Genomic DNA, 57,671 nt, shown 5'->3' with positions numbered 1-57,671 from the left:
TAGCAAGCGGCCGACTACTGAGCCGCTGAAAGAAATTCAATTCAAAATGGGGACGGACAATTTGTTCCAGACCGGTTTTGATTTTAGTGATTCCCTGGATGACAACGGTGAGTTCTCATATCGTCTGACGGGACTGGCGCGTTCGACAAACGAACAGCAAAAGAGTTCTGAGTCGCAGCGCTATGCGATTGCGCCCTCTTTTACCTGGCGTCCGGATGAGAAAACGAATTTTACGTTCCTTTCTTATTTCCAGAACGAACCAGAGACCGGCTACTACGGCTGGCTGCCGAAAGAGGGAACGGTTGAACCGTTACCGAATGGTAAACGCTTGCCAACAGATTTCAACGAAGGGGCGTCAAACAACACCTATTCTCGTAACGAGAAAATGGTGGGATACAGTTTCGAGCATGGCTTCAACGACACTTTTACCGTGCGCCAGAATTTACGTTTTGTCGAAATGAAAACCGCGCAAAAAAGCGTCTATGGCACGGGGATTGCGGCGGACGGCCATACGCTTAACCGCGGTACTATCGTTGACAACGAGCGTTTACAGAATTTCAGCGTAGATACACAACTGGAAAGTAAATTCGCGACCGGCGATATTGATCATACGTTGCTGACGGGTGTCGATTTCATGCGTATGCGTAATGATATTAACGCGACGTTTGGTAGCGCGCCGTCAATCGATCTCTATAACAATTACCATCCTGAATACTTTGCTTTCGGCGGCGCCGAGCCGTACCAGATGAACGAAAGTAAACAAACAGGCCTTTATGTTCAGGATCAGGCGGAATGGAATAAGTGGGTATTTACTCTCGGCGGCCGTTATGACTGGTCTAAACAAGCGACAACGGTGCGTCAGAATTCCACTACGCCGACAGAAGGATATATTGAACGTAATGACCACCAGTTCACCTGGCGCGGTGGCGTAAACTACGTATTCGATAATGGAATTTCACCTTACTTCAGCTATAGCCAATCTTTCGAGCCAAGCGCCTTCGATTTGTGGAGCACCCCACGCGTTTCTTACAAGCCGTCAAAAGGCGAGCAATATGAAGCAGGGGTGAAATATGTACCGAAAGACATGCCGGTTGTTGTTACGGGTGCCGTTTATCAGCTGACCAAAACCAATAACCTGACCGCCGATCCAACCAACCCATTAGCGCAGGTGCCGGCAGGCGAAATTCGTGCGCGAGGTGTAGAGCTGGAAGCCAAAGCAGCATTGACGGCTAACATCAATATGACGGCGTCTTACACTTATACTGATGCTGAATACACGAAAGACACTAACCTGAAAGGGAATACGCCAGAGCAGGTGCCTGAACACATGGCGTCGTTGTGGGGCGATTACACCTTCAACGACGGTCCGTTGTCAGGTTTAACGCTGGGAACAGGCGGTCGTTTTATTGGCTCCAGTTACGGCGATCCGGCCAATAGCTTCAAGGTAGGCAGCGCAGCGGTGATGGATGCGGTCGTCAAGTACGATCTGGCGCGTTTTGGTATGGCGGGCTCCAGCATTGCGGTTAACGTTAATAATCTGCTCGACCGCGAATACGTCGCCAGCTGCTTCCAGACCTACGGCTGTTTCTGGGGCGCAGAACGTCAGGTCGTTGCAACGGCAACCTTCCGTTTCTAATTTCTTTTTGGGCACGGCTTGCCGTGCCCGTTTTACAAGTTGGCTGCGATGCAGGAAAACCACATTCATTCCGATACCACCTTTGCGCTGCGAAGCGTCGCCTTTCGTGTGCCGGGCCGCACGCTTTTACACCCCCTCTCGTTAACGTTTCCCGCAGGTCGAGTCACCGGACTTATCGGCCATAATGGTTCCGGTAAATCCACGCTGTTAAAAATGCTGGGCCGCCATCAGCCGCCTTCCGAAGGGGATATTCTGCTCGACAATCAGCCGCTGGCGAGCTGGAGCAGCAAGGCGTTTGCCCGCAAAGTTGCCTATCTGCCTCAACAATTGCCGCAGGCGGAAGGAATGACGGTGCGCGAACTGGTGGCGATTGGCCGCTATCCGTGGCACGGCGCGCTGGGACGCTTTGGCGTCGCGGACCGGGAAAAAGTAGACGAGGCGATTACGCTGGTCGGCTTAAAACCGCTGGCGCATCGTCTGGTAGACAGTCTTTCCGGCGGCGAGCGCCAGCGCGCGTGGATTGCCATGCTGGTCGCGCAGGACAGCCGTTGTCTGCTGCTGGATGAGCCGACGTCAGCGCTGGATATCGCCCATCAGGTTGACGTGCTGGCGCTGGTGCATCGTTTAAGTCAGCAGCGCGGGCTGACGGTGGTTGCGGTGCTGCACGATATCAACATGGCGGCCCGCTACTGTGATTATTTAGTCGCGCTACGCGGCGGTGAAATGATTGCGCAAGGAACGCCTGCGGAACTGATGCGCAGTGACACGCTGGAGCAGATTTACGGTATCCCGATGGGTATCCTTCAGCATCCGGCGGGCGCGGCACCTGTGAGTTTTGTGTATTAATGCGTGATTTATATCCTCTTACTCGCCGCCGTTTATTAACGGCGATGGCGCTCTCGCCGCTGCTGTGGCAAATGAATACGGCGCAGGCTGCCGCTATCGATCCCCGCCGGATTGTGGCGCTGGAGTGGCTGCCGGTTGAGCTGCTGCTGGCGCTCGGTATTACGCCTTATGGCGTGGCGGACGTACCAAATTATAAGCTGTGGGTTAGCGAACCGCCGTTGCCGGATTCGGTGATTGATGTGGGTCTTCGCACTGAACCCAATCTCGAACTGCTGACAGAGATGAAGCCGTCGTTTATGGTCTGGTCGGCAGGCTACGGACCCTCGCCGGAGAAACTGGCGCGGATCGCGCCGGGGCGCGGGTTCGATTTTAGCGACGGCAAAAAGCCGCTGGCGATAGCCCGACGATCGCTGGTTGAACTGGCGCAGACGCTGAATCTGGAAGCTGCGGCAGAAAAACATCTGGCGCAATACGATCGCTTCATCGCCAGCCAGAAGCCGCATTTTATCCGCCGCGGGGGGCGTCCGTTACTGATGACGACGCTTATCGATCCGCGGCATATGCTGGTGCTCGGCCCGAATTGCCTGTTCCAGGAGGTGCTGGACGAGTATGGCATTGTCAATGCCTGGCAGGGGGAAACCAACTTTTGGGGCAGTACGGCGGTTAGCATCGATCGGCTGGCGATGTATAAAGAAGCGGATGTGATCTGCTTCGATCACGGGAATAGCACCGATATGAACGCGCTGATGGCAACGCCGCTGTGGCAGGCCATGCCGTTTGTCCGCGCCGGGCGCTTTCACCGGGTGCCCGCCGTTTGGTTCTATGGCGCGACCCTCTCCACGATGCACTTTGTCCGCATCCTGAATAACGTGTTGGGAGGCAAAGCGTGAGCAGAAAACGTGAAATGCCGGATGGCGGCGCGAAAAGCGTCTTATCCGACCTACGGTTCGGGCGCTTTGTAGGCCGGATAAGGCGAAGCCGCCATCCGGCGTTGCTGTTATTGGCGCTGTTTGTTGCCGCCTGCTGGCTGACATGGGTTAACTTCTCCGTTGCGCTACCGCGCAGCCAGTGGCAACAGGCTATCTGGTCACCGGATATCGACATCATTGAGCAGATGATTTTTCATTACAGCCTGTTGCCAAGACTGGCGATTTCGCTGCTGGTGGGCGCGGGGCTTGGGCTGGTAGGCGTCCTGTTCCAGCAAGTATTGCGTAACCCGCTGGCGGAACCGACCACGCTGGGCGTGGCGACCGGCGCGCAATTGGGGATCACGGTGACTACGCTATGGGCGATTCCCGGCGCGCTGGCGACGCAGTTTGCCGCCCTGACGGGAGCCTGTATCGTCGGCGCGCTGGTGTTCGGCGTGGCGTGGGGCAAACGTCTGTCGCCGGTAACCCTAATCCTCGCCGGGTTGGTGGTTAGCCTCTATTGTGGCGCAATCAACCAGTTACTGGTGATTTTCCACCACGATCAGTTGCAAAGCATGTTTTTATGGAGCACCGGAACGCTGACGCAAACCGACTGGAGCGGCGTGCAGCGTCTGTGGCCGCAGTTGCTGGGCGGTGTGATGCTCACATTATTGTTGCTACGTCCGATGACGCTGATGGGGCTGGATGACGGCGTTGCGCGTAATCTGGGGCTGGCGCTGTCGTTAGCGCGTCTGGCGGCGCTGTCGTTGGCGATTGTGTTGAGCGCGCTGCTGGTCAACGCGGTGGGCATTATCGGTTTTATCGGCCTGTTTGCGCCGCTGCTGGCGAAAATGCTTGGCGCAAGACGTCTGCTGGCGCGCCTGATGCTGGCGCCGCTCATTGGGGCGCTTATTTTATGGCTATCCGATCAGATTATCCTTTGGCTCACCCGCGTATGGATGGAGGTCTCCACCGGTTCAGTGACGGCGCTAATCGGCGCGCCGCTGCTCCTGTGGCTGCTGCCGCGGCTTAAAAGCATGAGCGCGCCGGATATGAACGCCAGCGATCGTGTGGCGGCGGAGCGTCGGCATGTCCTCGCTTTTGCCGTTGCTGGTGGCGCGCTCTTGCTGCTGGCAACATGGGGCGCGCTCTCTTTTGGTCGCGACGCGCACGGCTGGACGTGGGCGAGCGGAACGCTGCTTGAAGAACTGATGCCGTGGCGCTGGCCGCGGATACTGGCGGCGTTAATGGCGGGCGTCATGCTGGCGGTGGCGGGCTGCATTATTCAGCGTCTGACCGGTAATCCAATGGCCAGTCCGGAAGTGCTGGGGATCAGTTCCGGAGCCGCGTTTGGCGTGGTGTTGATGCTGTTTTTGGTGCCGGGGAATGCCTTCGGTTGGCTACTGCCCGCCGGAAGCCTGGGCGCGGCGGCGACACTGCTGATTATTATGATAGCCGCCGGGCGCGGCGGTTTCTCGCCGCAACGGATGTTGCTGGCGGGGATGGCGCTCAGCACCGCGTTTACCATGCTGCTAATGATGCTCCAGGCGAGCGGCGACCCGCGGATGGCGGAAGTATTGACCTGGATCGCAGGATCTACCTATAACGCCACTGGCGGGCAGGTTACGCGAACTGCGATCGTGATGGTGATTTTGCTGGCAATTGTGCCGTTGTGTCGCCGCTGGTTAACGATTTTGCCACTGGGCGGCGATGCCGCGCGCGCGGTGGGCATGGCGCTTACGCCGTCGCGTATCGCGCTGCTGGCGCTGGCGGCTTGTTTGACGGCAACTGCGACGATGACCATTGGGCCGCTGAGTTTCGTTGGACTGATGGCGCCACATATTGCGCGGATGCTCGGTTTTCGCCGGACGATGCCGCATATGGTCATCTCGGCGCTGGCAGGGGGCGTTTTACTGGTCTTTGCCGACTGGTGCGGCAGGATGGCGCTATTTCCGTATCAGATCCCGGCGGGACTGCTTTCAAGCTTTATTGGCGCGCCGTACTTTATCTATTTGCTACGTAAACAAAGCCGCTGAGTTTGCCGGATGGCGGCATAAATGCCTTATCCGGCCTGCGGTGTAGAATGTAGGCCGGGTAAGCGTAAGCGTCACCCGGCAATTCATCCTTTACAATTTCGCAAACACCCGACGCGCGGCGTCAATAGTATTATTAATGTCGTCCATGCTGTGTGCGACCGACATAAAGCCCGCCTCAAACGCCGATGGCGCCAGATACACGCCTTCCTCCAGCATCAGGTGGAAGAAACGCTTAAAGCGTTCAACGTCGCACGCCATCACGTCCTGATAGCAAGTTACGCTCTCAGCGTCGGTGAAGAAAATCCCGAACATGCCGCCGACATGGTTAACCACCAGCGGAATATTCGCTTCTTCGGCAGCTTCCAGCAAACCTTCCGCCAGACGGGTGGTGAGCTCATCCAGCGTTTCATGAATGCCGGGCTGGGCGACTTCATTCAGGCAGGCGAAACCGGCCGCCATCGCAATCGGGTTGCCGGAAAGGGTGCCCGCCTGGTAAACCGGGCCCGTCGGCGCCAGCGCATCCATTACATCGCGACGACCGCCAAACGCGCCTACCGGCATCCCGCCGCCGATGATTTTACCCAGACAGGTCAGGTCCGGCACGACGCCGTAGTAATCCTGGGCTCCGGCCAGCGCTACGCGAAAACCGGTCATCACTTCGTCGATAATCAGCAGCGCGCCGAACTCATCGCACAAGGCGCGCAGACCTGGCAGGAATTCCGGCAGCGGCGGGACGCAGTTCATATTGCCCGCCACCGGCTCGACGATGATACAGGCGATTTCCTGCGGATATTGTTCAAACGCCGCGCGCACTGACGCCAGATCGTTATAAGTGCAGGTCAGCGTATGTTTCGCGAAATCTGCCGGCACGCCCGGTGAGTTCGGCTGACCGAGCGTCAGCGCGCCAGAACCGGCTTTGACCAGCAGACAGTCTGCGTGGCCGTGGTAGCAGCCTTCGAATTTGATAATCTTATCGCGGCCAGTAAAACCACGCGCCAGGCGAATAGCGCTCATGGTCGCTTCGGTGCCGGAATTCACCATGCGCACCATGTCCATGGTCGGCACCAGGTTGGTGACCAGTTCCGCCATTTTCACTTCCATCTCGGTTGGCGCGCCGAAGCTTAAACCGCGCTCCGCAGCTTCGATCACCGCATTGCGGATAGCCGGATGGTTATGCCCCAGTACCATTGGCCCCCAGGAACCGACATAGTCGATATACGCTTTGCCATCGACATCATAAAGATACGCGCCGTCCGCTTTTTCGATAAACAGCGGGGTGCCGCCCACGCCAGTGAAGGCGCGAACAGGGGAGTTCACGCCGCCGGGGATCAGCTCGCGGGCCGCGCTATAGAGATTTTCAGACTTACTCATGGAAAGATTCCTGGTTCGTAGAAAAAGTGAATACCCGCTATTCTAAGTTATTCAGAGAAGGTTATGAAAGTTTTACGCATTTGAAACAATACGATTTGCAGGGGATTTTCACGGCGTTGGCGAGTAGAATGCCGACTTTAGATTTGTATTACCAATTAATGATCTTCTGATGAAAACAGACACTTCCACCTTTTTAGCTCAGCAAATTGTGCGTTTACGGCGCAGAGATCAGATTCGCCGGTTAATGCAGCGGGATAAAACGCCGCTGGCCATCCTGTTCATGGCGGCCGTTGTCGGCACGCTTACCGGACTGGTTGGCGTCGCCTTTGAAAAGGCGGTTTCCTGGGTACAAAACATGCGCATTGGCGCGCTGGTTCAGGTCGCGGACCATGCGTTTTTGCTTTGGCCGCTGGCCTTTATCCTTTCGGCGTTACTGGCGATGGTCGGCTACTTTTTGGTGCGAAAATTTGCGCCAGAAGCCGGCGGCTCGGGTATCCCGGAAATTGAAGGCGCGCTGGAGGAGTTACGTCCGGTGCGCTGGTGGCGCGTGTTGCCAGTGAAGTTTATCGGCGGGATGGGAACGTTGGGCGCAGGAATGGTATTAGGGCGCGAAGGGCCAACGGTGCAAATCGGGGGCAACCTGGGGCGCATGGTGCTGGATGTTTTTCGTATGCGCAGCGCCGAAGCGCGGCATACGTTGCTGGCGACCGGCGCGGCGGCGGGGCTTTCTGCGGCGTTTAACGCGCCGCTGGCGGGTATCCTGTTTATTATTGAAGAGATGCGCCCGCAGTTTCGCTACAACCTGATTTCGATTAAAGCGGTGTTTACCGGCGTCATCATGTCGAGCATTGTGTTCCGCATATTTAACGGCGAAGCGCCGATTATTGAAGTCGGCAAACTGTCTGATGCACCGGTTAACACGCTGTGGTTATACCTTATCCTCGGTATTATTTTTGGCTGCGTCGGGCCGGTATTTAATTCGTTGGTGCTGCGTACCCAGGATATGTTTCAGCGCTTTCATGGCGGCGAAATTAAAAAATGGGTGCTAATGGGCGGCGCGATCGGCGGCCTGTGCGGTATTCTGGGGTTGATTGAGCCGGAAGCGGCAGGCGGCGGATTTAACCTTATTCCTATCGCCGCGGCAGGTAATTTTAGCGTCGGGCTACTGCTGTTCATCTTTATTACCCGGGTGGTCACGACGCTGCTTTGCTTTTCTTCCGGCGCGCCGGGGGGCATTTTCGCCCCGATGCTGGCGCTGGGAACGCTGCTTGGTACGGCCTTCGGTATGGCGGCGGCAGTGCTTTTCCCGCAGTATCACCTGGAGGCCGGTACCTTTGCGATTGCCGGGATGGGGGCGCTGATGGCGGCGTCGGTGCGCGCCCCGCTGACGGGGATTGTGCTGGTGCTGGAGATGACCGATAACTACCAGCTCATTTTGCCAATGATTATCACCTGTCTTGGCGCGACACTATTAGCCCAGTTTTTGGGCGGGAAACCGTTATACTCAACCATCCTGGCGCGCACTCTGGCGAAGCAGGATGCGGAACAGGCGGCGAAAAACCAGAATGCGCCTGCGGGCGAGAATACTTGAACGAATTACCAGGGTATTAGATAATGACTGCCAATATTGGGTGAAAATTTATCCAATTACCGATGTCGTTTGGAGCAAAATATGAGTGATGACGTAGCGCTGCCGCTGCAGTTTACCGACGCAGCAGCGAATAAAGTAAAAAGTCTTATCGCTGACGAAGATAACCCGAATCTGAAACTGCGCGTGTATATCACCGGCGGTGGTTGCAGCGGCTTCCAGTATGGTTTTACCTTTGACGATCAGGTGAACGAAGGGGATATGACCATCGAAAAACAGGGCGTTGGCCTGGTGGTTGACCCGATGAGTTTGCAGTATCTGGTGGGTGGTTCGGTCGATTATACCGAAGGCCTGGAAGGTTCCCGCTTCATTGTAACCAACCCGAATGCGAAAAGTACCTGCGGGTGTGGCTCTTCCTTCAGCATTTGATTGCTGTTCGTTGTGCCGGATGGCGACGCGAGCGTCTTATCCGGCCTACAACATCTTTCCTGTAGGCCCGATAAGCGTAGCGCCATCGGGCAAAACAATATCAACGTCCGTTTTCATCCAGGGCAAACGTCGGCAATTTCAAATGCCAGCGAATGGCCGCCAGCCGAATGAACAGCGTGACCACCATACCCATCATGCTGGCGCTTTCCAGCGGTACTGAAAACGTATAAAACGCGGTGGCGTGAACAATCCCGCCGATAATACAGGCCGTGGCATAGATTTCGGTGCGTAGGATCATGGGGATCTCGCGTGCCAGAACATCGCGAATAATCCCGCCGCCGACGCCGGTAATCACGCCCATACAGACAGCCACTAATGGCCCCGTTTCAGCGAGGAAGGCTTTATTCACCCCAATGCCGACAAACACCGCCAGCCCGACCGCATCCAGTACCGGCAACATCCATTTCGGCAGACGTCTTGGCTGGCGAACCAGCAGGATGGTCAGCATACTGGTGACCATGGCGACGACCAAATCGGTAGGATCTTTAACCCAGAATACCGGGCCGTTATCCAGCGCCATATCGCGGATTGTCCCGCCGCCGACGGCAGTAACGACGCCGAGCACCAGGACGCCGAACGGGTCCATACGTAATTTCCCGGCCAGCAACACGCCAGAGATAGCAAATACAGCCGTGCCTACAATATCCAGCCAATAGACGAGCATTGTCGAATCCCCACTGGGAGCCTGGTAAGACAGGCTCTAATTCACCTGTGAAAGCGCATTACAGAGTTGTTTTGCGGCGAGGATAATACGCGGGCTTGCGCGTTCAAACCAGTCGCTGTTAAGCGGAATAACCGGAATTTTTAACAGGTTTCCCCAGTATTGTTCAATTTTGAGAATTTCGCCCGCTTTTCCGGCCACGATAATAGCCTGGGGATGCCTTGCCAGCACCTGTTCACGGCTGACTTGCGGCCACGGCACGCGGCTGTCAGCAAAGACGTTTTCTCCGCCGCAGGTCGTCAAAACCTGATGTTGAATAGACCCTTTACCACTGGTAAACAGAGGATTCATGCCAAACTGAAGAAAGACGCGCTTTTTAGCTTTACCGGCATACTCGGCGTTGAGCGCGGCGTACTCGTTTAGCAATGTCTGCGCTGCCTGCTGAGCCTTTTCCGGCTGCGGGCTCCAGGCGGCCAGTTGGCGGAGCGTGTCGGCGATCTGTTCGATGCTTACCGCGTCCACCCACATGACCTTAATACCTAATGACGTCAGTTGGTTTACCTGGCGTTCCGCATTACCGCCGCGCCAGGCGACGACCAGATCCGGCTTCAGCGCCACAATGCGTTCCAGATTCATTCCCTGCCAGGTAGAGACCTGTTCTATTTTTTGCGCTTCGGGCGGGTAGTCGGAATAGCTGCTGACGCCAACGGGCGTAATCCCGGCGGCAAAAGCGAGCTCCGTATTGGCGGGAGAGAGGGTAATTACGCGCGGCGCAGCGTAAAGCCACACCGGGAGCGTAAGCAGCAGGGCGACCAGCGCCCTGAACATTTGCTTAACCATGCGCCAGTTTCTGTACCAGCGTTTCGACCATCAGAGTCGACTGTTTCGCCGCCACCGCGAGGAATTCGTCAAAGCTGAGGTGCGATTGCTGATCGGCCACGTCAGAGATAGCGCGTACCACCACGAACGGCACGCTGAAGTTATAGCAGACGTGTGCGATAGCGGTGGCTTCCATCTCTACGGCGACCGCGTCGGGGAAGTTATGCCGAATTTTCGCCAGCCCGACAGAGCCGTTAATAAACGCGTCGCCGCTAACAATAAGGCCGCGTACCGCGTTCAGATTCAACTCCCTGATGCAGGATTCCGCGGCGGCGATCAGTTTGTCATCGGCCTTAAATCCGGCCGGACAGCCCGGTAATTGCCCGTATTCATAGCCGAAAGCGGTCACATCAGCGTCGTGGTAACGCGCTTCGTCAGAGACGACGATATCGCCGACCTTCAGCGTGGACGCCAGACCGCCTGCGGAACCGGTATTGATGATCACGTCCGGCTTGCAGTGCTCCAGAAGCAACGTTGCGCCCAGCGCCGCCGCGACTTTACCGATACCGGATTTCAGCAACGCCACTTCGGTGCCGTTCAACTGGCCAGTGTAAATTTCGCAGCCGCCCAGCGTAATCGTCTGACGGTTGTCAATTTTGTCACGCAGCAGCGTAACTTCTTCTTCCATTGCGCCAATGATGCCGATTTTCATAGATTTACTCGCGATAAGTCAGTTTTGGGGGCATAGTTTATCATGCGCTTATGGGGAAGCGCATTTCTCAGGCGGGGAGAGGATATGGCATCGATCGATTTCCGAAATAAAATTAACTGGCATCGTCGTTATCGTTCACCGCAGGGCGTAAAGACGGAACATGAGATCCTGCGGATTTTTGAAAGCGATCGCGGGCGGATTATCAACTCTCCGGCTATACGCCGTTTGCAGCAAAAAACGCAGGTTTTCCCGCTGGAGCGCAATGCCGCGGTGCGTACTCGCCTGACGCATTCGATGGAGGTGCAGCAGGTAGGGCGTTATATCGCGAAAGAGATTTTAAGCCGCCTGAAAGAGCAAAACCGACTGGAGGAGTACGGCCTGGACGCGCTGACCGGTCCCTTTGAAAGTATTGTGGAAATGGCCTGCCTGATGCACGACATCGGTAATCCGCCGTTCGGTCATTTTGGCGAGGCGGCGATCAATGACTGGTTTCGTCAGCGGCTGCATCCGGAAGATGCGGAAAGTCAGCCGCTCACGCATGATCGCTGTGTGGTTTCCTCGCTACGGTTACAGGAAGGCGAAGAAAATCTGAACGATATTCGCCGCAAAGTACGTCAGGATATCTGCCATTTTGAAGGCAATGCACAGGGAATTCGCCTGGTGCATACGCTCATGCGGATGAATCTTACCTGGGCGCAGGTTGGCGGAATTTTAAAATATACCCGTCCGGCATGGTGGCGAGGGCCGGTGCCGGATTCCCATCGCTATTTAATGAAGAAACCGGGCTATTATCTTTCTGAAGAGAAGTATATTGCGAGGTTACGTAAAGAACTTCAGTTAGCGCCTTACAGTCGCTTTCCATTAACGTGGATTATGGAAGCCGCAGATGATATTTCTTATTGTGTCGCCGATCTTGAAGACGCGGTAGAGAAAAGAATCTTTAGCGTTGAGCAGCTTTATCACCATTTATATCACGCGTGGGGCCACCATGAGAAGGATTCGCTGTTTGAGCTGGTGGTAGGAAATGCGTGGGAAAAATCACGCGCCAATACATTAAGCCGCAGTACCGAAGATCAGTTTTTTATGTATTTACGGGTAAATACATTAAATAAACTGGTGCCCTATGCCGCTCAGCGTTTTATTGATAATTTGCCGCAGATTTTTGCCGGTACCTTCAATCAGGCGCTGCTGGAAGATGCCAGCGGTTTTAGCCGCCTGCTTGAACTCTATAAGAATGTGGCGGTTGAACATGTGTTTAGCCATCCGGATGTAGAACAGCTTGAACTACAGGGATACCGGGTGATCAGCGGGTTATTAGATATCTATCAGCCGCTATTAAGCCTGTCGCTTAACGACTTTCGCGAGCTGGTGGAAAAAGAACGGTTGAAACGCTTCCCCATAGAATCGCGCTTATTTCAGAAACTTTCTACGCGCCATCGTTTGGCCTACGTGGAAGTCGTCAGTAAATTACCTACGGATTCGGCGGAGTACCCGGTACTGGAATATTATTATCGCTGTCGGTTGATTCAGGATTATATCAGCGGGATGACTGACCTTTACGCATGGGATGAATATCGGCGTTTGATGGCGGTCGAACAGTAAATGGACTTTTGTAAAGATGGACAATAAATTTTTACTTTTTCCAGAAACTTTGTTCCGGAACTTCGCGTTATAAAATGAATCTGACGTACACAGCAATTTTGCGTTACCTGTTAATCGAGATTGAAACACATGAAAAAAACCACATTAGCAATGAGTGCACTGGCTCTGAGTTTAGGTTTGGCATTGTCGCCTCTGTCTGCCACGGCGGCTGAAACGTCCTCTTCAGCAATGACTGCCCAGCAGATGCCAAGCCTGGCACCGATGCTCGAAAAAGTGATGCCATCGGTGGTCAGTATTAATGTAGAAGGTAGCACCACGGTGAATACGCCGCGTATGCCGCGTAATTTCCAGCAGTTCTTTGGCGATGACTCCCCGTTCTGCCAGGACGGTTCTCCGTTCCAGAATTCTCCGTTCTGCCAGGGCGGCGGTAACGGCGGCAACGGCGGTCAACAACAGAAATTCATGGCGCTGGGCTCCGGCGTAATTATTGACGCCGCGAAGGGCTACGTCGTTACCAACAACCACGTGGTTGATAACGCCAGCGTGATTAAAGTACAGCTTAGCGATGGGCGTAAATTCGATGCTAAAGTGGTGGGCAAAGATCCGCGTTCTGATATCGCACTGATTCAAATTCAGAATCCGAAGAACCTGACGGCGATTAAGCTGGCGGACTCCGACGCGCTGCGCGTGGGGGATTATACCGTCGCTATTGGTAACCCGTTTGGTCTGGGCGAAACGGTGACGTCAGGTATCGTTTCGGCGCTGGGGCGTAGCGGCCTGAACGTAGAAAATTATGAGAACTTTATTCAGACCGACGCCGCGATTAACCGTGGTAACTCCGGCGGCGCGCTGGTGAACCTGAACGGTGAGCTGATCGGTATTAACACCGCGATTCTGGCGCCGGACGGCGGCAACATCGGTATCGGCTTCGCTATCCCCAGTAACATGGTGAAGAATCTGACGTCGCAGATGGTGGAATACGGCCAGGTGAAACGCGGCGAACTGGGGATCATGGGGACTGAGCTGAATTCCGAATTGGCGAAAGCGATGAAAGTCGACGCCCAGCGTGGCGCGTTCGTCAGCCAGGTGATGCCGAATTCGTCCGCGGCGAAAGCGGGTATCAAAGCCGGGGATGTCATTACCTCGCTGAACGGTAAACCGATCAGCAGCTTTGCGGCGCTGCGCGCTCAGGTCGGCACTATGCCGGTCGGCAGCAAAATCAGCCTCGGTCTGCTGCGTGAAGGTAAAGCGATTACGGTTAATCTGGAACTGCAGCAGAGCAGCCAGAGTCAGGTTGATTCCAGCACCATCTTCAGTGGGATTGAAGGCGCTGAAATGAGCAATAAAGGCCAGGATAAAGGCGTTGTGGTGAGCAGCGTGAAAGCGAATTCACCCGCCGCGCAAATTGGCCTCAAAAAAGGTGATGTGATTATCGGCGCTAACCAGCAGCCGGTGAAAAATATCGCCGAGCTGCGTAAGATTCTCGACAGCAAGCCGTCAGTTCTGGCGCTGAATATTCAGCGTGGTGATAGTTCTATTTATTTGCTGATGCAGTAATCACCTTTGTCCCCCTTCCGCCATGGAAGGGGGCAACACTTTTCTGTGAAACCCCCCACAACTCCATACTTCTTTGCACTGTTTTGTGCATTTGCACAATGTCGAGACCTGTCATCTTCCTTATGCTTGTGCTCTGCTCACAGGAGGGATTTATGGCTGGCTGGCATCTTGATACCAAAATGGCGCAGGATATCGTGGCGCGCACTATGCGCATCATCGATACCAATATCAACGTAATGGATGCCCGCGGGCGCATTATCGGCAGCGGCGATCGGGAACGTATTGGTGAATTGCACGAAGGCGCGCTGTTAGTGCTGTCGCAGGGCCGGGTTGTGGATATCGACGACGCCGTGGCGCGACACCTGCACGGGGTGCGTCAGGGGATTAATCTTCCCTTACGCCTTGAGGGCGAAATTGTCGGCGTGATCGGCCTCACCGGCGAACCAGAGCACCTGCGTAAATATGGCGAACTGGTGTGTATGACTGCCGAAATGATGCTGGAGCAGTCGCGGTTAATGCACCTTTTGGCGCAGGATAGCCGTTTGCGCGAAGAGTTGGTGATGAACCTGATTCAGGCCGAAGAAAATACGCCGGCGCTGGTGGAATGGGCGCAGCGTTTGGGGATCGATTTGAACCAGCCGCGTGTGGCGGCGGTGGTGGAAGTCGACAGCGGCCAGCTTGGCGTCGATAGCGCAATGGCGGAACTTCAGCAGTTGCAGAATGCGCTTACCACGCCGGAGCGTAACAACCTGATAGCCATTGTTTCTCTCACCGAGATGGTGGTGCTCAAACCCGCCTTAAACTCGTTTGGTCGCTGGGATGCTGAAGATCATCGTAAGCGCGTAGAGCAGCTTATCTCGCGAATGAAAGAGAATGGTCAGCTACGTTTTCGCGTAGCGCTGGGCAATTACTTTACCGGGCCGGGCAGTATTGCACGCTCATACCGCACGGCGCGCACCACGATGATGGTCGGCAAACAGCGGATGCCAGAAAGCCGCAGCTATTTTTATCAGGATTTGATGCTGCCGGTTCTGTTAGATAGCCTGCGTGGCGGCTGGCAGGCCAATGAGCTGGCGCGCCCGCTGGTAAAACTCAAAGCGATGGATAACAACGGGTTATTACGTCGGACGCTGACGGCGTGGTTTCGCCATAATGTCCAGCCGCTGGCGACCTCTAAGGCGCTGTTTATTCATCGTAACACGCTGGAATATCGGCTAAATCGTATTTCGGAACTGACCGGGCTGGATTTGGGAAATTTTGACGATCGGCTGTTGCTGTATGTGGCGCTACAATTGGATGAACAGCGTTAAGCCCGGCGGCGCTACGCTTATCAGGCCTACGGGGATATATCTGTAGGCCGGATAAGGCGTAACACGTCGCCATCCGGCAACACACAGCTTACTTACGGGTAAGCTTGTCCAGATCGGCTTCGATTTCACTGATCTTATTCGCGACGACGCTTTCCAGGTGGCGCAAGTCGTCGAGGATCTTACGTTTGAGATCGAGTTCTGAGCGGTCGCGCTGGCAGATTTGGTCCAGCTCGTCAATCACATAGCGTAGGTTAGGGCTAATCTCCTGTACTTCTTTATAACCCTGACCGATGCCATCGGCCACCACCGTTTTACGCTGGCGTGGATACTTAAACTTCACGCTTTTAGCAAAGAATTCACCTCTATCCTTTTGAAAATAGATTTTCAGGATATCGTTATTGGCTTCTTGCCGCAGGCTGTAACGATCGATTTCCTCAGGATTGGTAATGCCCAGACTTTTTAGATTGTCATACATAGCGGTATCCTTCATCACACTATAACTTTTGAATAATTAACGAAAAGTTGGTTTTTCGCCACCAATGGATACAAAAAAAGCGCGGTTGATCGCAGAAGATGTCTCGGCAACGTAATGAGTAAAAGGGCGGTGGTTATTGATAGTTTAAGTAATTCAACGCGATATTCCGTTTATAGAGAAAGCGTTTGAGGTCAGTGTGGAAAATTGACCGGAGGTAGTGGTCGATAACCTTGAGAGGCGGAGTCTATGTCCGGAACGTATAATGCTACTATTCGCCGGGTGGTGATTTCCGCCTGGATAGGAAACTCCATTGAATATTATGATTTTCTATTATACGGCCTGGCAAGCGCGCTGGTATTTGGCCCGCTTTTTTTCCCTGGCGCCAGCCCATTGACTGCAACGTTATCTTCTTTTGCCAGTTTCGGCGTGGGATTTATTTCCCGGCCGCTGGGCGCGCTATTTTTTGGCAACAGGGGAGATACGCTTGGGCGTAAAAACACGTTATTAATCACGTTAGGGGGGATGGGCGCGGTCACGTTTCTCATCGGTTGCCTGCCTTCTTACGCCAGTATTGGCGCGCTGGCGCCTGCCTTACTGGTTATTCTGCGTTTTCTGCAGGGATTTATGGTTGGAGGCGAATGGGGAGGCGCCATGTTAATGGTCGTGGAATATGCTGCTGGAAAGCACCGGGGGCGGTTAAGCGCGCTATCGCAAACAGGAGGACTCACGGGACAATTATTGGCGACAGGCGCATTTATAGTCGTGACCCAATTACCGAAGGATGCGTTGTTATTGTGGGGATGGCGTATTCCTTTTCTGCTCAGTGCGCTTTTGGTGCTGCCTGGATTATATATGCGTCATCGTCTGGATGAGACGCCTGTCTTCCGTGCGTTTAAAAAGCAGCAGGCCATTAAGCATATGCAGCAAAAAGAAGAAAGGCCGGTGGTCAAAGTGGTACGAGAACAATGGCGCAGCATTTTGCTGATTATAATTCTACGTTTTGCGGAAAGCGTTCCCTTTTTTCTTGCCACCGTCTTCGCGGTTTCCTGGGCGACGACGCAGCTTGGGATTGCCAGCCTGACTATTCTGTACATTGTAATGTTCACCTGTCTGCTGGCGTATCCCATGCACGTGCTATTTGGCATCATGTCGGATCGGCGTGGCTGCCGTCAGGTGTATATTTTCGGCGCGCTTTTTGTCGCGGCAATGGCTTTTCCCTTTTTCTGGCTGCTGGAAAGCCGTTCGCTCATACTGATGACAATGGGCTACGTTCTGCTTATTAACATTGGTCATAATTCACTGAATGCTGTGCAACCTTCTTTTTTCGCCGGACTGTTTCATCCGCCTGTACGCTACAGCGGTTCATCAATTGGCGCTCAGTTGGGGGCGGTTGTGGCAGGGGGATTCACGCCGTTTATCGCTAAAGCGTTAAGCGCAGTCTATGATAACAGTTGGACGTTGGTTGCCGGTTATGTCGTTTTAACTGCGCTGGCTTCGGCGTTTGCGGCAAAGATTGCGCCGGAAACCGTGTTACCGCATTCGCCGTAATGCAAAGGGGGGCTGTCGCCCCCGCTTTTCACTCGCTTAATCAATAGTGCGCAATAATTCGTTAATGCCCACTTTGCCACGCGTTTTGGCGTCGACTTTTTTCACGATCACCGCGCAGTACAAACTGTACTTACCGTCTTTTGACGGCAGGTTGCCGGAAACGACCACGGAGCCCGCCGGTACGCGGCCATAGTGAACTTCACCGGTTTCGCGATCGTATATTTTGGTGCTCTGGCCGAGGTATACGCCCATGGAAATGACGGAACCTTCTTCGACAATGACGCCTTCCACGACTTCAGAACGCGCGCCAATAAAGCAGTTGTCTTCAATGATGGTCGGGTTAGCCTGCAGCGGCTCCAGTACGCCGCCGATACCCACGCCGCCGGAAAGGTGAACATTTTTACCAATCTGCGCGCAGGAACCCACCGTCGCCCAGGTGTCAACCATGGTGCCTTCGTCAACGTAGGCGCCGATGTTAACGTAAGACGGCATCAGCACGGTGTTGCGGGCGATAAATGCGCCCTGACGAACGGCCGCAGGCGGAACGACGCGGAAGCCTTCTTTTTGAAAACGCGCTTCGTCGTAATCAGCGAATTTCATCGGGACTTTATCGAAGTAGCGGCTTTCCGCACCGTCGATAACCTGGTTATCGTTAATACGGAAAGAGAGCAGAACCGCTTTCTTCAGCCACTGGTGAGTGACCCACTGACCGTCGATTTTTTCTGCGACACGCAGCGCGCCGGAATCAAGTAGAGAAATGACCTGGTTTACCGCCTCTCGGGTCACGGTATCTACATTAGCCGGCGTAATATCGGCGCGGCGCTCAAAAGCGGTCTCAATAACGTTCTGTAACTGCTGCATTGTTAAACTCTTTCATATAAATAAACACACTACCCTTTATCGTTTGGATTGAGGGCCGCTGTCAACCGTTGTTGCACCTCAAGTTGCAGCACATTATTAAGCGCGCGCCGATCCGCTGTGGCGATTATGAATAAATCTTCTACTCGTTCACCAATGGTTGTAATTCGGGCGCCATGAAGCGAAATTCCCAGATCGGCAAAAATTTGTCCGACCCTGGCCAGCAGACCAGGTTGATCGAGCGCGATCAATTCCATGAATGATTTTCTGTCAGTATGGGTGGGCAGAAAATTGACTTCCGTTTCGACCGTAAAGTGCCGTAACTTTGCCGGTTGCCGACGCGGCTGCGGCGGCTGCCAGCTACGCTGCGTAATGGTCTGTTCAAGTCCGGTGCGAATAACGTCATGGCGATCCGCCGCCAGCGGGCTGCCGTCTGGTTCCAGAACGATAAACGTATCCATTGCCATGCCGTCGCGAGTGGTAAAGATCTGCGCGTCATGGACGCTTAAATTACGCCTGTCCAGCTCGGCGCAGACGGCGGCAAACAGATAGGGTCTGTCCGGACTCCAGATAAAAATTTCGGTTCCGCCGCGCGTGGCCTGCGGACTGAGCAACACTAACGGTTGGCGCAGATCGTGCTGCAATAAATGGCGTGCGTGCCAGGCGAGCTGATTTGGACTATGACGAACAAAATAGTTAGCGCGACAGCGGGTCCAGATTTTGTGCAGCGCGGCTTCATCAATATTGTCCATTCGCAGTAGCGCCAGCGCCTGAAGCTGATGGTGACGCACGCGCTCACGCATATCCGGCGTATTTTGCATTCCACGTCTGAGCTGTTTTTCAGTGGCGAAGTACAGCTCGCGCAGCAGGCTCTGTTTCCAGCTATTCCACAAGGTTTCGTTGGTCGCGCAGATGTCCGCGACGGTCAGGCAGACCAGAAAACGCAGCCGTGTTTCGGTTTGCACCTCTTCGGCAAACTGCTTGATGACTTCCGGATCCTGGATGTCGCGGCGCTGGGCGGTGACTGACATCAGCAGGTGTTGGCGCACCAGCCAGGCGACCAGTTGCGTTTCGCGTGAGTTCAAACCGTGCAGTTCGGCGAAGGTGAGTACATCCTGCGCGCCCAGTACCGAATGGTCGCCGCCGCGACCTTTCGCAATATCGTGGAACAGCGCGGCGATCAGGATCAGTTCCGGATGGGGAAGCCGCGGCCAGAGATCGACGCATAGCGGATGGCGCTGGCGCGTCTCTTCTTTCGCGAAGCTCTCCAGTTTGAGCATTACGCGGATGGTGTGTTCATCCACCGTGTATGCGTGGAACAGGTCAAACTGCATTTGTCCGACGATGTGCGACCACTGCGGCATATAAGCCCACAGTACGCTGTGGCGATGCATAGGCAGCAGGCCGCGGCTGACCGCGCCGGGATGGCGCAGCATACTAAGAAACAGAGTGCGCGCCTCCGGGATGTAACACAGCGGTTGGCTCAGGTGGCGGCGGGCGTGGCGCAAATGGCGTAACGTCGTAGAGTAGATGCCGGTGATCGCGCTATTGCGCACCATCATATAAAACATCCGCAGGATCGCTTGCGGTTCGCGGATAAACAGCGTGTCGTCACGCAGATCAATGAGCGTGCCGCGCAGTTGAAACTCATCGTCAACAGGACGTGGTTTTTCATCCGCAGGCAGCGCCAGAATCGCCTCGTCAAATAGCTGAAGCAGCATCTGATTAAGTTCGCTCACCCGACGCGTAACCCGGAAGTAGTCTTTCATCATCCGCTCAACCGGATCATTGCCCTCGCCGCTGTAGTTAAGGCGTTGAGCGACGCTTAACTGGCGGTCGAACAGCAGGCGGTTATCGTAGCGGCTGACCACCAGATGTAGCGCAAAGCGAATGCGCCACAGGATATGCAGGCACTCGTTGAGCTCCGCGCGCTCAGCCGGGGTTAAAAAGCCGAACCCCACCATCTCATCGAGCGAGGTGGCGCCGAAGTGACGTCGGGCGACCCACTGCAATGTATGGATATCGCGCAGGCCGCCGGGGCTGCTTTTAATATCCGGCTCCAGATTATAGCTGGTGCCGTGATAGCGCTGGTGGCGCTGGTTCTGCTCTTCTACTTTGGCGGCGTAAAATTTGTCGGACGGCCAAAAACCTTCGCTGAAAATATGTTTTTGCAGTGCCAGAAACAGAGCGACATCACCGATCAGCAGACGCGTTTCGATGAGGTTTGTCGCAACGGTTAAATCAGACAGACCTTCCAGCAGACACTCTTCCAGCGTACGTACGCTATGTCCGACATCCAGCTTGACGTCCCATAATAAAGTCAGCAGTTCGCCGACCTTTTGCGCCTGTTCATCGGGCAGCTTTTTGCGGCTTAAAATGAGCAGATCAATATCGGAAAGCGGATGCAGTTCGCCGCGTCCATAGCCGCCGACGGCGACCAGCGCCAGATCGGCAATCTGACCGAAACCGGCCTCAATCCACAGGCGTTGCAACAACTGGTCGATAAATTCGGTACGAGCTTCAATAAGCTGTTCAGCACAAATGCCGCTGTCAAATGCCTCGCCCAGCCAGTGTTGAAAGATGTCGATGCGGGCTTTGATACCAGCGACGGTCAGTTCAGCGCGCGGCCAGACGCCAGGGTTTTGCGGCTGGTCCGGGAGGGTGGGGAGTGCGGTATTCGCGTGCTGTTCAGGAAGAGTATTCATATGCGCCACCCATTAAAAAGCCGGATAATGGCGTGAACGCCTTATCCGGCCTACGTATTTACTCTTCATCCTTCAAGTTGCTTCTACGTTGGCTGCGCTCGTTCACTCCAGTCACGTACTTATGTACGCTCCTGAAGATTCACTCTCTTGCCGCCTTGAGGCAACTCGAATGATTTTGAGTAAAGGAGTAATTTGTAGGCCTGATAAGATGCGAAGGCATCGCCATCAGGCAAAACATTATTCGTCGTGTGTGATGATCGCCGGGATGGTGTCATCTTTACGCAGCGTCAGAATTTCACAGCCGTTTTCCGTTACCACAATAGTATGCTCGTACTGAGCAGACAAGCTGCGGTCTTTGGTTTTTACCGTCCAGCCGTCTTTCATGGTGCGGATACGGTAATCCCCGGCGTTCAGCATCGGTTCAATGGTAAAGGTCATGCCAGGCTGCAACACGACGCCGCCATCGTCTGCATCATAATGCAGCACCTGCGGTTCTTCATGGAAGCCGCGACCAATACCGTGTCCGCAGTATTCACGTACCACGGAGAAACCTTCGCCTTCGGCATATTTCTGGATGGCGGCACCAATGGTGCGCAGGCGAATGCCCGGTTTCACCATTTTGATGCCCAGATACAGGCTCTCTTGCGTGACGCGGCACAGACGCTCGCCCAGAATGGTCGGTTTGCCGACGATAAACATCTTCGAGGTATCGCCGTGGAATTCATCTTTAATCACGGTCACGTCGATGTTGACGATATCACCATCTTTCAAATGTTTAGCGTCATCCGGAATGCCGTGGCACACCACTTCATTAATAGAGATACAGACGGATTTCGGATAGCCGTGGTAGCCGAGGCAGGCGGAGATCGCGTGTTGTTCGTTAACGATGTAATCGTTACAGATACGGTCCAGTTCGCCAGTGGTGACGCCCGGTTTGATATACGGTTCGATCATTTCCAGCACTTCGGCTGCCAGACGGCCCGCGACGCGCATTTTTTCGATGTCTTCAGATGTCTTGATTGAGATAGCCATGAATTCTGTCCATCAGTGCCGATGATTTCGGCAATAATTGTGTAAGTGCTGACAATGGTATCAGTCAGGGGTGTACCCTGCCAAATTGAGAATCATTCTGAACTTCGCCTTTCGTGCCACAGGTGCGTTGGCGACATTTTTTCACCCCAGTCACTTACTGGTCGTAAGCTCCCGGGGATTCAGAAATTTGCCGCCTGCCTGTAACACGAAATTCATCGTTCAATTCAGCACTGAGTGCCAACAATTATTGGTGTCGGTGGCGTATTTGTGGTATAAAGCGCGCCGGACTTCCGATCCATTCGAAGACTACACACGATGGACGGGAGCGACAAATCTCACTTTGTGTAACAACACACACGTATCGGCACATATTCCGGGGTGCCCTTTGGGGTCGGTAATATGGGATACGTGGAGGCATAACCCCAACTTAATCTATAGAGGTTTTAAATCATGGCAACTGTTTCCATGCGCGACATGCTCAAGGCTGGTGTTCACTTTGGTCACCAGACCCGTTACTGGAACCCGAAAATGAAGCCTTTCATCTTCGGCGCGCGTAACAAAGTTCACATCATCAACCTTGAGAAAACTGTACCGATGTTCAACGAAGCTCTGGCTGAACTGAACAAGATCTCTGCTCGTAAAGGTAAAATCCTTTTCGTTGGTACTAAACGCGCTGCAAGCGAAGCGGTGAAAGAAGCTGCTAACAGCTGCGACCAGTTCTTCGTGAACCATCGCTGGCTGGGCGGTATGCTGACTAACTGGAAAACAGTTCGTCAGTCCATCAAACGTCTGAAAGACCTGGAAACTCAGTCTCAGGACGGTACTTTCGAAAAGCTGACCAAGAAAGAAGCGCTGATGCGTACTCGTGAGCTTGAGAAACTGGAAAACAGCCTGGGCGGTATCAAAGACATGGGCGGTCTGCCGGACGCTCTGTTCGTTATCGATGCTGACCACGAGCACATTGCTATCAAAGAAGCGAACAACCTGGGTATCCCGGTATTTGCTATCGTTGATACCAACTCTGATCCGGACGGCGTTGACTTCGTTATCCCGGGTAACGATGACGCAATCCGTGCTGTTAGCCTGTACCTGGGCGCTGTCGCTGCAACCGTTCGTGAAGGCCGTTCTCAGGATCTGGCTTCCCAGGCGGAAGAAAGCTTCGTAGAAGCCGAGTAATAAGGCTTGATAACTCCCTAAAATAGTTCGAGTTGCAGGAAGGCGGCAAGCTCGAGAATTCCCGGGAGCTTACATCAGTAAGTGACCGGGATGAGCGAGTGAAGGCAACGCACCTGCGGCTCGAAATATGAAGGGGAGAGCCCTTATAGACCAGGTAGTATCACGTTTGGTTAGGGGGCCTGTATATGGCCCCCTTTTTCACTTTTATATCTGTGCGGTTTGATGCCGGGCAGATCAAATCTTTCGAGGATTTTAGAATGGCTGAAATTACCGCATCCCTGGTAAAAGAGCTGCGTGAGCGTACTGGCGCAGGCATGATGGATTGCAAAAAAGCGCTGACTGAAGCGAATGGCGACATTGAGCTGGCAATCGAAAACATGCGTAAGTCCGGCGCTATCAAAGCGGCGAAAAAAGCAGGCAACGTGGCTGCTGACGGCGTAATCAAAACCAAAATCAACGGCAACGTCGCTTTCATTCTGGAAGTTAACTGCCAGACTGACTTCGTGGCTAAAGATGCTGGCTTCCAGGCATTTGCTGACAAAGTGCTGGACGCCGCTGTTGCTGGCAAAATCACTGACGTAGAAGTCCTGAAAGCGCAGTTCGAAGAAGAGCGCGTTGCTCTGGTAGCGAAAATTGGCGAGAACATCAACATTCGTCGCGTAGCTTCCCTGGAAGGCGACGTTCTGGGTTCTTACCAGCACGGTGCGCGCATCGGCGTTCTGGTTGCCGCTAAAGGCGCTGACGAAGAGCTGGTTAAACAGCTGGCGATGCACGTTGCGGCAAGCAAGCCGGAATTCGTTAAGCCGGAAGACGTGTCTGCTGACGTGGTAGAGAAAGAGTACCAGGTACAGCTGGACATCGCGATGCAGTCCGGTAAGCCGAAAGAAATCGCAGAGAAAATGGTTGAAGGCCGCATGAAGAAATTCACCGGCGAAGTTTCTCTGACTGGTCAGCCTTTCGTCATGGAACCGAGCAAATCTGTTGGCCAACTGCTGAAAGAGCACAACGCTGACGTGACTGGCTTCATCCGCTTTGAAGTGGGCGAAGGCATTGAGAAAGTCGAGACTGACTTTGCAGCAGAAGTTGCTGCGATGTCTAAGCAGTCCTGATTTTCCTGAGGAGCCGCCTGAGGGCGGCTTCTTTTTGCGCCTCTCTTGTAAAATCAGCCGACGCCTGGCGTCTGCGCTGAAATGCGACGTACAATGTCGCCGGAATTAACTCATATCAATCGTTGACAGTCTCAGGAAAGAAACATGGCTACCAATGCAAAACCCGTCTATAAACGCATTCTGCTTAAATTAAGCGGCGAAGCTCTGCAGGGTACGGAAGGCTTCGGTATTGATGCAAGCATACTGGATCGTATGGCTCAGGAGATCAAAGAACTGGTTGAACTGGGTATTCAGGTTGGTGTGGTGATTGGCGGTGGTAACCTGTTCCGTGGCGCGGGTCTGGCAAAAGCGGGGATGAACCGCGTTGTGGGCGACCACATGGGCATGTTGGCCACCGTCATGAACGGCCTGGCAATGCGTGATGCGCTTCACCGCGCCTATGTGAACGCCCGCCTGATGTCGGCAATTCCTTTAAACGGCGTGTGCGACAACTACAGTTGGGCCGAGGCGATTAGCCTGCTGCGTAATAACCGTGTTGTGATTCTGTCTGCAGGTACGGGTAACCCGTTCTTCACTACCGACTCTGCGGCCTGTCTGCGCGGGATCGAAATTGAAGCGGATGTCGTACTGAAAGCGACCAAAGTGGATGGCGTATTCACTGCCGATCCGGCAAAAGATCCTTCCGCGACCATGTACGATCAGCTGACCTACAGCGAAGTGCTGGATAAAGAGCTGAAAGTGATGGATCTGGCGGCGTTCACGCTGGCTCGTGACCACAAACTGCCGATTCGTGTTTTCAACATGAACAAACCAGGCGCGCTGCGTCGTGTGGTGATGGGCGAAAAAGAAGGGACGTTAATCACGGAATAATTCCCGTGAGCGCCAAATACGGGTAAGATTCTGTTCTATTGACGGGTCTTATTACCTGGCAGAAATTAAACGAGACTATACTTAGCACATCTTTGTATTGTGTGACCGTCTGGTCTGACTGAGACTAGTTTTCAAGGATTCGTAACGTGATTAGCGATATCAGAAAAGATGCTGAAGTACGCATGGAAAAATGCGTTGAAGCGTTCAAAACCCAAATCAGCAAAGTGCGCACGGGTCGTGCTTCTCCCAGCCTGCTGGATGGTATTGTCGTAGAATACTATGGCACTCCGACCCCGCTGCGTCAGTTGGCAAGCGTAACGGTAGAAGACTCCCGTACCTTAAAAATTAACGTGTTTGACCGTTCTATGGGGCCAGCCGTTGAAAAAGCGATCATGGCGTCAGACCTCGGTTTGAATCCAAGCTCTGCGGGCACCGACATTCGCGTTCCGCTGCCGCCGCTGACCGAAGAACGTCGTAAAGATCTGACGAAAATTGTCCGTGGCGAAGCGGAGCAGGCGCGTGTCGCCGTTCGTAACGTCCGCCGTGATGCGAACGATAAAGTAAAAGCTCTGCTGAAAGATAAAGCGATCAGTGAAGATGACGATCGTCGCTCTCAGGAAGAAGTACAGAAAATGACCGACGCGGCAATTAAGAAAGTTGATGCGGCGTTGGCAGATAAAGAAGCAGAACTGATGCAGTTCTGATTGATCTGTACGCAGATATAAACTCATTCCACCGCTAAACCTGGCGGATGAGTGGTGTACAAAGCGCCGCGCAGAAGACATTATCAGGTCTCCTGTGCGGCGTTTTGCTTTTTATTCCGTTTCAACACTTCTGGACGTTTCATGAAGCAATTAACCATTCTGGGCTCGACCGGCTCTATTGGTTGCAGCACACTGGACGTGGTGCGCCATAATCCTGATAGCTTCCACGTTATCGCGCTGGTGGCGGGTAAAAATGTCGCCCGCATGGCGGAGCAGTGCCTGGAATTCTCGCCGCGTTATGCCGTGATGGACGATACGTCGAGCGCAGAACAGCTCAAAATAATGCTTCAGCAGCATGGCAGTCGCACCGAGGTTCTGAGCGGTCAGCAGGCTGCCTGTGAGATGGCGGCGCTTGATGAGGTCGGGCATGTGATGGCGGCCATTGTGGGCGCGGCTGGTTTACTGCCGACCCTGGCGGCGATTCGCGCAGGGAAGACGATTCTGCTGGCGAATAAAGAATCGCTGGTGACCTGCGGGCGGCTGTTTATGGACGAAGTAAAACGCAGCAACGCCCGGCTTTTACCCGTCGATAGCGAACATAACGCGATTTTTCAGAGTTTGCCGCAATCTATTCAGCATAATCTGGGATACGCTGACCTTGAGCAAAATGGCGTAACGTCGATTTTGCTTACCGGGTCTGGTGGCCCGTTTCGTGAAACGCCAATGTGCGATCTGGCAGCGATGACGCCAGATCAGGCATGTCGTCATCCGAACTGGTCGATGGGGAGAAAAATCTCCGTCGACTCCGCCACCATGATGAATAAAGGTCTGGAATACATTGAAGCGCGTTGGTTATTTAATGCCAGCGCACGTCAGATGGAAGTGTTGATCCATCCGCAATCGGTCATTCATTCGATGGTGCGTTATCAGGACGGCAGCGTCCTGGCGCAGCTTGGAGAACCTGACATGCGTACGCCTATTGCGCATACGATGGCATGGCCGAATCGCGTCACGTCCGGCGCGCAGCCGCTCGATTTTTGCAAACTCAGCGCGCTGACGTTTAGCGCGCCAGATTATCAGCGTTATCCGTGCCTGAAGCTGGCTATGGAGGCGTTTGAGCAAGGTCAGGCGGCAACGACGGCGCTCAATGCGGCAAACGAAATCACCGTTGCCGCGTTTCTGGCGCAACAGATTCGTTTTACCGATATCGCCGGGCTCAATTTAGCGGTGCTGGAGAGGATGGATTTACAGGAACCGGCAAGCGTTGAGGACGTATTGCAGGTTGACGCCATCGCGCGTGAAGTAGCCAGAAAACAAGTGATACGGCTCTCACGCTGACGATTATCCCGCGACAGAAGATCGTGCTATTTGTTAGCGTTGGGCTTCGGTGATATAGTCTGCGCCACCTGATCGCAGGTTTTTGGCTTTTTTCGGTCAGGTTAGCCGTGGTTTTACACGGCTTTTTTGTGGATACACAAAATCATTCAGGACGCATCGGGACGGCAGGCGAGTACGTTCCCGGCGTGCGCAGACAGCGCATGACAGGGGCGATGACGCGCAGCCATCCGTGAAGCGAACCGAAGAGAATGTGTATAAAGGCTTCAGTATTCCTGAGTACCGCTAAATCCTTTCAGGGACAAAAAACGCGTTATGTTGTCTGCAACTCAACCAGTAAGCGAAAATTTGCCAGCGCATGGCTGCCGTCATGTTGCAATAATTATGGATGGCAATGGTCGCTGGGCGAAAAAGCAAGGGAAGATCCGGGCCTTTGGGCATAAAGCCGGGGCGAAGTCCGTCCGGCGAGCGGTCTCTTTTGCTGCCAATAACGGTATTGATGCGTTAACGCTGTATGCCTTTAGTAGTGAAAACTGGAACCGACCGGCGCAGGAAGTGAGCGCGTTAATGGAGCTGTTTGTGTGGGCGCTGGATAGCGAAGTCAAAAGCCTGCACCGCCATAACGTTCGCCTGCGTATTATCGGCGATATCAGCCGATTCAACTCACGTTTACAAGAACGTATTCGCAAATCAGAAGCGCTTACCGCCCATAATACGGGTCTAACGCTGAATATTGCTGCGAATTACGGCGGACGTTGGGATATTGTCCAGGGAGTCCGACAACTGGCGGAACAGGTGCAGGCTGGAGTGCTGCGCCCCGATCAGATTGATGAAGAGAGACTAGGCCAGCAAATCTGTATGCATGAGCTGGCGCCTGTGGATTTAGTAATTAGGACTGGGGGAGAGCATCGCATTAGTAACTTTTTGCTTTGGCAAATTGCCTATGCCGAACTTTACTTTACGGATGTTCTTTGGCCCGATTTCGATGAACAAGACTTTGAAGGTGCGCTGCATGCCTTTGCTAATCGAGAGCGTCGTTTCGGCGGTACCGAGCCTGGTGATGACAAAGCCTGATGGGGGTTGCTTTTGCTGAAGTATCGCCTGATTTCTGCTTTTGTGTTAATACCCGCGGTCATCGCTGCGCTTTTTTTATTGCCGCCGGTGGGGTTCGCTATTATTACGCTGGTTGTCTGTATGCTGGCCGCGTGGGAATGGGGACAGTTAAGCGGTTTCGCCGCGCGTTCACAGCGGGTTTGGCTGGCGGTGCTGTGTGGTCTGTTATTGGCGCTGATGCTATTTTTGTTGCCTGAGTATCATCACAACATTCGTCAACCGCTGGTTGAGATGTCGCTTTGGGCATCGTTAGGATGGTGGGTTGTCGCGCTACTGCTGGTGCTATTTTATCCCGGTTCGGCGGCAATCTGGCGCAACTCAAAAACATTGCGTCTCATTTTCGGTTTGTTAACTATTGTGCCATTTTTCTGGGGAATGCTGGCGCTGCGCGCCTGGCACTATGACGAGAATCATTACAGTGGCGCAATATGGCTACTCTATGTCATGATCCTGGTCTGGGGAGCGGACTCTGGCGCGTATATGTTTGGTAAATTATTTGGCAAACATAAGCTGGCGCCGAAGGTTTCCCCGGGTAAAACCTGGCAAGGGTTTATCGGCGGGCTTGCTACGGCTGCCGTGATCTCATGGGGTTACGGTATGTGGGCGAATCTGAATGTTGCGCCTGTTATCTTGCTGATTTGCTCTGTGGTGGCGGCTCTGGCTTCTGTACTGGGCGACCTCACCGAGAGTATGTTTAAGCGCGAAGCAGGAATTAAGGATAGCGGCCACTTGATTCCAGGCCATGGCGGCATTCTGGACCGAATTGACAGCCTGACGGCTGCCGTACCGGTCTTTGCTTGCCTGTTGTTACTGGTGTTCAGGACGCTCTAACGGAAGGTTTTATGCTGAGTATTCTCTGGAATCTGGCTGCATTCATCATCGCACTGGGCGTGCTGATCACTGTGCATGAATTTGGTCATTTCTGGGTTGCCCGGCGCTGCGGTGTGCGAGTTGAGCGCTTTTCCATCGGTTTTGGCAAAGCGCTCTGGCGTCGTACCGATCGGTACAGCACCGAGTATGTCATCGCCCTGATCCCGCTGGGCGGCTACGTCAAAATGCTGGATGAACGCGCCGAACCGGTAGCGCCGGAATTGCGTCGTCACGCCTTCAATAACAAAACGGTGGGCCAGCGCGCCGCAATTATTGCCGCAGGTCCGGTTGCGAACTTCATTTTTGCTATCTTTGCTTACTGGCTGGTCTTTATCATCGGCGTCCCTGGCGTTCGTCCGGTCATTGGCGAAATAACGCCCAACTCGATTGCTGCGCAGGCGCAAATTGCGCCTGGTACGGAACTTAAAGCCGTTGATGGTATCGAAACCCCTGATTGGGATGCCGTGCGTTTACAACTGGTGTCCAAAATTGGCGATCAGCAGACGACGGTGAGCGTCGCGCCGTTTGGCAGCGACCAGCGGCAGGACAAAACGCTTGATTTACGTCACTGGGCATTTGAGCCTGATAAGCAAGATCCTGTATCTTCTTTAGGGATTCGGCCCCGCGGGCCACAGATTGAACCGGTACTGTCAGAAGTGCAGGCGAATTCCGCAGCCAGTAAAGCGGGTTTGCAAGCGGGCGACAGGATCGTTAAAGTCGATGGTCAGCCGTTAACGCAGTGGATGAAATTCGTGACGTTTGTACGCGATAATCCCGGTAAGCCGTTAGCGTTAGAGATTGAAAGGCAGGGGAGCGCCTTGTCGTTGACGTTAACGCCGGATACGAAATCGGTTAACGGAAAGGCGGAAGGGTTTGCAGGCGTGGTGCCTAAAATTATTCCTCTGCCGGAAGAGTACAAGACTATACGCCAGTATGGGCCTTTTAGCGCCATCCTCGAAGCCACGGATAAGACGTGGCAGTTGATGAAGCTGACGGTCAGTATGCTGGGTAAATTGATAACCGGTGATGTGAAACTGAACAACCTCAGTGGGCCGATTTCTATCGCTCAGGGGGCTGGGATGTCAGCGGAGTTCGGGGTGATTTATTACCTGATGTTCCTTGCGCTAATCAGCGTGAACTTAGGGATAATTAACCTGTTTCCGCTGCCCGTTCTTGACGGGGGTCATCTGCTGTTCCTGGCGATTGAAAAGCTTAAGGGCGGGCCGGTATCCGAGCGGGTTCAAGACTTTAGTTATCGCATTGGCTCGATTTTGCTGGTGTTGTTAATGGGGCTTGCACTTTTCAATGATTTCTCTCGGTTGTAAGAGAGTTAGTTAGGAAGAACGCATAATAACGATGGCGATGAAAAAGTTGCTCATAGCGTCGCTGCTGTTCAGCAGCGCCACCGTATACGGTGCTGAAGGGTTCGTAGTGAAGGACATTCATTTCGAAGGCCTGCAGCGAGTCGCCGTTGGTGCGGCTCTCCTCAGTATGCCGGTGCGCACAGGCGACACGGTTAATGATGAAGATATCAGTAACACCATTCGCGCTCTGTTCGCCACCGGCAACTTTGAGGACGTCCGCGTCCTGCGCGATGGTAATACCCTTCTGGTTCAGGTAAAAGAACGTCCGACCATTGCCAGCATCACTTTCTCCGGGAACAAGTCGGTGAAAGATGACATGCTCAAGCAAAACCTCGAAGCGTCTGGCGTACGTGTTGGCGAGTCTCTGGATCGCACCACGCTGTCTGATATCGAAAAAGGTCTGGAAGACTTTTACTATAGCGTAGGTAAATACAGCGCCAGTGTTAAGGCGGTCGTCACGCCGCTGCCGCGCAACCGTGTTGATCTTAAACTGGTGTTCCAGGAGGGCGTATCGGCGAAGATCCAACAGATCAACATCGTCGGTAACCATGCCTTTAGCACCGAAGAACTCATTTCTCATTTCCAGTTGCGTGACGAAGTGCCGTGGTGGAACGTCGTCGGCGATCGTAAATACCAGAAACAGAAGCTGGCGGGCGACCTTGAAACCTTGCGCAGCTACTATCTGGATCGCGGCTACGCGCGTTTCAATATTGACTCCACGCAAGTGAGTCTGACGCCGGATAAGAAAGGGATCTACATCACCGTCAATATCACCGAAGGCGATCAGTACAAGCTTTCCGGGGTTCAGGTAAGCGGTAACCTGGCCGGACATTCCGCTGAAATTGAGAACCTGACGAAAATTGAACCGGGCGAGCTCTATAACGGCACCAAAGTGACCAAAATGGAAGATGACATCAAAAAGCTTCTGGGTCGCTATGGTTACGCCTATCCGCGCGTGCAGTCACAGCCTGAAATTAACGATGCTGACAAAACCGTAAAACTGCGCGTGAACGTCGATGCGGGCAACCGTTTCTACGTGCGTAAGATCCGCTTTGAAGGCAACGATACCTCAAAAGATTCCGTTCTGCGCCGTGAAATGCGCCAGATGGAAGGGGCGTGGCTGGGCAGCGACCTGGTTGACCAGGGTAAAGAGCGTCTGAACCGTCTCGGCTTCTTTGAAACCGTCGACACCGACACGCAGCGCGTTCCGGGTAGCCCGGATCAGGTTGATGTGGTGTACAAGGTGAAAGAGCGTAATACCGGTAGCTTCAACTTCGGTATCGGTTACGGTACAGAAAGCGGCGTGAGCTTCCAGGCCGGCGTTCAGCAGGACAACTGGTTAGGTACCGGTTATTCCGTGGGGATTAACGGCACCAAAAACGACTACCAGACCTACAGCGAACTGTCCGTTACTAACCCATACTTTACCGTTGACGGCGTGAGCCTCGGTGGTCGTATCTTCTATAACGACTTCCAGGCGGACGATGCGGATCTATCCGACTATACCAACAAGAGTTACGGTACGGATGTGACGCTTGGCTTCCCCATCAACGAGTACAACACGTTGCGTGCTGGTTTAGGGTATGTGCATAACTCCCTGTCCAATATGGAACCGCAGGTTGCAATGTGGCGTTATCTGGCATCAATGGGTCAGTATCCGAGTACTAATGATCAGGATAATAGTTTTAGCACTGATGACTTCACCTTTAACTACGGCTGGACCTACAACAAACTAGACCGTGGTTACTTCCCGACGGAAGGTACGCGTATCAACCTGACGGGTAAGGTGACGATTCCGGGATCGGATAACGAATACTATAAAGCGACGTTGGATACCGCGACCTATGTACCGATCGATAACGATCATAAGTGGGTCATTCTGGGCCGTACCCGCTTTGGTTATGGCGATGGTTTAGGCGGTAAAGAAATGCCGTTCTATGAGAACTTCTATGCCGGTGGTTCCAGTACCGTTCGTGGCTTCCAGTCCAATACCATTGGTCCTAAGGCGGTCTATTATCCCTATAACCCTAAAAATTACGATGCTGATGAAGACTACGATTGCGCGACGCAGGACGGCGCAAAAGATATGTGTAAGTCGGATGATGCGGTAGGGGGTAACGCGATGGCGGTCGCCAGCCTGGAATTTATCACGCCGACGCCGTTTATCAGCGAGAAATATGCTAATTCGGTCCGTACTTCTTTCTTCTGGGATATGGGGACCGTCTGGGATACTAACTGGGATTCCAGCCAGTATTCTGGTTATCCGGACTACAGCGATCCGAGCAACATCCGTATGTCCGCGGGTATCGCATTACAATGGATGTCCCCATTGGGGCCGTTGGTCTTCTCCTACGCCCAGCCGTTTAAAAAGTACGATGGAGACAAAGCCGAGCAGTTCCAGTTTAACATTGGTAAAACCTGGTAATTGTTCACTGCAAAGGAATGCATTGGTAGTGTAGCGATGACTTTTGGCGATGCCCCCAGGGATCGCCAGGCCACGCAAAGAGCTGTACCTTCGGGTGCAAATGGGATGGTAAGGAGTTTATTGTGAAAAAGTGGTTATTAGCTGCAGGTCTTGGTTTGGCGATGGTAACGTCCGCACAGGCTGCTGACAAAATTGCAATCGTCAACATGGGTAATCTGTTCCAACAGGTTGCGCAGAAGACGGGTGTATCCAATACACTGGAAAACGAATTTAAAGGCCGTGCGGCTGAACTGCAAAAAATGGAAACCGATCTGCAATCTAAAATGCAGCGTCTGCAATCCATGAAAGCAGGTAGCGATCGTACTAAGCTGGAAAAAGACGTGATGTCTCAGCGCCAGACTTTCGCGCAAAAAGCGCAGGCTTTTGAGAAAGATCGCGCTCGTCGTTCCAACGAAGAACGCAACAAACTGGTGACTCGTATCCAGACTGCAGTGAAAAAAGTGGCTAACGACCAGAGTATCGATCTGGTGGTAGACGCAAACACCGTTGCTTACAACAGCAGCGATGTGAAAGACATCACCGCTGACGTACTGAAACAGGTTAAATAAGTAATGCCTTCAATTCGACTGGCTGACTTAGCAGAACAGTTGGATGCAGAATTACACGGTGATGGCGATATCGTCATCACCGGCGTTGCGTCCATGCAATCTGCAACAACAGGCCACATTACGTTTATGGTAAATCCTAAGTACCGTGAACACTTAGGTTTATGCCAGGCTTCTGCGGTTGTCATGACGCAGGACGATCTTCCTTTTGCTAAGAGCGCGGCGCTGGTAGTTAAAAATCCCTACCTGACCTACGCGCGCATGGCGCAAATTTTAGATACTACGCCGCAGCCCGCGCAGAATATCGCGCCAAGCGCCGTGATTGATGCGACGGCAACGCTGGGTAGCAATGTTTCAGTCGGCGCGAATGCGGTGATTGAATCTGGCGTACAACTGGGCGATAACGTGGTTATCGGCGCAGGCTGTTTCGTCGGAAAAAATACCAAAATCGGGGCGGGTTCACGCTTGTGGGCGAACGTAACGATTTACCACGACATTCAGATCGGTGAGAATTGCCTGATCCAGTCCAGTACGGTGATCGGCGCGGACGGTTTTGGCTACGCCAACGATCGTGGCAACTGGGTGAAGATCCCACAACTGGGCCGGGTCATTATTGGCGATCGTGTCGAGATCGGCGCTTGTACCACCATTGACCGTGGCGCGTTGGATGATACTGTTATTGGCAATGGCGTGATTATTGATAATCAGTGCCAGATTGCACATAACGTCGTGATTGGCGACAATACGGCAGTTGCCGGTGGCGTCATTATGGCGGGTAGCCTGAAGATTGGCCGTTACTGCATGATTGGCGGCGCCAGCGTGATCAATGGGCATATGGAAATATGCGACAAAGTCACGGTAACTGGCATGGGTATGGTGATGCGTCCCATCACGGAACCGGGCGTCTACTCCTCAGGCATTCCGCTGCAACCCAACAAAGTATGGCGTAAAACTGCTGCACTGGTGATGAACATTGATGATATGAGCAAGCGTCTCAAAGCGATTGAGCGCAAGGTTAATCAACAAGACTAACGTTCCGCCTTGTAGTTGCCATTCTTTTCCGGCCTGTCACATTCATACGATTGCGGCAGGCCGTGTTATTATTGCCTTTTTGTATATTTGGACAGGAAGAGTATTTTGACTACTAACACTCATACTCTGCAGATTGAAGAGATTTTAGAGCTTCTGCCGCACCGTTTTCCGTTTTTACTGGTCGATCGCGTGCTGGACTTTGAAGAAGGTCGTTTTCTGCGTGCGGTGAAAAATGTCTCCGTCAACGAGCCGTTTTTCCAGGGGCATTTCCCGGGCAAACCGATTTTGCCAGGCGTGTTGATTCTGGAAGCGATGGCGCAGGCAACCGGTATTCTGGCGTTTAAAAGCGTTGGTAAACTGGAACCTGGCGAACTGTATTATTTCGCGGGTATTGATGAAGCGCGCTTTAAGCGTCCGGTGGTGCCAGGCGATCAGATGATCATGGAAGTCACTTTCGAGAAAACGCGCCGTGGCCTGACCCGCTTTAAAGGGGTTGCGCTGGTCGACGGTAAAGTTGTGTGCGAAGCAACCATGATGTGTGCTCGTAGCCGGGAGGCCTGATTCGTGATTGATAAATCCGCCTTTATTCATCCTACCGCCATTGTGGAAGACGGCGCTGTAATTGGCGCTAATGCCCACATTGGTCCCTTTTGTATTGTTGGGCCGCAGGTCGAAATTGGTGAGGGAACCGTACTGAAGTCTCATGTGGTCGTGAATGGTCAAACCAAAATCGGCCGCGACAACGAGATTTATCAGTTTGCCTCCATCGGTGAAGTGAACCAGGATCTGAAATATGCGGGTGAGCCGACCCGTGTGGAAATTGGCGATCGTAACCGCATCCGCGAAAGCGTCACCATTCATCGTGGTACAGTGCAGGGTGGTGGGTTGACGAAGGTGGGTAGCGATAACCTGCTGATGATCAATGCGCATGTTGCACATGATTGTACGGTAGGTAATCGCTGTATCCTCGCCAACAACGCCACGCTGGCGGGGCACGTATCAGTCGATGATTTTGCGATCATCGGCGGTATGACGGCAGTTCATCAATTCTGCATTATCGGTGCGCATGTGATGGTCGGCGGCTGCTCCGGCGTGGCGCAGGATGTCCCTCCGTATGTGATTGCGCAGGGTAACCATGCGACGCCGTTCGGGGTAAATATCGAAGGGCTGAAGCGTCGCGGCTTTAGCCGTGAAGGGCTGGTGGCGATTCGTAATGCCTACAAACTGTTGTACCGCAGTGGTAAAACGCTCGACGAAGCGAAGCTGGAAATCGCTGAACTTGCTGAAAAGCATCCGGAAGTGAAGGCGTTTACCGAGTTCTTTGAGCGTTCAACGCGCGGTCCGATTCGTTAATGGCGGCACAGCGTCCTTTAACGATTGCCCTGGTCGCCGGTGAAACGTCCGGCGATATTCTTGGCGCAGGCTTAATTCGTGCGCTGAAAGCGCGCGTACCCAACGCCCGCTTTGTGGGCGTTGCGGGGCCGCGTATGCAGGCCGAAGGGTGTGAAGCCTGGTACGAAATGGAAGAGCTGGCGGTCATGGGCATTGTTGAAGTGCTCGGTCGTTTACGCCGTTTGTTGCATATCCGCGCCGATCTGACCCGTCGTTTTACCGAACTCAAGCCCGATGTCTTTGTCGGGATTGATGCCCCTGATTTCAACATTACCCTCGAAGGTAATCTGAAAAAACAAGGGATTAAGACCATTCATTATGTCAGCCCGTCTGTTTGGGCCTGGCGACAGAAACGCGTTTTCAAAATAGGCAGATCCACCCATATGGTGTTGGCTTTTCTGCCTTTCGAAAAAGCGTTTTACGATAAATTTAACGTCCCGTGCCGCTTTATCGGTCACACCATGGCGGATGCCATGCCGCTGGACCCGGATAAAAATGCGGCGCGCGACGTGCTGGGTATCCCGCATGACGCCCATTGTCTGGCGCTACTGCCAGGCAGCCGTGGCGCGGAAGTGGAAATGCTCAGCGCCGACTTCCTGAAAACCGCACAATTGCTGCGACAGCGCTATCCCGATCTGGAAGTGGTAGTGCCGCTGGTGAACGCGAAACGCCGCGAGCAGTTTGAAAAAATTAAAGCGGAGGTTGCGCCGGATCTCGCCGTTCATTTGCTGGACGGCATGGCGCGCGAGGCGATGATCGCCAGCGACGCGGCTCTGCTGGCCTCGGGTACGGCGGCACTGGAGTGTATGCTGGCAAAATGTCCGATGGTCGTGGGATATCGTATGAAGCCCTTCACTTTCTGGCTGGCGAAACGTCTGGTGAAAACGGAGTATGTGTCTTTGCCTAACCTGCTGGCGGGAAGAGAATTAGTCAAAGAGCTGTTGCAGGAAGAGTGCGAACCGCAAAAACTCGCCGAAGCGCTGTTGCCGCTACTGGCGAACGGTAAAACCAGCCATGCGATGCACGACACCTTCCGTGAACTGCATCAGAAGATCCGCTGTAATGCCGATGAGCAGGCGGCAGATGCCGTCCTGGAGTTAGCACAATGATCGAATTTGTTTATCCACACACCCATTTAGTGGCGGGTGTGGATGAAGTGGGCCGTGGCCCGCTGGTGGGCGCCGTAGTGACCGCCGCCGTGATCCTCGATCCGGCTCGTCCGATCGTCGGTCTGAATGATTCCAAAAAATTGTCTGAAAAGCGTCGTCTGTCATTGTATGACGAGATTAAAGAAAAGGCGTTAAGCTGGAGTCTGGGACGCGCAGAAGCGCATGAAATTGATGAGCTGAATATTTTGCACGCCACAATGCTCGCTATGCAGCGCGCTGTCGCTGGTCTGCATATTGCGCCAGAATATGTGCTGATCGACGGCAATCGCTGTCCGGAACTGCCTGTGCCGTCAATGGCCGTGGTGAAAGGCGACAGCCGCGTGGCGGAGATTAGCGCGGCGTCTATTCTGGCGAAAGTCACCCGCGATGCAGAAATGGCGGCGCTGGATATCGTTTTTCCTCAGTATGGCTTTGCGCAGCACAAAGGCTATCCAACCGCTTTTCATCTGGAAAAGTTGGCACAGTATGGCGCGACGGCGCACCACCGACGCAGTTTTGCGCCTGTTAAACGCGCTCTGGGACTTGTGTCCTGATTCTTGTATCGAGAAATCTGAAGATGTCTGAACCACGTTTCGTTCACCTGCGGGTGCACAGCGACTACTCTATGATCGATGGGCTGGCGAAGACCGGGCCGCTGGTGAAAAAGGCGGCCTCATTAGGTATGCCTGCGCTGGCGATCACCGATTTTACCAACCTCTGCGGTCTGGTGAAGTTCTACGGAGCGGGTCATGGCGCGGGCATTAAACCCATCGTCGGGGCGGACTTTAACGTTCACAACGAACTGCTGGGAGATGAGCTGACTCATCTGACGGTACTGGCGGCGAATAATACGGGATACCAGAACCTGACGTTGCTGATCTCGAAAGCGTATCAGCGCGGCTACGGCGCGGCAGGCCCGATTATCGAGCGCGACTGGCTGGTAGAGCTTAAAGAAGGTTTGATCCTGCTTTCCGGCGGGCGCATGGGCGACGTAGGCCGCTGTCTGCTACGCGGCAACCAGGCGCTGGTGGAGGAGTGCGTTGCTTTCTATGAAGCGCATTTTCCCGATCGCTACTTCCTGGAACTGATCCGTACCGGCAGACAGGATGAAGAGACCTATCTTCATGCTGCGGTTGAACTGGCTGAGGCACGTGGTTTGCCGGTTGTCGCGACAAACGATGTCCGTTTTCTTGAAAGCGATGATTTTGACGCCCATGAAATTCGTGTCGCGATCCACGACGGTTTCACCCTTGACGATCCTAAGCGTCCGCGCAATTACTCGCCGCAGCAATATATGCGCAGCATCGATGAGATGTGCGAGCTGTTCGCCGATATTCCGGAGGCGCTGGAAAATACGGTGGAGATTGCCAAACGCTGCAACGTAACGGTGCGTCTGGGTGAATATTTCCTGCCGCAGTTCCCGACCGGCGATATGACCACCGAAGATTATCTGGTCAAAAAATCGAAAGAGGGGCTGGAAGAGCGTCTGGCTTTCCTGTTTCCGGACGAAGAAGAGCGCAAAAAGCGTCGCCCGGAATATGACGAGCGTCTGGATATTGAACTACAGGTTATCAACCAGATGGGGTTCCCTGGCTACTTCCTCATCGTGATGGAGTTTATCCAGTGGTCAAAAGATAACGGCGTGCCGGTAGGGCCGGGACGTGGTTCCGGGGCCGGTTCGCTGGTGGCCTACGCGCTGAAAATTACCGACCTTGATCCGCTGGAATTTGACCTGCTGTTCGAACGTTTCCTGAACCCGGAACGTGTCTCGATGCCTGACTTCGACGTTGACTTCTGTATGGAGAAACGCGACCAGGTTATTGAGCACGTCGCAGACATGTACGGGCGTGATGCGGTATCGCAAATTATCACCTTCGGTACGATGGCGGCGAAAGCCGTTATCCGCGATGTGGGCCGCGTGCTGGGGCATCCGTACGGTTTTGTCGATCGTATCTCGAAGCTGGTGCCGCCCGATCCGGGCATGACGCTGGCAAAAGCCTTTGAAGCGGAACCGCAACTGCCGGAAATTTACGAGGCGGACGAAGAGGTCAGAGCGCTGATCGATATGGCGCGTAAGCTTGAAGGTGTCACGCGTAACGCCGGTAAACACGCTGGTGGCGTGGTCATCGCGCCGACCAAAATTACCGACTTTGCGCCGCTGTACTGCGATGAAGAGGGCAAGCATCCGGTTACCCAGTTTGATAAAAGCGACGTGGAATATGCCGGACTGGTGAAGTTCGACTTCCTCGGTTTGCGTACGTTGACTATCATCAACTGGGCGCTGGAGATGATCAACAAGCGGCGCGAGAAAAACGGCGAGCCGCCGCTGGATATCGCCGCCATTCCGCTGGACGATAAAAAAAGCTTCGACATGCTGCAGCGCTCGGAAACCACGGCGGTCTTCCAGCTTGAATCGCGCGGTATGAAAGACCTGATCAAGCGTCTGCAGCCGGACTGCTTTGAAGATATGATCGCGCTGGTGGCCCTGTTCCGTCCCGGTCCGTTGCAGTCCGGGATGGTAGATAACTTTATCGACCGTAAGCACGGTCGTGAAGAACTCTCTTACCCGGACGTTCAGTGGCAGCATGAAAGCCTGAAGCCGGTACTGGAGCCGACCTACGGCATCATTCTGTATCAGGAACAGGTGATGCAGATTGCCCAGGTACTTTCCGGGTATACTCTCGGCGGCGCGGATATGCTGCGTCGTGCGATGGGTAAGAAAAAGCCGGAAGAGATGGCCAAACAGCGTTCCGTTTTTGAAGAGGGCGCGAAAAAGAACGGTATCGACGGCGAACTGGCGATGAAAATCTTTGACCTGGTGGAGAAATTCGCCGGTTACGGGTTTAACAAATCGCACTCCGCCGCTTATGCGCTGGTTTCTTATCAGACGCTATGGCTAAAGGCGCACTATCCGGCTGAATTTATGGCGGCGGTGATGACTGCCGATATGGACAACACCGAGAAGGTCGTCGGCCTGGTGGACGAGTGCTGGCGGATGGGACTAAAAATTCTGCCGCCGGATATTAACTCCGGATTGTACCATTTCCACGTTAACGATGAGGGCGAGATCGTCTACGGCATCGGCGCGATCAAAGGCGTCGGCGAAGGGCCGATCGAAGCGATCATCGACGCGCGTAATCAGGGCGGCTATTTCCGCGAACTGTTTGATCTGTGCGCGCGGACCGACACGAAAAAGCTCAACCGCCGGGTGCTGGAAAAGCTGATCATGTCCGGGGCGTTCGACCGCCTGGGGCCGCACCGCGCCGCGCTGATGAACTCATTGGGCGATGCGCTGAAAGCCGCCGACCAGCACGCCAAAGCGGAAGCTATCGGTCAGGCGGATATGTTCGGCGTACTGGCGGAAGAGCCGGAGCAAATCGAGCAATCCTATGCCAGCTGCCAGCCGTGGCCGGAGCAGGTGGTGTTAGATGGGGAACGTGAAACGTTGGGGCTGTACCTGACGGGCCACCCCATCAATCAGTATTTAAAAGAAATTGAGCGCTATGTCGGCGGGGTAAGGCTCAAAGACATGCATCCGACAGAACGTGGTAAAGTCACCACGGCTGCGGGGCTCGTGATTGCCGCAAGGGTTATGGTCACCAAGCGCGGCAATCGTATCGGCATCTGTACGCTGGATGACCGTTCCGGGCGTCTGGAAGTGATGTTATTTACCGACGCGCTGGATAAATACCAGCAGTTGCTGGAAAAAGACCGCATACTTATCGTCAGCGGACAGGTCAGCTTTGATGACTTCAGCGGGGGGCTTAAAATGACCGCCCGCGAAGTGATGGATATTGACGAAGCTCGCGAAAAATACGCTCGCGGGCTTGCTATCTCGCTGACGGACAGGCAAATTGATGACCAGCTTTTAAACCGACTCCGTCAGTCTCTGGAACCCCACCGCTCGGGGACCATTCCAGTACATCTCTACTATCAGAGGGCGGATGCGCGTGCGCGACTGCGTTTTGGCGCAACGTGGCGTGTCTCTCCGAGCGATCGTTTACTTAACGATCTGCGTGGCCTCATTGGTTCGGAGCAGGTGGAACTGGAGTTTGACTAATACAGGAATACTATGAGTCTGAATTTCCTTGATTTTGAACAGCCGATAGCAGAGCTGGAAGCGAAAATCGATTCTCTGACTGCGGTAAGCCGCCAGGATGAGAAACTGGATATTAATATCGATGAAGAAGTCCATCGCCTGCGCGAAAAAAGCGTAGAACTGACGCGCAAAATCTTCGCCGATCTCGGCGCATGGCAGGTAGCCCAACTGGCGCGCCATCCGCAGCGTCCGTACACCCTGGATTATGTCCGTCTGGCGTTTGATGAGTTTGATGAGCTGGCGGGCGATCGCGCCTATGCTGATGACAAAGCCATCGTCGGCGGTATCGCGCGTCTGGAAGGGCGACCGGTGATGATCATTGGTCATCAGAAGGGTCGTGAAACCAAAGAAAAAATTCGTCGTAACTTTGGCATGCCAGCGCCGGAAGGCTACCGCAAAGCGCTGCGCCTGATGGAAATGGCTGAACGCTTCAACATGCCGATTATCACCTTCATCGACACCCCGGGCGCTTACCCTGGCGTGGGCGCGGAAGAGCGTGGTCAGTCTGAAGCTATCGCCCGCAACCTGCGTGAGATGTCTCGTCTGAACGTACCGGTCATCTGCACCGTGATTGGCGAAGGCGGCTCCGGCGGCGCATTGGCGATTGGCGTGGGTGATAAAGTGAATATGCTGCAATACAGCACCTATTCCGTTATCTCCCCGGAAGGTTGCGCCTCTATTTTGTGGAAGAGCGCCGACAAAGCGCCATTGGCTGCTGAAGCGATGGGCATCATCGCGCCGCGTCTGAAAGAGCTGAAGCTAATCGATTCCATCATTCCGGAGCCGCTGGGCGGCGCGCACCGTAATCCGGAAGCGATGGCGGCGTCGCTAAAAGCGCAGCTGCTGGAAGATTTAGCCGATCTCGATGTGTTAAGCACCGATGATTTAAAAAACCGTCGTTACCAGCGTTTGATGAGCTACGGTTACGCCTAATCATTTACCTCATTTTTCCCAGGAGGCCGGATAATCCGGCCTCTTTTTTTTGGACGAGGAAAAATGAGACGCCGATGAGTTGATGTGATTAAACGCAACGGCATGTTCTCCCTGACACTGTATCAACTGCCAGGCGTGTGGCCAGGGCAGGCAGTGAACTACCCTTCAAGGAGAAAATTATGGGATTGCAAAAAACACTGGCGCTCAGCGCCGTGGCGGCAGGAATCATGTTGAGCTTATCCGGTGCGCAGGCCGCGCCGCTGCTTAGCAGTAGTGAACCAATGACCATTAACGCCAGCGATCTGGCGGCGAAAGAGAAAGCGCTGACGGATTTTCCGTTAATGGAGGCAGTGAAATCCTCTATCCAGACGTTGGATAACAGCGCGGTCGAACAAATCGAACCGGGGCGCGCCGCTAACCCGGCAAACGTAAAACGCGTTGAAAGTATTCTGAAAGAGGCCGACTGGGATTATCTGTTCCCGATGCGCGCGCCGGAATATACTTACTCTAACTTCCTGAAAGCGATAGGTAAATTCCCGGCGGTTTGTGGTACCTACACCGATGGACGCGATAGCGACGCTATCTGCCGTAAAACCCTGGCTACTATGTTTGCGCATTTTGCCCAAGAGACGGGCGGTCACGAAAGCTGGCGTGACATTCCGGAATGGCGTCAGGCGCTGGTCTATCTGCGCGAAGTCGGCTGGACAGAAGGGCAGAAAGGCGGCTACAACGGCGAATGTAACCCGGATGTATGGCAGGGCCAGACCTGGCCGTGCGGTAAAGATAAGGACGGCGATTTCCTCAGCTATTTTGGTCGCGGGGCAAAACAGCTTTCTTATAACTACAACTATGGGCCTTTCTCTGACGCGATGTATGGTGACGTTCGCCCTCTGCTGGATAAACCCGAGCTGGTGGCGGATACCTGGATGAACCTGGCGAGCGCCGTCTTCTTCTTTGTGTATCCGCAGCCGCCGAAGCCGTCTATGCTACATGTGATTGACGGTACCTGGCAGCCAAACGATCGCGATAAAGCAAACGGCCTGGTATCAGGTTTCGGCGTCACCATTCAGATCATCAATGGCGGCGTGGAGTGCGGCGGCGCAGATGAGAATGCGCAGTCGCTTAACCGTATCGCCTACTACAAAGAGTTTGCCAACTACCTGAAAGTGCCGGTGCCGGCGGACGAAGTGTTGGGCTGTAAAAAGATGAAGCAGTTCGATGAAGGCGGCGCTGGCGCGTTACCGATCTATTGGGAACAAGACTGGGGCTGGAGCGCCGATACTGCGGACGGTAAAACCTATTCCTGCCAGTTAGTGGGATATCAGACGCCGTATACCGCCTTTAAAGAGGGCGACTACACGAAATGTGTACAGCATTATTTCAACGTTAATGTCGTCGATGATAACGGAACCACTGAACCGGATGTCACGCCAACTCCGGCGCCAGTGACGGATGAAAACGTGGCGCCAGTCGCGCGCATTGCCGGGCCGGTCGGGGCGGTGGAAGCCGGTAGCCCGGTTTCACTCAGCGCGGAAGGATCGACCGACGCGAATGGCGACAAGCTCACCTATACCTGGATGTCGCAGGATGGCAAAACGCTGAGCGGCCAGGATAAAGCCGTTGTGATTTTCAACGCGCCGGATGTCACTCAGAACACCCAGTATGTGGTGAATCTGACCGTTAGCGACGGTACGCTCTCCAGTACAGCGGTTTATACGCTGAATGTGAAAGCGAAGGCCGCCGCTGCGGATGACGAAGATAAGACCACCAGCTATCCTGCCTGGAGCAGCAGCCAGAAATGGAATCCGGGCGACATCGTCAACAGTAATGGCGCATTGTACCAGTGCAAACCGTTCCCGGAAGGCTCATGGTGTAATGTTGCGCCTGCCTACTATGAGCCCGGCGTAGGGATTGCCTGGGCCGATGCATGGAACGCATTGTAATAAGATAAATCCTGTCGGTGCTTTGCATCGGCAGGATTGTTACTATGCTTATCTCAGGTTTTTTCAGGAGAAAGCATGAACATCATCGCCATTATGGGGCCGCACGGGGTTTATTATAAAGATGAACCCATCAAGGAGCTTGAGCGTGCATTACAATCCCTGGGATTTCAAATTATCTGGCCGCAAAATAGCGTTGACTTGTTGAAGTTTATTGAACATAACCCGCGCATCTGCGGCGTTATTTTTGACTGGGATGAATACAGTCTCGACCTTTGTAGCGAAATCAACCAGCTAAATGAATACCTTCCTCTCTACGCCTTTATCAATACCAACTCCACGCTGGACGTTAGCGTTCACGATATGCGCATGGCGCTGTGGTTTTTTGAGTATGCATTGGGGCTGGCTGAAGATATCGCGACGCGCATTCATCAATATACAAACGAATATCTCGATAATATTACGCCGCCATTTACCAAAGCGCTGTTTACCTACGCCAAAGAAGGAAAATATACCTTTTGTACGCCGGGTCATATGGCGGGAACGGCGTATCAGAAAAGCCCGCCAGGCTGTCTGTTTTATGACTTTTTTGGCGGCAATACCTTAAAAGCTGATGTGTCGATTTCGGTGACTGAACTGGGATCGCTGCTGGATCACACCGGGCCGCATCTGGAAGCGGAAGAGTATATCGCCCGTACTTTTGGCGCCGAGCAGAGTTATATGGTGACGAACGGTACGTCGACCTCGAATAAAATTGTCGGTATGTATGCCGCGCCTGCGGGAAGTACGCTACTTATTGATCGTAATTGCCATAAATCGCTGGCGCATTTGCTGATGATGAGCGATGTGGTGCCTCTCTGGTTGAAGCCGACGCGCAATGCGCTCGGTATTCTTGGCGGTATTCCTAAGCGTGAATTTACCCGCGACAGCATTGCGCGTAAGGTGGCGGAAACCGCGCAGGCGCAATGGCCAGTTCATGCGGTTATCACCAATTCGACTTACGATGGTCTGCTGTATAACACTAACTGGATCAAGCAGATGCTGGACGTTCCCTCGATCCATTTTGATTCCGCCTGGGTACCCTATACCCATTTCCATCCGATCTACCAGGGGAAAAGCGGGATGAGCGGCGATCGGGTGCCCGGAAAAGTGATTTTCGAAACGCAATCCACCCATAAAATGCTGGCGGCTTTTTCGCAGGCGTCGCTTATTCATATCAAAGGGGAATATGACGAAGAGACGTTTAACGAAGCGTTTATGATGCACACTTCCACATCGCCGAGCTATCCCATTGTCGCCTCTATCGAGACCGCAGCGGCGATGCTGCGCGGCAATCCAGGGAAAAGATTGATTAATCGTTCGGTGGAGCGGGCGCTCCATTTTCGTAAAGAGGTACAGCGGCTACGTGAAGAGTCCGATAGCTGGTTCTTTGATATCTGGCAGCCGGAAGAGGTTGATGAGGCCGAATGCTGGCCGGTCACGCCGGGAGAAACCTGGCATGGCTTCGCCGATGCCGATGACGATCATATGTTCCTCGATCCGGTTAAGGTGACAATCCTGACGCCGGGGATGGATGAACAGGGCAACATGAGCGAAGAGGGGATACCCGCCGCGCTGGTGGCGAAGTTCCTCGATGAGCGAGGCGTGGTGGTGGAAAAAACCGGGCCGTATAATCTGCTGTTTTTGTTTAGCATAGGGATTGATAAGACCCGTGCGATGGGGCTGCTGCGCGGACTGACGGAATTTAAACGGGCCTACGATCTTAACCTGCGCGTCAAAAATATGTTGCCGGATCTGTATGCGGAAGATCCGGATTTTTATCGCAATATGCGCATTCAGGATCTGGCGCAGGGGATCCATAAACTGATCCGCCAGCACGATCTTCCGGGGCTGATGCTGCGGGCGTTCGAGGTTTTACCGGAGATGATTATGACCCCGCACCAGGCCTGGCAGCGTCAGATCAAAGGCGAGGTGGAAACCGTGGCGCTCGATCAACTGCCAGGGCGCGTTTCCGCGAATATGATCCTGCCTTATCCGCCAGGCGTTCCGCTGTTGATGCCCGGCGAGAGGATCACGCAACAGAGTCGGGCCGTGCTCGATTTTCTGCTGATGCTCTGCTCGATTGGCCAGCATTATCCCGGTTTTGAAACGGATATTCACGGTGCGAAACGGAATGAAGACGGGGTGTACCAGGTACGAGTCTTAAAACACGCCTGTTAGCTTGCCTGACGGGAATGTGACGAGTAACGTACTGATAATCAATAAAGGAGACGCTATGCTGGGATTAAAACAGGTTCATCACATCGCGATCATTGCGACAGACTATGCGGTGAGCAAGGCGTTTTATTGCGATATTCTGGGGTTCGATCTGCTAAGCGAAGTCTGGCGGGAAGAGCGTGACTCGTGGAAGGGCGATTTGGCACTAAACGGGCAGTATGTGATTGAGCTTTTCTCTTTTCCCTTCCCTCCGGCGCGTCCAAGCCGACCTGAAGCCTGCGGCCTGCGCCATCTGGCTTTCAGCGTGGAAAATGTGGAAAACGCCGTTGCGCATCTGGAAAAGCATCAGGTTAAGTGCGAACCGATACGCATCGATCCGTATACCGGGAAGCGCTTTACTTTTTTCAACGATCCGGACGGTTTACCGCTTGAGCTGTATGAGCAGTAAGGCTTGTCATTAAGACGCTCGCCAGGTAACGTTGCCGGGCTAAGTCACTATAAGCATGGATCATGACCACTCTCACGTTGAATACCTCGTTACTCTCTTCTCGCCGTATTCTGGCTGCCTTTAGCGGTGGCCTGGATTCTACGGTGCTTCTGCATCAACTGGTGTTGTGGCGAGAACGCCATCCTGACGTCACGCTGCGTGCTATCCATATTCATCACGGTTTAAGCCCTCATGCTGATAGCTGGGTGCGGCATTGCGAAACCGTATGCGAACGCTGGCAGGTTCCGCTGGTAGTGGAGCGGGTGACGCTGGCGGATAATGGCCTGGGTATCGAGGCCCATGCGCGTGAAGCGCGCTACCGGGCGTTCGCACAGACGCTATTGCCTGGCGAAGTGCTGGCAACCGCGCAGCACCTTGACGATCAGTGTGAAACGTTCCTGCTGGCGTTAAAGCGCGGCAGCGGTCCGGCCGGACTTTCCGCGATGGGAGAATGCTCGCCTTTTGCCGGAACTCTACTTCTTCGCCCGCTGTTGAGAGAAACGCGGAAGACGCTGGAACAGTGGGCTGTGCGTCATGGCTTATGCTGGATTGAAGATGAAAGCAATCAGGATGACGCCTACGATCGCAATTTTTTACGCCTGCGCGCGCTTCCGCTCTTGCAGCAGCGCTGGCCGCATTTTCCTGCGGCGGTAGCCCGTAGCGCGACGCTCTGCGCCGAGCAAGAAAGGCTGCTGGACGAGCTTCTGGCCAGCGATCTTACGGACTGTATCACGGCGGAGGGAACATTGCGGCTCTCTCCATTAATGTCGATGAGCGATGTACGGCGGGCGGCGATTTTGCGTCGCTGGCTGGCGATGCGTAATGCGCCGATGCCCTCTCGCGACGCGCTGGAACGTATCTGGCAGGAGGTGGCGCTGGCGCGCGACGATGCCTCTCCCTGTTTACGTTTTGGCGATCGCGAGATTCGCCGTTATCAGTCGCAACTGTGGTGGATTAAATCCGTGGCCGGACAACACGAAACGACGGTCGCCTGGCCCGTCTGGCAAACACCGCTGGCGCTGCCTGCCGGCTTAGGGACGGTACAGCTCGTTCCTGGCGGCGAACTGCGCCGACCGCGAGAGGAAGAATCCGTCAGCATTCGTTTTAAAGCGCCAGGCGTGTTACATATTGTCGGGCGTAACGGTGGACGTAAATTAAAGAAAATCTGGCAGGAGCAGGGGATCCCGCCCTGGCGACGAGACACCACGCCGCTGTTGTTTTACGGCGAAACGCTGATTGCGGCTGCGGGTGTTTTTGTGACGCGTGAGGGAGCAGCAGAAGATAAAGAAGGGGTGAGTCTGGTTTGGCATGCCTGATGGCGCTGCGCTTATCAGGCCTACGTATCGCATGGAACGTAGGCCGGATAAGGTGCTTGCACCACCATCCGGCAACAAAATACTCAGGATTCGCTAACTACCACGGTACCAATTTCCGGGTGGCTGAAACTGGCGATTTTATCGAGACGAAGCTCACAAGACTCGCCGGAAACCTCGGCAAGCAGATATTCTACATTTTTACGTAAGATCAAATCGTTCGCTTTTGCCTGCAAAACCTCGCCATCTTTTAACGTTAGCGTCAGTATTAAATGATGCATGCAGGCAAGCTCAAGACTATCGTAGTCATCGCAATTAATGGGTTGATACGTTTCATTCATTGACATAATCGCTCACCAGTAAGTTCGCGGCAGCATAAGCTGCCTTTTCCCTGACCGACTCTGAAAGGGCGCTATCTGCCGCCACTTCATTAAGCACTTTCAATACACAACCCAGCGCATCCGGGACATACCCTAAGTCTCCGCTGGCGATTTCCGCATACCGCTTGCGTACTAACTCACAATATTTTTCCACATGCCCTCCTGTCAGCATTCTGACTTAACCGTGGATGCAAGTCTAAGCCTACGAAGTTAAATCTTGTTTAGCAAGGTGACTATACCATACTCATTTGCGCAATATCAGCGCCTGACGCGAGTGGGTAAAAGATTCGTTAACAGCCTTTTAGCGCGGTTTTCGCTACAATGGGCGCCTGATTCGAAAGGAGTTTTCTCATGGCGCTTAAAGCGACAATTTATAAAGCCGTCGTCAATGTGGCTGACCTTGATCGCAACCGGTTTCTGGATGCGGCATTGACGCTGGCGCGTCACCCTTCTGAAACGCAGGAGCGCATGATGCTGCGCCTGTTGGCATGGATAAAATATGCTGATGAACGGTTGCAGTTTACACGCGGGCTCAGCGCGGAAGATGAACCGGAGGCCTGGCTGCGCAACGATCATCTGGGCATCGATCTCTGGATAGAGCTGGGGCTGCCGGATGAGCGCCGTATTAAGAAAGCCTGTACTCAGGCGAGCGACGTCGCGCTCTTTGCTTATAACTCCCGGGCGGCGCAAATCTGGTGGCAGCAGCATCACAGCAAGTGCGCGCAGTTCGCTAACCTGTCCGTCTGGTATCTGGATGACGGGCAACTGGCTCAGCTCAGTGAATTTGCCGATCGTACCATGACGCTACAGGCGACGATTCAGGACGGCGCAATCTGGCTTTCTGATGCTCGGAATAATCTGGAAATACAGCTAACCGCCTGGCAACAGCCCTCATGATTGCCATCTCCCGGACGGTCTCCATAGCCGACAATGAGCTGGAAATTACGGCCATTCGCGCGCAGGGCGCGGGTGGTCAGCATGTAAATAAGACCTCTAGCGCGATTCATTTGCGCTTTGACATTCGGGCCTCTGGCCTGCCAGAGTATTATAAACAGCGTTTGCTGACGGCCAGCCACCATCTGATAAGCGATGATGGCGTCATTATCATTAAGGCGCAGGAGTTCCGGAGCCAGGAGCTCAACCGGGAAGCGGCTATCGCCAGGCTGGTTGCCGTCATAAAAGAATTAACCGCGGAGCAGAAAAGCCGTCGCGCAACCCGTCCGACGCGTGCCTCGAAAGAGCGCCGCTTGTCCTCAAAGGCGCAAAAATCTTCTGTAAAGGCGCTTCGCGGCAAAGTTCGTCGTCCACTGGATTGACGGGCAGGAATAGCAATTTCATAAGGATTTTATGGTGAGAACAGCAATATTGTCAGTAGCGGCAGCCTGTACGCTATTTGCATTGATAGGGTGTAATAACCGTGCGGAAGTTGACGCCCTGCAACCTGCGCAGGCGGCGGAATTAAAACCCATGCAGCAAAGCTGGCGCGGCGTGCTGCCCTGTGCGGATTGTGAAGGTATTGAAACGTCACTGTTTCTGGAAAAAGACGGCACATGGGTGATGAACGAGCGCTATCAGGGCGTGCGCGAAGAACCTTCCTCTTTTGCGTCATACGGTACCTGGGCGCGGACGGCGGATAAACTGGTGTTAACCGACAGCAATGGCGAGAAATCGTATTATCGCGCGAAAGGCAATGCGCTGGAGATGCTCGACAGAGAAGGCAATCCGGTGGCTTCGCAGCTTAATTATACGCTTGTGCCTGTTACCGCCAGCCTGCCGGTAACGCCAATGCCGCTGCGTGGTATGTATATATACAGGGCCGATGCGGCGACCTTTACCGATTGTGCGACCGGAAAACGGCTGCCGGTCGCCAGTAACGCCCAGCTTGAGCGCGGCTATCTGACGGCGAAAGGTGAAGCGGAAAAACCGGTGCTGCTGACGGTAGAAGGGCATTTTGTGTTTGCCGCGAACCCGGACACGGGCGAGCCGGTAAAAATGCTAATAGCCGATAAAAATGCGAAGTTTGCGCCGGGTAAAGATTGCACTCACTAATAAAAGGCCTCGCAAGGTGCGAGGCCTTTACATATTTGCCGGGTGGCGCCGGGCAACCCCAACAAAATGTCGTTTAGCCTTTAATCGCCTTGACCAGATAATCAACGATATCGCCGGTTTTAATCAGCGATTTTTCACCGCTGCGACGGTATTTATACTCAATATCGTCGTTATCCAGGTTGCGATCGCCAATCACGATAGTATGTGGAATACCAATCAGCTCCATATCGGCAAACATCACGCCCGGGCGCTCTTTACGGTCGTCCATCAGCACTTCAATGCCCTGCGCGCGCAATTCGCTGTACAGCTTTTCCGCCAGCTCCTGCACACGGAAGGATTTGTGCATATTCATCGGCAGAATAGCGACCTGGAAAGGCGCAATGGCGTCAGGCCATACAATGCCGCGCTCGTCAAAGTTCTGCTCGATAGCCGCGGCAACGACACGTGTTACGCCGATACCGTAGCAGCCCATTGTCAGGATCTGGTTACGGCCATCTTCACCCTGAACGGAGGCTTTCAGCGCTTCTGAGTACTTGGTACCTAACTGGAAGATGTGACCCACTTCGATACCGCGTTTGATAAGCAACGTTCCCTGACCATCCGGACTCGGATCGCCGGCGACTACGTTACGGATGTCGGCAACAACAGGCGTCGCCACATCGCGATCCCAGTTAATACCAAAGTAGTGTTTACCGTCGATGTTGGCGCCAGCGGCAAAATCGCTCATGGCGGCAACGGTACGATCGATGATGACCGGAATCGGCATATTGACCGGGCCGAGGGAGCCAGGGCCGGCATTAATCACGGCGCGAATCTCTTCTTCGGTAGCGAAGGTCAGCGGGCTGGCAACCTGCGGCAGTTTTTCCGCTTTAACTTCATTCAGTTCATGATCGCCGCGAACCAGCAGAGCCACCAGCGGAGACTTGCTGTCTTTCACCGCTTTCACCAGCAGCGTTTTTACCGTTTTTTCAATTGGCAGGTTGAATTGTTCCACCAGCTCCGCGATGGTTTTGGCATTTGGCGTATCGACCAGAGTCATTTCCTGCGTCGCCGCTGCGCGCGGCGTTTGCGGCGCGATAGCTTCTGCCAGTTCAATGTTAGCCGCGTAATCAGAAACATCAGAGAAAACGATATCGTCTTCGCCGCTTTGCGCCAGTACCTGGAATTCATGCGAGGCGTTGCCGCCGATAGAACCGGTATCGGCCTGTACCGCGCGGAAATCCAGCCCCATACGGCTGAAGATACGGCTATACGCGGCGTACATGGCGTCATAGGTTTCCTGCAACGACTCCTGAGAGGTGTGGAAAGAGTAAGCATCTTTCATCAGGAATTCGCGCGAACGCATCACGCCAAAGCGCGGACGCACTTCATCACGGAATTTGGTCTGGATTTGGAAGAAGTTCAGCGGCAACTGCTTATAAGAGCTGAGTTCATTACGCACCAGATCGGTGATAACTTCTTCGTGGGTCGGGCCGAGTACGAACGGACGCTCGCCACGGTCGACAAAACGCAGCAGTTCCGGACCGTACTGTTCCCAACGACCACTCTCTTGCCACAGGTCGGCTGGCTGAACGACTGGCATCGACACCTCGATAGCACCGGCGTTGTTCATCTCTTCACGCACGATGTTTTCGACTTTTTTCAGGACGCGCAGGCCGGTCGGCAGCCAGGTATATAACCCGGAGGCGAGCTTGCGGATCATCCCGGCGCGCAGCATCAGCTGGTGGCTGATAACCTCGGCGTCGGCAGGTGTCTCCTTCAGAGTGGAGAGCAGGTATTGGCTAGTACGCATGTTGTTACGGTTCCAGTTGAACGATCGAACAGGCTCAATGTGAGCCTGATACAAAAAAAGTGATTTAGTTTACCAGCGTGCAAGAGATGTCAAAAGAGAAGGGCGTGAAATTACCGTGGTTCCAGCGCAAACACTTCAAATCCCGAGTTAACCACACGCCAGCGCACGTTAAAATCATGCAGCCAGACGGCATAGGTTTTGCCCGTCTCTTCACCCTTACGATAAGCCGGGCGAGGATCTTGCGCCAGCACATCGCAAATAAATGTCCGTAGCTGCGGATAACGCCTTTCCAGCGTCGTAAGCTGTTGAGCCACCTCAGCGGTAAAACTCACGGGCATTTCAGCTATCGGCGCCTGTTGCGCATAGCTGGCGGCGGCGTCCGGTAAGGCCTCGGCAAACGGTAAATACGGTTTGATATCCACCACCGGCGTGCCATCCACCAGATCCAGACTGCCTAATTTCAGAATTACGCTCTCTTTCCGGCACTCGATACCTTTTAGCGCAACGAGCGACATGCCAATCGGATTGGGGCGGAACGTGGAGCGCGTGGCAAAAACGCCCATTCTGGCGTTACCGCCAAGACGGGGCGGACGAACTGTCGGCCGCCAGCCGCCGTCCATCGTCTGATGAAAAACGAAAAGCACCCACAAATGGCTGAACGCTTCCAGGCCGCGAACGGCATCGGCCTGGTTGTAAGGCGCTATCAGATGCAGTTCGCCGCAGGCGCTTTTGACCAGACCAGGCTGGCGCGGAACGGCGAATTTTTCTTTATAGGGGGAGCGAATAACGCCGATTTGTTCAAACTGAAAGCTGCTCATTTCGCCGAAATATTCAGGGCGGACCCGATACAAACCGCCTGACGGTAGCAGCCTGGCGTGCCGCTGGTAATTTCACAGCTGTGCAGCAGGACGGCGTTGGCTTTCATTTTAGATGCATTAATCTGCATACGCTTGCGCGCAGTTGGAATGTTAGGCGGAGAGTCTTGATTTGTTGCCTGGCAGGATTCGCCGCTAACCTCGCCAAGATCGCGGAAAGGTTTGCCGACTAAGTCTTCAGCATTGGTGTAAATCCTGACGGGAGCGGCACGCGGCGCTTTAGGTTTCTCCGGCTCCGCTTTTGGCGGGGTTGCGGTGCTTTGAACGGGTTCAACAGGGGATCTGCTTAGCATGGAACAACCGCCCAGCATGAGTGCCAATAAACAGATCGGTAAAGCACGCATAATATTTCCTCAATGAATGTTCTAATTGCCAGATATTGAATCAGGAGCTTGCATAAATGACAAGACGGGCAATAGCCCGTCCTGAATAATATTACAGATTGTGGAATCAGCCTAAAACTTACCAGCCTTTCACCGCGCCGCCATTAAAAACTTTATTTGCGGCTTCGTATACTTCATCAGACTGGTAAGCCTGAACGAATTTTTTCACATTCTCGGCGTCTTTGTTATCTTCACGCGTCACGATCAGGTTAACGTACGGAGAATCTTTATCTTCAACGAAGATACCGTCTTTCGCTGGCGTCAGGCCAATCTGGCTGGCGTAAGTCGTATTAATGACCGCTAACGCGATCTGCGCGTCATCCAGCGAACGCGGCAACTGCGGCGCTTCCAGCTCAACAATTTTCAGATTTTTCGGGTTTTCCACGATATCCAGCGAGGTAGGAAGCAGACCGACGCCGTCTTTCAGTTTAATCAGCCCTACTTTTTGCAGCAGCAGCAGGGAACGACCAAGGTTGGTCGGGTCGTTAGGCACGGCGACCTGGGAACCGTCCTTGAGCTCATCCAGAGATTTGATTTTTTTGGAATATCCTGCAATGGGATAGACAAAAGTCTTACCAACAGAAACCAGTTTGTAGCCGCGATCTTTGATTTGCTGATCCAGATACGGTTTGTGCTGGAAGGCATTGGCATCGATATCGCCTTTGCTCAGCGCTTCATTAGGCAGAACATAATCATTAAAGGTCACCAATTCCACGTCCAGGCCGTATTTTTCTTTCGCGACTTTCTGCGCGACTTCGGCAACTTGCTGCTCTGCGCCAACGATTACGCCGACTTTAATATGATTTGGATCTTTTTCATCCTGACCGCAACCCGCAAGTGCCAGAGAACCAATCAGAGCACCCACTGCCGCAAAGGTTTTGAATTTGAACGCCATGCTTATTTCCTTAATGAGTATTTGTGTTGTGTTTAACGTTACTTATGCGTGACAGCCCTGACGATGCGATCGCCGGATAACTGAATTAAATAAACCAGAACGACAAGTAATACCAGCACCGTATTCATCACGGTAGCATTGTATCCAATATAACCGTACTGATAGCCGATTTGACCGAGGCCGCCTGCGCCGACGGCGCCGCCCATTGCGGAGTAACCGACCAGGGTGATCAGTGTAATGGTTGCCGCATTTACCAGACCAGGCAGCGCTTCCGGTAAAAGGATTTTACGTACAATTTGCAGCGGCGTGGCGCCCATCGCTCGCGAGGCTTCAATCAGCCCGGCAGGGATCTCTAACAACGCATTTTCCACCATACGGGCGATAAAAGGCGCGGCGCCGACGGTCAGCGGTACAATTGCAGCCTGCAAACCAATGGAGGTGCCGACAATTATTCGGGTAAAAGGAATCATCCACACCAGCAGGATGATAAAGGGAATCGAGCGGAAAATATTGACCACCGCAGAGAGGGAGCGATACAGCCTGGCGTTCTCCATAATCTGCCCCGGGCGCGTAACATACAGCAATACGCCAACCGGCAGGCCAATCACGAAACCGAAGAAACCGGAGACAAAGGTCATCGCCAGCGTTTCCCAGACGCCACGAACCAGTAACCACATCATTGCCTCAGACATAACCCAGTACCTCTACTTTCACATGGTGATCCTGCAGCCAGGCAATTGCGGCTTGCGTCTCTTCTTGTGTGCCGTGCATTTCCGTTAGCATAATGCCGAACTTCACACCGCCCGCGTAATCCATCTGCGCGCTGATAATATTATTGTTCACGTTGAAACGACGCGCGGTTTCAGAAAGCAGCGGGGCATCCACAGACTGCCCGGTGAACTCCATGCGCAGCATCGGCACGCTGTCAGTTTCCGGCGACGCTTTCAAACGCGCCTGGTAATCTTCCGGAATGTCCAGATGCAGAGTGGACTGAATAAACTTCTGCGCCAGCGGCGTTTTAGGATGCGAGAAGACTTCGCTGACCGTATCCTGCTCAATAAGCTCGCCATTACTGATGACGGCAACGCAGTCGCAGATACGTTTTACGACATCCATTTCATGAGTGATAAGCAGAATCGTCAACCCCAGACGACGGTTGATATCTTTCAGCAATTCCAGAATCGAACGGGTCGTCGCGGGATCAAGCGCGCTGGTGGCTTCATCGCACAGCAACACTTTTGGATTACTGGCTAACGCGCGGGCAATCGCGACACGCTGTTTCTGACCGCCGGAAAGATTTGCCGGATAGCTGTCGTGCTTGTCGCCAAGACCGACTAAATCCAGCAGCTCTGTGACACGGCGTTTGATCTCTTCCTTTGGTGTGTTATCCAGTTCCAGCGGCAGCGCGACGTTGCCAAACACGGTACGGGAAGAAAGCAGGTTAAAATGTTGGAAAATCATGCCGATTTGACGGCGAGCTTTGGTCAACTCAGACTCTGAAAGCGTTGTCAGCTCCTGACCGCCGACCTGAACGCTACCTTCGGTTGGGCGTTCAAGTAAGTTAACGCAGCGGATAAGCGTACTTTTACCGGCGCCGGATGCGCCGATGACGCCGTAAATTTGTCCGGCAGGGACATGCAGGCTGACATTGTTCAGCGCCTGAATGGTGCGAGTCCCCTGATGGAACACTTTGGTAATATTCGAAAGTTTAATCATTGGTTATTTATTATCGTAATTAAGTTAGCCGTGGCATTTTCGTCTGTCTAATACGGTCAACGCCGTCAACAGAATGGATGTTAAGGCATCCAGACGTCTAAATCAATCAGGCTTTATACGATGAGCACTTTCTTGCCTGCTGAAACATGCGATACTAGCGGCACTTGCTTTACTCAGGAGCTATAAAAGGTGGCAAAGTCTGTACCCGCAATTTTTCTCGACCGTGACGGCACCATTAATGTGGATCACGGCTACGTACATGAAATCGATGCATTTGAGTTTATAGACGGTGTTATTGACGCGATGCGCGAGCTAAAAAAAATGGGCTATGCGCTTGTGGTGGTGACGAACCAGTCCGGAATCGCGCGCGGCAAATTCACTGAGGCGCAGTTTGAAACCTTAACCGAATGGATGGACTGGTCGTTGGCGGATCGCGATGTCGATTTGGACGGCATCTATTATTGTCCTCACCATCCGCAGGGCAGTATAGAAGAGTTCCGCCAGGTATGTGATTGCCGCAAGCCGCATCCAGGAATGCTTATCTCGGCGCGTGATTTCCTGCATATCGATATGGCGGCTTCTTATATGGTGGGAGACAAGCTGGAAGATATGCAGGCGGCAGCGGCGGCAAATGTCGGGACAAAAGTGCTGGTGCGTACGGGCAAACCGGTCACGGCAGAAGCAGAAAACGCGGCGGACTGGGTGTTAAACAGCCTTGCCGACCTGCCATCGGCGATAAAAAAGCAGCAAAAATAAGCGTTATGGATAAAAGATGAGCGGTTAAAACAAAAATGCATTTTTCCGCTTGTCTTCCTGAACCGACTCCCTATAATGCGCCTCCATCGACACGGCGGATGTGAATCACTTCACACAAACAGCCAGTCGATTGAAGAGAAAAATCCTGAAATTCAGGGTTGACTCTGAAAGAGGAAAGCGTAATATACGCCACCTCGCGACGGTGAGCTGAAAGCCGCGTCGCGCCTGCTCTTTAACAATTTATCAGACAATCTGTGTGGGCACTCGAAGATACGGATTCTTAACGTCCTCGGACGAAAAATGAATACCAAGTCTCAAGAGTGAACACGTAATTCATTACGAAGTTTAATTCATTGAGCATCAAACTTTTAAATTGAAGAGTTTGATCATGGCTCAGATTGAACGCTGGCGGCAGGCCTAACACATGCAAGTCGAACGGTAACAGGAAGCAGCTTGCTGCTTCGCTGACGAGTGGCGGACGGGTGAGTAATGTCTGGGAAACTGCCTGATGGAGGGGGATAACTACTGGAAACGGTGGCT

At 53.6% G+C, this 57,671-nt stretch carries 51 protein-coding genes and 1 rRNA gene (1 of these 52 running past the window's edge); 36 read left to right on the top strand and 16 right to left on the bottom strand.

The genetic code is table 11. From position 1 onward, the window contains the following. The 4 genes in view from fhuA to fhuB are tightly spaced (at most 48 nt apart) and all read left to right on the top strand, a layout consistent with a single transcriptional unit that may run on beyond the window. Positions 1-1,636 carry the 3' portion of a ferrichrome porin FhuA gene (gene fhuA, locus ACLJZ5_RS15595; protein ID WP_000113219.1) on the top strand. The gene continues 554 nt to the left of window position 1, outside the view, so 1,636 of the gene's 2,190 nt are visible here — the last part of the coding sequence; its start codon lies beyond the left edge, outside the window; it ends in the stop codon at positions 1,634-1,636. 48 nt (positions 1,637-1,684) lie between these two features. Next, the gene (gene fhuC / locus ACLJZ5_RS15590) at positions 1,685-2,482 is read left to right on the top strand and encodes a Fe3+-hydroxamate ABC transporter ATP-binding protein FhuC (RefSeq protein ID WP_001157205.1); all 798 of its coding nucleotides are present in this window, start codon (positions 1,685-1,687) and stop codon (positions 2,480-2,482) included. Then, complete coding sequence (fhuD, locus tag ACLJZ5_RS15585) at positions 2,482-3,372, top strand: Fe(3+)-hydroxamate ABC transporter substrate-binding protein FhuD (RefSeq protein ID WP_001728684.1); 891 nt, start codon at positions 2,482-2,484, stop codon at positions 3,370-3,372. The genes fhuC and fhuD overlap by 1 nt, the downstream gene beginning before the upstream one ends. A 14-nt stretch (positions 3,373-3,386) precedes the next feature. Continuing rightward, entirely contained in the window at positions 3,387-5,426 is a 2,040-nt protein-coding gene (gene fhuB / locus ACLJZ5_RS15580) for a Fe(3+)-hydroxamate ABC transporter permease FhuB (protein WP_116526409.1), read from the top strand. Between the two features lie 90 nt (positions 5,427-5,516). Here the strand turns inward: fhuB and hemL are convergent, their stop codons facing one another. Further along, entirely contained in the window at positions 5,517-6,797 is a 1,281-nt protein-coding gene (hemL, locus tag ACLJZ5_RS15575) for a glutamate-1-semialdehyde 2,1-aminomutase (RefSeq protein ID WP_000045249.1), read from the bottom strand. 169 nt (positions 6,798-6,966) lie between these two features. Here hemL and clcA point away from each other — a divergent pair, with 169 nt between their 5' ends. Together clcA and erpA are read left to right on the top strand one after the other, a co-directional pair. Continuing rightward, on the top strand, positions 6,967-8,388 hold the full coding sequence (clcA, locus tag ACLJZ5_RS15570; protein ID WP_000845430.1) for a H(+)/Cl(-) exchange transporter ClcA: 1,422 nt from the start codon (positions 6,967-6,969) through the stop codon (positions 8,386-8,388). Positions 8,389-8,469: 81 nt separating this feature from the next. Continuing rightward, the gene (gene erpA, locus ACLJZ5_RS15565; protein ID WP_001278668.1) at positions 8,470-8,814 is read left to right on the top strand and encodes an iron-sulfur cluster insertion protein ErpA; all 345 of its coding nucleotides are present in this window, start codon (positions 8,470-8,472) and stop codon (positions 8,812-8,814) included. A 100-nt stretch (positions 8,815-8,914) separates the two neighbouring features. Here the strand turns inward: erpA and ACLJZ5_RS15560 are convergent, their stop codons facing one another. The 3 genes from ACLJZ5_RS15560 to mtnN are packed head-to-tail and all read right to left on the bottom strand — an operon-like array spanning position 8,915 to position 11,066. Continuing rightward, positions 8,915-9,538, bottom strand: a complete 624-nt coding sequence (locus ACLJZ5_RS15560; RefSeq protein ID WP_000964234.1) for a TRIC cation channel family protein — start codon at positions 9,536-9,538, stop codon at positions 8,915-8,917. A gap of 36 nt (positions 9,539-9,574) precedes the next feature. Then, entirely contained in the window at positions 9,575-10,375 is an 801-nt protein-coding gene (gene btuF / locus ACLJZ5_RS15555) for a vitamin B12 ABC transporter substrate-binding protein BtuF (protein WP_000240674.1), read from the bottom strand. After that, positions 10,368-11,066 carry a 5'-methylthioadenosine/S-adenosylhomocysteine nucleosidase gene (gene mtnN, locus ACLJZ5_RS15550; protein ID WP_000689824.1) on the bottom strand — a complete coding sequence of 233 codons (699 nt, stop codon included), beginning with the start codon at positions 11,064-11,066 and terminating at the stop codon, positions 10,368-10,370. The genes btuF and mtnN overlap by 8 nt, the downstream gene beginning before the upstream one ends. Positions 11,067-11,150: 84 nt before the next feature. Here mtnN and dgt point away from each other — a divergent pair, with 84 nt between their 5' ends. The 3 genes from dgt to cdaR all read left to right on the top strand — a co-directional run bounded on the left by dgt (position 11,151) and on the right by cdaR (position 15,535). Beyond that, the gene (dgt, locus tag ACLJZ5_RS15545) at positions 11,151-12,668 is read left to right on the top strand and encodes a dGTPase (RefSeq protein ID WP_000146450.1); all 1,518 of its coding nucleotides are present in this window, start codon (positions 11,151-11,153) and stop codon (positions 12,666-12,668) included. Positions 12,669-12,797: 129 nt separating this feature from the next. Beyond that, positions 12,798-14,225: a serine endoprotease DegP gene (gene degP / locus ACLJZ5_RS15540; protein WP_000753958.1), complete on the top strand. Its 1,428-nt coding sequence runs from the start codon at positions 12,798-12,800 to the stop codon at positions 14,223-14,225. Between the two features lie 152 nt (positions 14,226-14,377). Further along, positions 14,378-15,535, top strand: a complete 1,158-nt coding sequence (gene cdaR / locus ACLJZ5_RS15535) for a DNA-binding transcriptional regulator CdaR (RefSeq protein WP_000929420.1) — start codon at positions 14,378-14,380, stop codon at positions 15,533-15,535. Positions 15,536-15,623: 88 nt separating this feature from the next. Here the strand turns inward: cdaR and ACLJZ5_RS15530 are convergent, their stop codons facing one another. Beyond that, a complete protein-coding gene (locus ACLJZ5_RS15530) occupies positions 15,624-16,010 on the bottom strand; it encodes a DUF3461 family protein (protein WP_000272193.1) in 387 nt (128 codons plus the stop codon). A gap of 246 nt (positions 16,011-16,256) precedes the next feature. On the opposite strand from ACLJZ5_RS15530, the gene ACLJZ5_RS15525 reads away from it, so the two are divergent. Then, positions 16,257-17,558: an MFS transporter gene (locus tag ACLJZ5_RS15525; protein WP_000017175.1), complete on the top strand. Its 1,302-nt coding sequence runs from the start codon at positions 16,257-16,259 to the stop codon at positions 17,556-17,558. A gap of 36 nt (positions 17,559-17,594) precedes the next feature. Here the strand turns inward: ACLJZ5_RS15525 and dapD are convergent, their stop codons facing one another. From dapD to map, 3 genes are all read right to left on the bottom strand, one after another. Next, positions 17,595-18,419, bottom strand: coding sequence for a 2,3,4,5-tetrahydropyridine-2,6-dicarboxylate N-succinyltransferase (dapD, locus tag ACLJZ5_RS15520; protein ID WP_001186673.1), 825 nt, complete (start codon positions 18,417-18,419; stop codon positions 17,595-17,597). A gap of 29 nt (positions 18,420-18,448) precedes the next feature. Continuing rightward, entirely contained in the window at positions 18,449-21,121 is a 2,673-nt protein-coding gene (gene glnD / locus ACLJZ5_RS15515; protein ID WP_001094519.1) for a bifunctional uridylyltransferase/uridylyl-removing protein GlnD, read from the bottom strand. A 237-nt stretch (positions 21,122-21,358) separates the two neighbouring features. Then, positions 21,359-22,153: a type I methionyl aminopeptidase gene (gene map, locus ACLJZ5_RS15510; RefSeq protein WP_001018214.1), complete on the bottom strand. Its 795-nt coding sequence runs from the start codon at positions 22,151-22,153 to the stop codon at positions 21,359-21,361. A gap of 450 nt (positions 22,154-22,603) precedes the next feature. Here map and rpsB point away from each other — a divergent pair, with 450 nt between their 5' ends. The 21 genes from rpsB to tilS all read left to right on the top strand — a co-directional run bounded on the left by rpsB (position 22,604) and on the right by tilS (position 48,288). Further along, on the top strand, positions 22,604-23,329 hold the full coding sequence (rpsB, locus tag ACLJZ5_RS15505; protein ID WP_000246886.1) for a 30S ribosomal protein S2: 726 nt from the start codon (positions 22,604-22,606) through the stop codon (positions 23,327-23,329). Positions 23,330-23,586: 257 nt separating this feature from the next. Next, positions 23,587-24,438, top strand: a complete 852-nt coding sequence (tsf, locus tag ACLJZ5_RS15500; RefSeq protein ID WP_000818123.1) for a translation elongation factor Ts — start codon at positions 23,587-23,589, stop codon at positions 24,436-24,438. A 144-nt stretch (positions 24,439-24,582) separates the two neighbouring features. Continuing rightward, positions 24,583-25,308, top strand: coding sequence for a UMP kinase (gene pyrH / locus ACLJZ5_RS15495; protein WP_000224567.1), 726 nt, complete (start codon positions 24,583-24,585; stop codon positions 25,306-25,308). Positions 25,309-25,454: 146 nt separating this feature from the next. Next, on the top strand, positions 25,455-26,012 hold the full coding sequence (gene frr / locus ACLJZ5_RS15490; RefSeq protein WP_000622423.1) for a ribosome recycling factor: 558 nt from the start codon (positions 25,455-25,457) through the stop codon (positions 26,010-26,012). 141 nt (positions 26,013-26,153) lie between these two features. Next, on the top strand, positions 26,154-27,350 hold the full coding sequence (gene ispC, locus ACLJZ5_RS15485) for a 1-deoxy-D-xylulose-5-phosphate reductoisomerase (protein ID WP_024798412.1): 1,197 nt from the start codon (positions 26,154-26,156) through the stop codon (positions 27,348-27,350). 312 nt (positions 27,351-27,662) lie between these two features. Continuing rightward, positions 27,663-28,421: a (2E,6E)-farnesyl-diphosphate-specific ditrans,polycis-undecaprenyl-diphosphate synthase gene (gene ispU / locus ACLJZ5_RS15480; protein WP_000947413.1), complete on the top strand. Its 759-nt coding sequence runs from the start codon at positions 27,663-27,665 to the stop codon at positions 28,419-28,421. A gap of 12 nt (positions 28,422-28,433) precedes the next feature. Further along, on the top strand, positions 28,434-29,291 hold the full coding sequence (gene cdsA / locus ACLJZ5_RS15475; protein ID WP_000922422.1) for a phosphatidate cytidylyltransferase: 858 nt from the start codon (positions 28,434-28,436) through the stop codon (positions 29,289-29,291). Between the two features lie 11 nt (positions 29,292-29,302). Next, a complete protein-coding gene (gene rseP / locus ACLJZ5_RS15470) occupies positions 29,303-30,655 on the top strand; it encodes a sigma E protease regulator RseP (protein ID WP_024798247.1) in 1,353 nt (450 codons plus the stop codon). A gap of 31 nt (positions 30,656-30,686) precedes the next feature. Continuing rightward, complete coding sequence (bamA, locus tag ACLJZ5_RS15465) at positions 30,687-33,119, top strand: outer membrane protein assembly factor BamA (RefSeq protein ID WP_001240936.1); 2,433 nt, start codon at positions 30,687-30,689, stop codon at positions 33,117-33,119. Positions 33,120-33,241: 122 nt separating this feature from the next. Continuing rightward, positions 33,242-33,727, top strand: a complete 486-nt coding sequence (gene skp / locus ACLJZ5_RS15460) for a molecular chaperone Skp (RefSeq protein ID WP_000758966.1) — start codon at positions 33,242-33,244, stop codon at positions 33,725-33,727. Positions 33,728-33,730: 3 nt separating this feature from the next. Next, positions 33,731-34,756: a UDP-3-O-(3-hydroxymyristoyl)glucosamine N-acyltransferase gene (lpxD, locus tag ACLJZ5_RS15455; protein ID WP_001139266.1), complete on the top strand. Its 1,026-nt coding sequence runs from the start codon at positions 33,731-33,733 to the stop codon at positions 34,754-34,756. 105 nt (positions 34,757-34,861) lie between these two features. Continuing rightward, complete coding sequence (fabZ, locus tag ACLJZ5_RS15450) at positions 34,862-35,317, top strand: 3-hydroxyacyl-ACP dehydratase FabZ (protein WP_000210741.1); 456 nt, start codon at positions 34,862-34,864, stop codon at positions 35,315-35,317. A 3-nt stretch (positions 35,318-35,320) separates the two neighbouring features. Continuing rightward, positions 35,321-36,109, top strand: a complete 789-nt coding sequence (lpxA, locus tag ACLJZ5_RS15445) for an acyl-ACP--UDP-N-acetylglucosamine O-acyltransferase (RefSeq protein WP_000565950.1) — start codon at positions 35,321-35,323, stop codon at positions 36,107-36,109. After that, on the top strand, positions 36,109-37,257 hold the full coding sequence (lpxB, locus tag ACLJZ5_RS15440; protein ID WP_024798248.1) for a lipid-A-disaccharide synthase: 1,149 nt from the start codon (positions 36,109-36,111) through the stop codon (positions 37,255-37,257). Before lpxA ends, lpxB begins: the two co-directional genes overlap by 1 nt. Further along, positions 37,254-37,850 (top strand): ribonuclease HII, encoded by a 597-nt coding sequence (gene rnhB / locus ACLJZ5_RS15435; RefSeq protein WP_000569412.1) that lies wholly within the window; start codon positions 37,254-37,256, stop codon positions 37,848-37,850. Before lpxB ends, rnhB begins: the two co-directional genes overlap by 4 nt. A gap of 23 nt (positions 37,851-37,873) precedes the next feature. Next, positions 37,874-41,356, top strand: coding sequence for a DNA polymerase III subunit alpha (gene dnaE / locus ACLJZ5_RS15430; RefSeq protein ID WP_001294832.1), 3,483 nt, complete (start codon positions 37,874-37,876; stop codon positions 41,354-41,356). A 12-nt stretch (positions 41,357-41,368) separates the two neighbouring features. After that, on the top strand, positions 41,369-42,328 hold the full coding sequence (gene accA, locus ACLJZ5_RS15425) for an acetyl-CoA carboxylase carboxyl transferase subunit alpha (protein ID WP_000055753.1): 960 nt from the start codon (positions 41,369-41,371) through the stop codon (positions 42,326-42,328). Positions 42,329-42,507: 179 nt separating this feature from the next. After that, on the top strand, positions 42,508-44,271 hold the full coding sequence (locus tag ACLJZ5_RS15420; RefSeq protein WP_000524168.1) for a chitinase: 1,764 nt from the start codon (positions 42,508-42,510) through the stop codon (positions 44,269-44,271). Positions 44,272-44,346: 75 nt separating this feature from the next. Next, positions 44,347-46,488 carry a lysine decarboxylase LdcC gene (ldcC, locus tag ACLJZ5_RS15415; protein WP_001021042.1) on the top strand — a complete coding sequence of 714 codons (2,142 nt, stop codon included), beginning with the start codon at positions 44,347-44,349 and terminating at the stop codon, positions 46,486-46,488. Positions 46,489-46,543: 55 nt separating this feature from the next. Further along, entirely contained in the window at positions 46,544-46,933 is a 390-nt protein-coding gene (locus tag ACLJZ5_RS15410; RefSeq protein ID WP_000901088.1) for a VOC family protein, read from the top strand. Positions 46,934-46,995: 62 nt separating this feature from the next. After that, positions 46,996-48,288 (top strand): tRNA lysidine(34) synthetase TilS, encoded by a 1,293-nt coding sequence (tilS, locus tag ACLJZ5_RS15405; protein WP_000210049.1) that lies wholly within the window; start codon positions 46,996-46,998, stop codon positions 48,286-48,288. An 83-nt stretch (positions 48,289-48,371) separates the two neighbouring features. Here tilS and rof read toward each other — a convergent pair whose 3' ends face one another. Together rof and ACLJZ5_RS15395 are read right to left on the bottom strand one after the other, a co-directional pair. Continuing rightward, positions 48,372-48,632: a Rho-binding antiterminator gene (gene rof / locus ACLJZ5_RS15400; RefSeq protein WP_000062330.1), complete on the bottom strand. Its 261-nt coding sequence runs from the start codon at positions 48,630-48,632 to the stop codon at positions 48,372-48,374. Beyond that, complete coding sequence (locus ACLJZ5_RS15395; RefSeq protein WP_001518678.1) at positions 48,619-48,819, bottom strand: YaeP family protein; 201 nt, start codon at positions 48,817-48,819, stop codon at positions 48,619-48,621. The genes rof and ACLJZ5_RS15395 overlap by 14 nt, the downstream gene beginning before the upstream one ends. A gap of 197 nt (positions 48,820-49,016) precedes the next feature. Here ACLJZ5_RS15395 and ACLJZ5_RS15390 point away from each other — a divergent pair, with 197 nt between their 5' ends. Genes ACLJZ5_RS15390 through nlpE form a run of 3 tightly spaced genes read left to right on the top strand, consistent with a single transcriptional unit; the run spans position 49,017 to position 50,714 of the window. After that, a complete protein-coding gene (locus ACLJZ5_RS15390) occupies positions 49,017-49,562 on the top strand; it encodes a YaeQ family protein (RefSeq protein WP_001185316.1) in 546 nt (181 codons plus the stop codon). Continuing rightward, a complete protein-coding gene (gene arfB / locus ACLJZ5_RS15385) occupies positions 49,559-49,981 on the top strand; it encodes an alternative ribosome rescue aminoacyl-tRNA hydrolase ArfB (protein ID WP_000560527.1) in 423 nt (140 codons plus the stop codon). Before ACLJZ5_RS15390 ends, arfB begins: the two co-directional genes overlap by 4 nt. 31 nt (positions 49,982-50,012) lie before the next feature. Next, the gene (gene nlpE / locus ACLJZ5_RS15380; RefSeq protein WP_024798249.1) at positions 50,013-50,714 is read left to right on the top strand and encodes an envelope stress response activation lipoprotein NlpE; all 702 of its coding nucleotides are present in this window, start codon (positions 50,013-50,015) and stop codon (positions 50,712-50,714) included. 73 nt (positions 50,715-50,787) lie between these two features. Here nlpE and proS read toward each other — a convergent pair whose 3' ends face one another. The 6 genes from proS to metN all read right to left on the bottom strand — a co-directional run bounded on the left by proS (position 50,788) and on the right by metN (position 56,375). Further along, complete coding sequence (proS, locus tag ACLJZ5_RS15375) at positions 50,788-52,506, bottom strand: proline--tRNA ligase (protein WP_001260687.1); 1,719 nt, start codon at positions 52,504-52,506, stop codon at positions 50,788-50,790. Positions 52,507-52,616: 110 nt separating this feature from the next. Then, positions 52,617-53,324 (bottom strand): tRNA (N6-threonylcarbamoyladenosine(37)-N6)-methyltransferase TrmO, encoded by a 708-nt coding sequence (gene tsaA, locus ACLJZ5_RS15370; RefSeq protein WP_000093986.1) that lies wholly within the window; start codon positions 53,322-53,324, stop codon positions 52,617-52,619. After that, positions 53,321-53,725 carry an Rcs stress response system protein RcsF gene (gene rcsF, locus ACLJZ5_RS15365; RefSeq protein WP_001202315.1) on the bottom strand — a complete coding sequence of 135 codons (405 nt, stop codon included), beginning with the start codon at positions 53,723-53,725 and terminating at the stop codon, positions 53,321-53,323. The genes tsaA and rcsF overlap by 4 nt, the downstream gene beginning before the upstream one ends. Before the next feature lie 118 nt (positions 53,726-53,843). Then, on the bottom strand, positions 53,844-54,659 hold the full coding sequence (gene metQ / locus ACLJZ5_RS15360) for a methionine ABC transporter substrate-binding lipoprotein MetQ (protein ID WP_000874215.1): 816 nt from the start codon (positions 54,657-54,659) through the stop codon (positions 53,844-53,846). Between the two features lie 38 nt (positions 54,660-54,697). Then, positions 54,698-55,351 (bottom strand): methionine ABC transporter permease MetI, encoded by a 654-nt coding sequence (locus tag ACLJZ5_RS15355; protein WP_001287486.1) that lies wholly within the window; start codon positions 55,349-55,351, stop codon positions 54,698-54,700. Then, positions 55,344-56,375: a methionine ABC transporter ATP-binding protein MetN gene (gene metN / locus ACLJZ5_RS15350; protein ID WP_024798250.1), complete on the bottom strand. Its 1,032-nt coding sequence runs from the start codon at positions 56,373-56,375 to the stop codon at positions 55,344-55,346. The genes ACLJZ5_RS15355 and metN overlap by 8 nt, the downstream gene beginning before the upstream one ends. 189 nt (positions 56,376-56,564) lie before the next feature. On the opposite strand from metN, the gene gmhB reads away from it, so the two are divergent. Both gmhB and ACLJZ5_RS15340 read left to right on the top strand, forming a co-directional pair. Beyond that, complete coding sequence (gmhB, locus tag ACLJZ5_RS15345) at positions 56,565-57,131, top strand: D-glycero-beta-D-manno-heptose 1,7-bisphosphate 7-phosphatase (protein WP_001140158.1); 567 nt, start codon at positions 56,565-56,567, stop codon at positions 57,129-57,131. Between the two features lie 370 nt (positions 57,132-57,501). Further along, positions 57,502-57,671, top strand: a 16S ribosomal RNA gene (locus ACLJZ5_RS15340); the annotation flags it as partial.

Origin of the sequence: Salmonella sp. 5800 (genome assembly GCF_046558195.1) — a bacterium.
GTDB lineage: Bacteria > Pseudomonadota > Gammaproteobacteria > Enterobacterales > Enterobacteriaceae > Salmonella > Salmonella enterica.
Note: the sequence above shows the minus strand (reverse complement) of the source record. Positions and strands in the feature narration are given on the sequence as shown.

Bases quoted from the DNA above. Each gene is read 5' to 3' on its own strand.
- fhuC (WP_001157205.1), top strand. From the start codon at position 1,685: ATGCAGGAAAACCACATTCATTCCGATACCACCTTTGCGCTGCGAAGC.
- fhuD (WP_001728684.1), top strand. From the start codon at position 2,482: ATGCGTGATTTATATCCTCTTACTCGCCGCCGTTTATTAACGGCGATG.
- fhuB (WP_116526409.1), top strand. From the start codon at position 3,387: ATGCCGGATGGCGGCGCGAAAAGCGTCTTATCCGACCTACGGTTCGGG.
- hemL (WP_000045249.1), bottom strand. From the start codon at position 6,797: ATGAGTAAGTCTGAAAATCTCTATAGCGCGGCCCGCGAGCTGATCCCC.
- clcA (WP_000845430.1), top strand. From the start codon at position 6,967: ATGAAAACAGACACTTCCACCTTTTTAGCTCAGCAAATTGTGCGTTTA.
- erpA (WP_001278668.1), top strand. From the start codon at position 8,470: ATGAGTGATGACGTAGCGCTGCCGCTGCAGTTTACCGACGCAGCAGCG.
- ACLJZ5_RS15560 (WP_000964234.1), bottom strand. From the start codon at position 9,538: ATGCTCGTCTATTGGCTGGATATTGTAGGCACGGCTGTATTTGCTATC.
- btuF (WP_000240674.1), bottom strand. From the start codon at position 10,375: ATGGTTAAGCAAATGTTCAGGGCGCTGGTCGCCCTGCTGCTTACGCTC.
- mtnN (WP_000689824.1), bottom strand. From the start codon at position 11,066: ATGAAAATCGGCATCATTGGCGCAATGGAAGAAGAAGTTACGCTGCTG.
- dgt (WP_000146450.1), top strand. From the start codon at position 11,151: ATGGCATCGATCGATTTCCGAAATAAAATTAACTGGCATCGTCGTTAT.
- degP (WP_000753958.1), top strand. From the start codon at position 12,798: ATGAAAAAAACCACATTAGCAATGAGTGCACTGGCTCTGAGTTTAGGT.
- cdaR (WP_000929420.1), top strand. From the start codon at position 14,378: ATGGCTGGCTGGCATCTTGATACCAAAATGGCGCAGGATATCGTGGCG.
- ACLJZ5_RS15530 (WP_000272193.1), bottom strand. From the start codon at position 16,010: ATGTATGACAATCTAAAAAGTCTGGGCATTACCAATCCTGAGGAAATC.
- ACLJZ5_RS15525 (WP_000017175.1), top strand. From the start codon at position 16,257: ATGTCCGGAACGTATAATGCTACTATTCGCCGGGTGGTGATTTCCGCC.
- dapD (WP_001186673.1), bottom strand. From the start codon at position 18,419: ATGCAGCAGTTACAGAACGTTATTGAGACCGCTTTTGAGCGCCGCGCC.
- glnD (WP_001094519.1), bottom strand. From the start codon at position 21,121: ATGAATACTCTTCCTGAACAGCACGCGAATACCGCACTCCCCACCCTC.
- map (WP_001018214.1), bottom strand. From the start codon at position 22,153: ATGGCTATCTCAATCAAGACATCTGAAGACATCGAAAAAATGCGCGTC.
- rpsB (WP_000246886.1), top strand. From the start codon at position 22,604: ATGGCAACTGTTTCCATGCGCGACATGCTCAAGGCTGGTGTTCACTTT.
- tsf (WP_000818123.1), top strand. From the start codon at position 23,587: ATGGCTGAAATTACCGCATCCCTGGTAAAAGAGCTGCGTGAGCGTACT.
- pyrH (WP_000224567.1), top strand. From the start codon at position 24,583: ATGGCTACCAATGCAAAACCCGTCTATAAACGCATTCTGCTTAAATTA.
- ispC (WP_024798412.1), top strand. From the start codon at position 26,154: ATGAAGCAATTAACCATTCTGGGCTCGACCGGCTCTATTGGTTGCAGC.
- ispU (WP_000947413.1), top strand. From the start codon at position 27,663: ATGTTGTCTGCAACTCAACCAGTAAGCGAAAATTTGCCAGCGCATGGC.
- rseP (WP_024798247.1), top strand. From the start codon at position 29,303: ATGCTGAGTATTCTCTGGAATCTGGCTGCATTCATCATCGCACTGGGC.
- bamA (WP_001240936.1), top strand. From the start codon at position 30,687: ATGGCGATGAAAAAGTTGCTCATAGCGTCGCTGCTGTTCAGCAGCGCC.
- lpxD (WP_001139266.1), top strand. From the start codon at position 33,731: ATGCCTTCAATTCGACTGGCTGACTTAGCAGAACAGTTGGATGCAGAA.
- lpxB (WP_024798248.1), top strand. From the start codon at position 36,109: ATGGCGGCACAGCGTCCTTTAACGATTGCCCTGGTCGCCGGTGAAACG.
- rnhB (WP_000569412.1), top strand. From the start codon at position 37,254: ATGATCGAATTTGTTTATCCACACACCCATTTAGTGGCGGGTGTGGAT.
- dnaE (WP_001294832.1), top strand. From the start codon at position 37,874: ATGTCTGAACCACGTTTCGTTCACCTGCGGGTGCACAGCGACTACTCT.
- accA (WP_000055753.1), top strand. From the start codon at position 41,369: ATGAGTCTGAATTTCCTTGATTTTGAACAGCCGATAGCAGAGCTGGAA.
- ACLJZ5_RS15420 (WP_000524168.1), top strand. From the start codon at position 42,508: ATGGGATTGCAAAAAACACTGGCGCTCAGCGCCGTGGCGGCAGGAATC.
- ldcC (WP_001021042.1), top strand. From the start codon at position 44,347: ATGAACATCATCGCCATTATGGGGCCGCACGGGGTTTATTATAAAGAT.
- ACLJZ5_RS15410 (WP_000901088.1), top strand. From the start codon at position 46,544: ATGCTGGGATTAAAACAGGTTCATCACATCGCGATCATTGCGACAGAC.
- tilS (WP_000210049.1), top strand. From the start codon at position 46,996: ATGACCACTCTCACGTTGAATACCTCGTTACTCTCTTCTCGCCGTATT.
- rof (WP_000062330.1), bottom strand. From the start codon at position 48,632: ATGTCAATGAATGAAACGTATCAACCCATTAATTGCGATGACTACGAT.
- ACLJZ5_RS15390 (WP_001185316.1), top strand. From the start codon at position 49,017: ATGGCGCTTAAAGCGACAATTTATAAAGCCGTCGTCAATGTGGCTGAC.
- arfB (WP_000560527.1), top strand. From the start codon at position 49,559: ATGATTGCCATCTCCCGGACGGTCTCCATAGCCGACAATGAGCTGGAA.
- nlpE (WP_024798249.1), top strand. From the start codon at position 50,013: ATGGTGAGAACAGCAATATTGTCAGTAGCGGCAGCCTGTACGCTATTT.
- proS (WP_001260687.1), bottom strand. From the start codon at position 52,506: ATGCGTACTAGCCAATACCTGCTCTCCACTCTGAAGGAGACACCTGCC.
- tsaA (WP_000093986.1), bottom strand. From the start codon at position 53,324: ATGAGCAGCTTTCAGTTTGAACAAATCGGCGTTATTCGCTCCCCCTAT.
- rcsF (WP_001202315.1), bottom strand. From the start codon at position 53,725: ATGCGTGCTTTACCGATCTGTTTATTGGCACTCATGCTGGGCGGTTGT.
- metQ (WP_000874215.1), bottom strand. From the start codon at position 54,659: ATGGCGTTCAAATTCAAAACCTTTGCGGCAGTGGGTGCTCTGATTGGT.
- ACLJZ5_RS15355 (WP_001287486.1), bottom strand. From the start codon at position 55,351: ATGTCTGAGGCAATGATGTGGTTACTGGTTCGTGGCGTCTGGGAAACG.
- metN (WP_024798250.1), bottom strand. From the start codon at position 56,375: ATGATTAAACTTTCGAATATTACCAAAGTGTTCCATCAGGGGACTCGC.